Genomic DNA, 54,437 nt, shown 5'->3' on the forward strand with positions numbered 1-54,437 from the left:
CGCCAGCCTGAAGTCCTTCGGCTCGCTCGACGGCGGCGCCCGCGCGGTCGTGGACGCCCTGCAGCAGCGCTCGGCCACCCTGGTCGCGCCGGCCTTCACCTACAGCACCCTGCTCTCGCGGCCGACCACGACCTCGTCGGTACGCTTTCACCGCGACATGCGGGTCAGCCGCGATATCGGCCGGGTGCCCCAGGAGATGGTGGAACGGGCCGACGCCCTGCGCTCCTTCCACCCCACGCTGAGTTTCATCGCGCTGGGCGAGCAGGCCGCCGCGATCACCGCCGCACAGACGCTCGACAATCCGTACCGGCCGGTCGGGGCGCTCTACGACCTGGGCGGCTTCGCCCTGATGATCGGGGTCGATTTCGGCAGCAATACCAGCCTGCATTACGGCGAGTACCTGGCCGGGATGCCGCTGCTGACCCGCTACGTGATGACCCCTCAGGGCGTCCTGCCCACCGCTTTCCCGAACTGCTCGGCCGACTTCGAGAACCTGAGCCCGGAACTGGGGGGCCGCTTCCGTTCGGCGCAGGTCGGTTCCTCGGAGCTGCGGCTGTACCGCGTGCGCGATCTGGTGGACACCACGGTGCAGTTCCTGAACGCCCACCCCGAGGGTCTGCTCTGCACCTACCGGGGCTGCCGCTGTCAGGAAGTGCGCGGGCTGGTGCGGCAGGGTGGCCTCCACCCCCGGCCGCACGTCGGCCTCTAGAGCATTTGTCCGAATTACAGCATCAGACAAAGGGCGTCTGATGCTTCCATTCCCCCAAATACTCCGTCAAATTCACTCACTCCGTTCGGTCAAAAGTGAACAGCTCTTTTGACAAATGCTGTAGCCCTGTATCGGATCAGCCTGAACCGGCGGAGTCCAGCCGGCGTTCCGTGCTGTGACCGGGCCGCACCTTCAGCTCGGGCCGGACGTGGTGGACGGCGTGGTTCGCGGCCACCGCCGCCTGGGCCAGCGCCACGGAGATCAGCTTCAGGTCGGCGCCCGAGCGGGCCAGATCACCCGCCACGAACACGCCGCTGAGCGCCGTCCGGCCCCCGGTGCGGTCGGGCACGTACTCGCCGTCCCAGGCCAGCGGCCAGGACTGCAGGGGGGAGAGGTCGGGAAGAAAGCCGTTCAGGACGATCACGGTGTCGGCGGGCACGTCCACGGTCTGCTCCTGCACCTGCAGACTGGCCGTGGACGTGCCCAGGGCACTGAGCTGGGCCGGGGCGTAGACCCTGAGCTGGCCCTCGGCCTGGGCCTGAGCCAGAGCGGCCAGCTCGGCCGGTGATCCGCGCAGTCCGGCGCGGCGGTGAGTGAGGGTCACGCTCACGCCGGCAGCGGCCAGTTCCAGGGCGGCCCGCGTGGCCTGCGGGACTCCGCCGACCAGAAGCACGTGGCGCCCGGCCAGCGTGGCGGGGTCGGGCAGCCCGGTGCGGACATCCGGGTGGGCGTGGGCCGGGAGCTGGGGCCGGCGGGGCAGCAGAGCCCCCAGGCCCGCCGCGAGGATCACCGCGCCCGCCCGGTACCGCCCCTCTGAGGTCTGGCCCCCTGACGTCTCGACCACCCATGTCGAGCCCTCAGCCTGCAGTCCGCTTGCCACCTCGCCCAGCCTCAGCGTGACCGGCAGGCCGCCGAGCGGCCGCAGCAGGCCCGCCACGATTTCCGCTCCCCGCGCACCCGCGAGCCCGGGCACGTCGTACACGCGCTTGTCGGGGTAGAGGGTGGCGAGCTGGCCGCCGGGCTCGGCCCCGGCCTCCAGCACGGTCACGTTCAGGCCCCGGAAGGCGGCGTAGAAGGCGGCGTGCAGCCCCGCCGGCCCCGCGCCGACCACCAGAATGTCGGTGTCCTCAGGAGTCATGCGCTGGAGTATCCCAAAGCCGGGTCGGCGCGGCGAGGTCGGATGGCCTCGGGCGCAAGACTGCCGGGCTCAGCGGCCCCGGTGCGCCAGCATCTCGCGCAGATGCACGACCTTGTGACGGGGGCGCCCCTGAGCCTGCCCCTGCGCGAGTTCGTGGGCGTCCAGCGCCTGCCAGTCCTGAAAGGAGTAGACCTCGACCCCCCGGCTCGCCAGCAGGGCGTCCACCTCCGCGCGCCCAGGCTGCGGAGCGGGGCTGAGCCGCCCCTCGCGGGCGTCGCTGAGGAGCTGGGCCACGGTGTCGGTCGCGTCCTTGCGGTTGGTGCCGATCACGCCGCTGGGGCCGCGTTTGATCCAGCCGGCGGTGTATTCGCCGGGGCGGCCCTCCACCCGGCCCCCCTCGTTGGGAATCACGCCCCGGCGCTCGTCGAAGGGCACGCCGGGCAGGGCCACGCCCTTGTACCCCACCGAGCGCAGCACCATCTGCACGGGCAGCACCTCGAACTCGCCCGTGCCGACGGCGTTGCCGGACTCGTCCAGACTGTTGCGCTCGACCTTCAGGCCGGCCACCCGGCCCTGCCCGTCGTCCAGGATCTCGACCGGGGAGACCAGAAAGCGCAGGTGGATGCGGCGATCCCTGCCCTCCGGAGTCCGCACGGCGAAGTCGCGCAGCACCTCCAGATTCTTCTTCACGGTGTTGTCGGTCACGGCCGCTTCCTCGGTTTCGTGAACCTGCACCTCGGCGGGTTTGACGATGGGGTCGGCGTCGCTCAACTCGCCGAACTCGCGCAGCTCCTTGGTCGTGAACTTGGCCTGCAGCGGCCCCCGGCGTCCCAGCACCCAGACGTCCTTCACGGCGCTGCGCTCCAGCACCGGCAGGGCGTGCGCGGCGATGTCCGACTCACGCAGCTCGGCCACGGTCTTCACGAGAATGCGGCTCACGTCCAGCGCCACGTTCCCCACGCCGATCACGGCCACGCCGGTGGCGTCCAGCACCAGGTCGCGGGTGGCGGCGTCCGGATGCCCGTTGTACCAGGCGACAAATTCGGTGGCGCTCATGGAGCCCTGCAGATCTTCACCTGGAATGCCCAGCCGGCGGTCGCTGCTGGCTCCGACCGTATAGATCAGCGCGTCGTAGTGGGCGCGCGCCTCCTCGTGGGTGAGGTCGCGGCCGAACTCCACGTTGCCCAGGAAGCGCACCCGCCCGTCGCCCAGGGTCTTCTCGAAAGCCTTGGTCACGCTCTTGATGGTGAGGTGATCCGGCGCCACGCCGTAACGCACCAGTCCGTAGGGGGTGGGCAGGCGGTCGTAGACGTCCACCTCCACGCTCAGGTCGGATTTCAGCAGCGCCTCGGTGGCGAAGATGCCGCTCGGGCCGCTGCCGATCACGGCGACCCGCAGAGGGCGGTCGGGGGAAAACGTCATGGTCATGCGGCGAGTCTAGAGGCCAGGGGCTGGGCTGTGAATGCCAACGATCCGGACGTGCTGTCACGGATGGGGAAACAGCCGGTCCCGCCCTCCTGAGCGGCGTCCTGCAAGGGGACGCATGGTGACGACTGCCATCTGAACCTCGGGCGTTTCCCTGTCCAGGCACTCGCTGACCACGACTCCATCACTCTGTCACCCTGAGCGCCGCGAAGGGTCTCCAATAACTGCGCCGTATGCCGATTCGTGCGTCCTGAACATAGGAAACCGCCCCCCAAGCACTGTGGCCTGGGGGGCGGTCTCCTGAAAAGTCTGGATTAGGCGGCGGCGATCTCACCGAGCGCGACTTCGTTCTTCAGGGTGATCTTGCCGTAGCCGGCGCTGATCACGCCCTCGCGCGAGAGTTCGCCTACGACCTTGGTCACGGTCTCGCGCACGCTGCCCACGGCCGCAGCCAGTTCGTCGTGCGTGGCGTAGATCATGGTTTCGCCGGAATCGAGCTGGGTAGCCAGCGCGGTGTCCTTGAGTTCCAGCAGCTCGCCGGCGATGCGGGCGCGCAGGCGCTTGCCCACCAGACGGTAGATGCTCTCGTAGGCCCGCTCCAGGGTGCGGACGAGGTGGGTCGTGACGACCAGATTGTCCTCGGCGCTCATCAGGGCGGGGTTGATCACGTCGACGCTGGAATCGGTGACGGCCTCGGCGAAGTAGGCGCGGTTCACGCCGGCCAGGGCTTCCTCGCCGAAGTACTCACCGGGTTTGACATAGCGCAGGGTCAGGCCGTTGCCGTCGTCGTCCATGGTGTGAACGCGTACCAGGCCGGAGCTGACGCGGTACAACATGTCGCTCTTGCCGGGGTAGAGGATGACGGCGCCGGGGCGGTAGGTGACGGTATCGACGTAGGTGCGCGCGGCGTTACTGGTCTGGGTCATTGAAATCGCCTCCTGAGGCGGGATGGGGCTGAAGGTCAGATCCTGGGCCGGAAACGAGATCTTTCCCGACGTGCTCACAGTGTAACCGAGTATCACTTTTTTGTAAACAAATATGTTTCTTTAATTATCGTTTAGCTCACAGAATTCGGTAAGCTCGGGGTCTGCGAAAGAGCCGTGTGCGTAGGCATAAATTTCGATGCCGCCCGGCCTCCGGGCCTCACTGTGAACTCATGAGGTAAAGACCAATTCGAGATCCTGATCGGCGTCCTTTTCACGGTGCCCGGCCGCGGCTGGGCGGGATCGGTGCCGACGAAAAGGGTTGAGTGGATGGATCTGTGGGTGAGGCGTCCAGCCGCCCTCACGGCCGCAGGAACATAGCCGCAGCAGCCAGGAAACGAGCTGCCAGGCGCGGGGCACTGGCAGCTCGTGAAGGCGGCTCAGATCAACCGACGCTCAGATTCAGACCTCGTCCTCGCGGCGGATCGGGAAGGCGCTGATCACGGAGTCCTTGTCGCCCAGGTTGATGACCTTCACGCCCTGGGCGTTGCGGCCGGTCACGCGCACTTCCTCCACGCGGGTGCGGATCACGGTGCCCTTCTGGGTCAGCACCATCAGTTCCTCGTCGCCGGCCACGCGGGCCAGGGTGACCAGCTTGCCGGTCTTGTCGGTCACGTCCAGCGTGATCACGCCCATGCCGCCGCGCCCCTTGGCGGGGTAATCGCCGACCGGGGTGCGCTTGCCCAGGCCGCACTCGGAGACCGCCAGCAGTTCGCTCTGGTCGTCGCCGCCGGGCACCAGCGCCATGCTGACCACCGCGTCGTCCTCGCCCTCACGCAACCTGATGCCGATCACGCCCTGGGTGGCGCGGCCGGTGTCGCGCACCTCGCCGCTCTGGAAGCGCATGGCCTTGCCGTTGCGGGTCGCCAGCACCACATGATCCTCGTCGCGCACGATCCCCACGCCCACCAGACCGTCGCCCGGCTGCAGGTTGATGGCGATCAGTCCGGCCGAGGTGATGTTGCCGTAGTCGGTGATCAGGGTCTTCTTCACGACGCCCTTGCGGGTGGCGAAGATGAAGCAGCCCTCTTCCTCGAAGGAGTGCACCGACAGCACCGAGGCGATGTTCTCCTCCTCGCGCAGGCTGGGCAGCAGGTTGCGGATGTGGGTGCCCTTGGCGTCGCGGCCCGCTTCCGGCAGGTCGTAGATCTTCTCGTGGAAGACCCGGCCCTGATCCGTGAAGAACAGCAGGTAGTCGTGCGTGGAGCCCACGAACACGCGGGTGTTCACGTCCTCGTCGCGCAGCTTGCCGCCGCTGCTGCCGCGCCCGCCCCGACTCTGGGCGCGGTAGGCGTCCAGGTTGGTGCGCTTGAGGTAGCCGGCCTTGGTCATGGTGATGACCATGTCCTCCACGGCGATCAGGTCTTCCTTGGAGATATCGTCTTCCAGCAGCGAGATGGTGCTGCGCCGCTCGTCGCCGTAGTTGTCGCGCACGGCGCGGATCTCCTTCTTGATCTCCTTCCAGAGCAGCCCCTCGTCGCCCAGGATCGAGCGCAGGTACGCGATGGTGGTCTGCAGTTCGTCGAACTCGCCCTGCAGCTTCTCGCGTTCCAGGCCCACCAGCCGCTGCAGGCGCATGTCCAGAATCGCCTGCGACTGGATCTCGGTCAGGCCGAAGCGGGCCATCAGGGCGTCGCGCGCCTCGGCGCCGGTATTGCTCGCGCGGATCAGGCTGATGACCTCATCGATATGATCCAGCGCCTTGAGCAGCCCCTCCAGCACATGGGCGCGTTCCTCGGCCTTTTTCAGGTCGTAGCGGGTGCGGCGGGTCACCACGTCCCGGCGGTGGGCCAGGAAATAGCGCATGGTGTCCACCAGCGGCAGCACGCGCGGCTCGCCGTTCACGATGCTCAGGTTGATGATCGTGAAGGTGCCCTGGAGCTGGGTGTACTTGTAGAGCTGGTTGAGCACCAGCGTGGGAATCGCGCCGCGCTTGAGCTCCACCACGACGCGTACCGGGTCTTTGCGGTCGGACTCGTCGCGCAGGGCGGAGATGTCGGGGATCTTGCCGGCCTTGTACATCGCGGAGATCGTCTGGATCAGGTTGGTCTTGTTCACCTGATACGGAATCTCACTGATGATGATCTGGTTGCGGCCGTTCTTCTCCTCGATGCGGGCCTTGCCGCGCACCTTCAGGCCGCCGTGGCCGGTGGCGTAGGCCTCGCGGATGCCCATCTGCGAGATGCGCCCGCCAGTCGGGAAGTCCGGGCCGGTGACGTGCTCCATCATCTCGTCCAGCGTGAGCTGCGGCTTGTCGATCAGCGCGAGCAGACCGTTGCAGATCTCGGTGAGGTTGTGCGGCGGGATGTTGGTCGCCATGCCCACCGCGATGCCCGAAGCGCCGTTGATCAGCAGATTCGGCACCGCCGAGGGCAGCACCGAGGGCTCCACCGTCGTCTCGTCGTAGTTCGGCTTGAGGTCGACCGTCTCTTTTTCCAGGTCGGCCAGCACTTCCTCGGCCACCTTGGTCATGCGGGCTTCGGTGTAACGCATGGCGGCGGGCGGGTCGCCGTCGATGGAGCCGAAGTTGCCCTGCGGATGCACCATCGGGTAGCGCATGTTCCACCACTGGCCCAGGCGCACCATCGCGTCGTAGATGGAGGAGTCGCCGTGCGGGTGGTACTTCTTCATGACCTCGCCGACCACCGACGCGCTCTTGGCGTGCTTCTGGTTGGAGTACAGCCCTTCGAGCATCATGGCGTACATGATCCGCCGCTGCACGGGCTTGAGACCGTCGCGCACGTCGGGCAGCGCGCGGTCGACGATGACGTTCATGGCGTAGTTGATGAAGTTGGTCTTGACTTCGCTGGTGATGTCAACGGGGTGAATTCCAGTCATGTGGCTCCAGTCGTGCGGCGTGGCGGGCAGACACACCCGCTCACGGTAGGGAATGACGAGGCCCGGCAACAGCACCGGGAATGGCCTGATTCTACCACACTATTATGTCTCTAGCGTAATAGATGCCCTGCCCTCAATGGCCCTAGTGTACCCCATCCCCGGGCCGGAATCTGCGCGCCAGTTCACCCCGAACCGGTCGGCTGGCACGTCGTTGCGTGGCCGTGACCAGACGCCGGTCGGTGCCCTGCACGGCCACTGCTCCAGACCCGGCCTCTCCCGCTACGGAACCCTCAGCCGGCGGGGTGGGAAGGGGCGGGCCGAGCTGCTGGAACCGGGCCTGAGCCGCATCGTCGTCCTGCGGTTGACGCCAGAGCGGGACGTCGATCCACCGCCGCTCCAGGGCCGCTCCGGGTCTGTGAATCTGCCGATCCTGCCCTCACGCCATCGTGACCTGAACGAAACCTCAGCCAGCGCGACCCCGCGCCACAGTTCATGCAGCCGCGTCGCCGCACGCTGTCAGGCCGCTGAGACACGCCCGCCCCTATGATGGCCGCAGAATGCTTGCTGAACTGACCCAACTGGTAAACGACGTGGATGGCGCCTGGGCGGCGGCCATCGGTGGAATGGACGGCCTGCTGGTCGAGGGCCACAGCGCGGGCAGCAGTGACCTGAGCCTGCTGGTCGCCGAACACGCCGGACTGCTCCGCACGATGTCCACCGCCTACTCACAGTCCCTGGGGGGCGGCCAGACCCGCGAACTTTACCTGCGCGGCGAGCGCCTGAGCGTCTACCTGCACCCGATGGGCACCACCTATTTCCTGCTGCTGGCCCTGGATTCTCGCAGCAACCTGGGTCAGGCCCGCCTGTACGGCCGCGACACCGCCCGCTCGCTGGGAGCCCTGCTGTGATGATCGACGCGCTGCAGGGACTGCCCGGCGTGGTCGCGCTGGCGCTGGTCGGCACCGACGGCCTGCCCGTCGAGTCTCAGGGCGAGGGTGGCGACGCGCTGGCCGCCGAACTCGCCTCGCTGCGGCTGAGCCTTGACCGCATCGGCCGCCGGATGGGCGCGGGCGAAGTGACCCGCCTGACGTTCACCAGCGAGCGGGTGGAGGTGGTCGCGGTCGCCAGCGCGGGCTATCTGCTGGGCGCCGCGCTGAGCCGGGGCCACGACACCCGCGCCGCCCAGCAGGCCCTGGCGAGGCTGGCCCTGGAACTCACGGCCCTGCCCCGCGGAGAGGGCTGATGTTCGACTCCCTGATGGACGTCCGGGGCATGAGGCACATCCTGCTGATCGATGAGGCCGGTTCGGTCGTGACCAGTGCCGGCATCAGTCCGGGGGCGCTGAAGGCCGAGCTGGGGCTGGTCGCCGCCTCCAGGGCCGTGATCGGCTCGCTGCAGGGCAATCTGGAGGCGGCCACCTGGCAGGAACTGCTGCTGGATGTGGACGGCGGCCCGGTGCTGCTCACCCCCTACGGCACCCAGATCCTGCTGACCGCCTTCGACGACGTGTCCAGCCTGGGCCGCGTGCGCTTCGCCATCCGCCGGCTGCTGGGCAGCTCCTGAGGAGGCCCGGAAGGGCTCCGGCCGGTTGCGTGCAATCCCGAACGCGGCGAAGGGGGGGCGGAGGCCGGATGACCTGCCATTCGTCCCGGCCTGCCAGCGCTAGCGTGGGAGCATGATCGACCGCCCCCGCCGCCTGCGCCGCACCCCCGCCCTGCGCGCCCTGACCCGCGAGGTCAGGCTGCACCCCGAGCAGTTCATCCACCCCGTCTTCGTGCACGAGCGGGACGACGTGAGCCCCATCGCCACCATGCCGGGGGTCAGCCGACATTCCATCGCCAGCGCTGTGGAGCAGGCCCGCGAGGCGCTGGCCCTGGGCATTCCCAGCGTCATCCTGTTCGGTATTCCCGACCACAAGGACGACCTGGGCACCCAGGCCTATGCCGAGGACGGCGTGATCCAGCGGGCCACCCGCGCGATCAAGGCGGCCGTGCCGGAGATCAGCGTCATTGCCGACACCTGCCTGTGCGAATACACCTCCCACGGCCACTGCGGCCCGCTGTGCGAGGTGCCCGGCCAGAGCGGCGGCGACGCCTGGACCGTGGACAACGACCCCAGCCTGGAACTGCTGGCGCGCACCGCCGTGTCGCAGGCCCGCGCCGGGGCCGACGTGGTGGCCCCCAGCGCCATGATGGACGGGCAGGTCGGGGCAATCCGCGCCGCCCTGGACGGAGCGGGCTTCGTCCACCTTCCGATCATGAGCTACGCCGTGAAGTACGCCAGCGCCTACTACGGCCCCTTCCGGGACGCGGCCGGCAGTACCCCCGGCGTGGGCAACCGAGCCGGCTACCAGATGGATCCCGCCGGCGGCTACCGCGAGGCGCTGCGCGAGGCCCGCCTGGACGCCGAACAAGGGGCCGACACCCTGATGGTCAAGCCCGCCCTGGCCTACCTGGACGTGCTGAGTCTGCTCAGGCGCGAGTTCGATCTGCCGGTGGTCGCCTATAACGTCAGCGGCGAGTACGCGCTGATCAAGGCCGCCGCGCAGCTGGGCTACATGGACGAGCGCCGCACCGTGCTGGAGACCCTGACGGGCATGGTGCGGGCGGGGGCCGACGCGATCATCACCTACCACGCGTTCGATGCTGCGCGCTGGCTCAAGAGCGAGTAAGCCTATAGATGCGGGGCAAGAGAGGCGAGGGGCCGTCCCCGAGCCGCCGGCCAACAGAGCAAGTAAGCCTCCGTGAACGGGGCAAGAGAGGCGAAGGGCCGCCCCTGAGCCGCCGGCCACCAGAGCGCATTTCCAGTAAGAGGAGAGACCCATGAAGAGTGACCCGATCCGGGTGGACTGGATACCCACCGGCCTGTGGCCCGGCCGCCTGGGGCTGACCTTCGCGCCGGGCAAGAAGGGCGGCAGCGTCTACCAGCCCGGCGTGATCCACGACCGCGACCTGAGGGCCGACATGCAGACCCTGGCCGAGAGCGGCGCGACCGTCATCGCCCCGCTGATCGAGGACTTCGAGTTCGGGCTGCTGGGCATGGAGGGCTACCACGACGCGGCCGCCGCCTATGGCCTGCTGATCGCCCCCTGCCCGATCCCCGACCGGGGCGTGCCGGCCGATCCCCAGGCGTTCGCCGCCTATCTGGACGAACTGATGACCCACCTGCTGGATGGCCGAAGCGTGGTTGTCCACTGCCGGGGCGGGCTGGGCCGCGCGGGGCTGACGGCCGCCTGCCTGCTGGTTCAGGGCGGGATGGACGCTGAAGGCGCCATCCGGCTGGTACGCGAGGCCCGCAGCCCGAACGCGGTCGAGACGGCAGAGCAGGAACGCTTTGTCGCCGAGTTCGCCGCCTTCGTCCCCGTCTGAGCAGGCCCGCGCACTGCATAGCGAATTGGGGAGATGAACCTCTGCTGCGGCTGCGGCCGCCCCGGCTCATGGCGCCGTCAGTTCCACTGCCTACACTGAGCGCATCATGAAACGCGCCGCGCACGGTGGTCTGAACACGGGTCTGAACAGAAGTCTCCTGGGTGTCCTGGTGGCCGCCCTGCTGGCCGGCTGCGCCCCGGCCGTCACGGGCCCGCAACCCGGCCGCATCGTCAACTCGGTGACCGGTGAGGAGGGAAGGCTGACCTTCGCGCCGGGTTCGCTGCGGCCCCGCCTGGGTGAGCCCTTCGCGCCGGACAACGCGACCATCGTCATCGGTGGGCAGACCTACAGCGGGCGAACCGCGATCCTCGACAGCGGCTCGGCCAGTACCCTCCCCGCCGGCTGGGGCCTCAGCCTGTCCTTCGGCGGCAGCGCTATTACGGGCAGCGGCAACCAGCTGGGCCTGGGCGCCCAGGTCGGCACGCCGGATCGCCGCGCGGCCCCCGTGGCCCGCATCGGCAACCTGATCGCCCGCACGGCCGGCGCCTCGCCCCGAACCCTGACCTGCACCCTGACCGTGGACGAGCGCGAGCACGGCATCGGCGAGTGCACTGGCAACGACGGCGTGAAGTACGCCCTGCAGTTCTGAGCGAGCGGCCCTGAGAGTGAAGGAACGTCCCGCCATCGTCTGCCTGTGCGGCAGCGTGCGCTTTCTGGAGGCGTTCGATGCGGCCTCGCTGGCGGAGACGCTGGCGGGCCGCATCGTGCTGAGTGTGGGCAGCCACCGCCAGCGCGACGAGGACGCCCTGGCCCACCTGAGCGCCGAAGCACAGCGGGAGGCGCTGAGCCGCCTGGCCGGCCTGCACCGCGCCAAGATTGACCTGGCCGACGAGGTGCTGGTCATCAATGTCAGCGGGTACGTGGGCGAGAGCACGCGGGCAGAAATCGACTACGCCCGGGCGCAGGGCAAGCGGGTGCGCTGGCTGGAGCAGGGCGAGTCGCAAGGATAGAAGCTGATCGGCAGCAGGGCCAGGGCAGACCGGCTGCAGCCTCCCTGCCCTTCAGCGAGCGGCCCCCGGCGAGCGCTGTCCGATCCGCAGAAGGTTGCCATCGGGGTCGACCACAGCGAACTCCCGCATCCCCCAGGGCTTGTCCTCGAGAGCGTCCATGCGGGGGATGCCCTGCTGGGGAAGGCGGGCCACCGCGAAGTCCTGATACACGCCGTCTACGTCCTCCACACGGAGGTAAAAGCCAGCCGACGATTCGCCGGGTCGCAGTTCCGGGTGGAAGAAGAAGTGGAATTCCACGCCGTCCCGCTGAACCACGGCGTACGTGTCGCCGCCCCGCAGCTCGCCACCGAACCCCAGTCGCTGGTAGAACGCCAGGGTCTGGGGGAGAGACCGGCTGGGCAGGGTGGGTATAGCAGTACCTTGCAGTCGCATAGTTTGTCTCCTGGGCAAATTGTAGTCCACCATTATGTCGTTGGTGGACACCTATACGGGACTAAAGTGATGGCAAGACGTGGCGGAGTCGCCATCAACAGACCCCTCACCCCAACCCTCTCCCCAGGGGAGAGGGAGGGAGCCGCAACGCGGCGGAAGGGTGAGGGGTCTCCGATGTCGCAGGATCACATTCACTTCGTACCACGGGTCAGGCGACTGCCCAGTGCCCGCGCTGAGCGGCGGCGGGGAAGCTGTGATCAGCCTGACGACTGGCCTCCGGTCGGCCCCCTTCGGACAACAGCAACGCCCGGAGCACCATTGGGTGTCCGGGCGTCGCCACTGCTCTGAAGACGGTTCTGTGCCTTAAGCCTGCTGGTACATCACCGCGCGCTTGACTTCCTCGATCAGCTGGGTGATCGGGATGTCGCGCGGGCAGGCCTCGGTGCAGTTGTAGGCGGTGCGGCAGCGCCACACGCCGGTGTTCTGATTCATGATGTTCAGGCGCTGCTGCGTGGCCTCGTCGCGGCTGTCGAAGATGAAGCGGTGCGCCTGCACGATGGCCGCCGGCCCCAGGTACGAGCCGTTCACCCAGAAGATCGGGCAGGAGGTCGTGCAGCACGCACATAGGATGCAGTTGCTGGAGTGCGCCATCAGCTCGGCCTCGGCCTCGGACTGGATGCGCTCGGCGGCGGGGGCCGGCGACTCGTTGATGAAGTACGGCATGATCGCCTTGTACGAGTCGAAGAAGGGCTCCATGTCGACCAGCAGATCCTTCTCCACCTTCAGGCCGCGGATCGGCTCGATGGTGATGGTGCCGCCGTCTTTCGCCACGTCGCGCACCAGGGTCTTGCAGGCCAGGCGGTTGCGGCCGTTGATCAGCATGGCGTCCGAGCCGCAGATGCCGTGCAGGCACGAGCGGCGGTAGGTCAGGCCCGGCTCCTGGTACCACTTGATCTCATTGATCACGTCCACCACGCGGTCAGCGGTCTGGGCCTCCACGTCGTAGGTGACCCAGCGGGCCTTCTTGTCCTGCTCGGGGTCGAAGCGCAGGATCTTGACTTTCAGCTTGATCATGGGCAGTCCGGCGGCCGCCGCTTTCTGGGCGGGCGCGGCGCTGGAACTGGTCGGTGCAGTGAGTGTCATGGGAATCCTTTCTTCAGGGGGTGAACCCGGGCTCAGTCCTCGCGGGACTCAGTACACGCGCGGTTTGGGCTCGAAGGCGCGTGTGAAGCCCTTGAGCGACACCGGCTTGTACCCGAGGATCACCTCGCCGGGCTTGTCGAGATTCTTGTAGGCCATGGTGTGCTTGAGCCACTGGGCGTCGTCGCGTTCGGCGTAGTCCGCCCGGTCGTGGGCGCCGCGCGACTCGGTGCGGTTCAGGGCGCTGGACGCCATCGCCTCGGCGCAGTCGAGCATGAAGCCCAGTTCCATCGCCTCGACGAGTTCGGAGTTGTAGCGCTTCGAGGGATCGCTGACGCCCACGTTGTTGTAGCGCGCGCGCAGCTCCTGGATGATCCCTACCTGCTTTTGCATGTCCGGCCCGTTGCGGAAGATGCCGACGTTGTTCATCATCGTCTCCTGCAGCTCCTTGCGGATGGCGGCGGCGTTGTCCTTGCCGCTACTGTGCCGCAGCCGGTCGAACATGTCCACGCTCTCGCGCTCGGGATTCTCGGGCATGTCCGGATAGCCCACCTGGCGCGAGTAGGCGGCGGCGGCGATCCCGGCCCGGCGGCCGAAGACCACCAGATCGCCCAGCGAGTTGGTGCCCAGGCGGTTGGCGCCGTGCAGCGACACGCACGCCTGCTCACCCGCCGCGTACAGCCCCTCGACCGTGCCGCCCGAGCCGTCCGACAGGCACAGGCCGTTCAGGTCGGTGGGGATGCCGCCCATGGCGTAGTGCGCGGTGGGCTGCACGGCGACCAGATCCTTCACCGGATCCTGCCCCAGGTAGGTGCGCGCGAGATCCGTGATCTCGGCCAGCTTGCCCTCGATGACCTCGCGCGGCAGGTGCGTCAGGTCGATGTGTACGGCGTCGCCGTCGCGGCCCACCCCGCGCCCCTCGCGGATCTCGGTGATGATGGAACGGGACACGATGTCACGCGGCGCCAGATCCTTGATGGTCGGCGCGTAGCGCTCCATGAAGCGCTCGCCCTGGCTGTTGCGCAGGATGCCGCCCTCGCCCCGGATGCCCTCGGTGACCAGAATGCCCAGCTTGGCCAGCCCGGTGGGGTGGAACTGGTAGAACTCCATGTCCTCCAGCGGCAGGCCCTTGCGGTAGTAGATGCTCATCAGGTCGCCGGTCAGGGTCAGGGCGTTGGAGGTGATCTTGAAGACCCGCCCGTAGCCGCCCGCCGCCAGCACCACGGCCTTGGCATGGAAAGTGTGCAGCTCGCCGGTCGCCAGGTCGTAGGCCACGACGCCCCGGCAGCGGCCGTCCTCGATCAGCAGGTCGGTCACGTGGAACTCGTTGAAGAAGGTCGTGCCTTCCTTGACGTTCTGCTGGTAAAGAGTCTGCAGGATCATGTGCCCGGTGCGGTCCTTGGCGTAGCAGCTTCTTTCCACCGCCGCCTTGCCGAAATCGCGGGTGTGGCCCCCGAACTTGCGCTGGGCGATCTTGCCGTCCGGGGTGCGCGAGAAGGGCAGGCCCATGTGCTCCAGCTCGTACACGGCCTCGATGATGTCCTTGGAAAAGACCTCGGCGGCGTCCTGATCGGCCAGATAGTCGCCACCCTTGATGGTGTCGAACATGTGCCATTCCCAGTGATCCTCGGCCACGTTGCCCAGCGCCGCGCCGATGCCGCCCTGCGCCGCGCCCGTATGTGAACGGGTCGGGTAGAGCTTGCTGATACAGGCCACCGACACGTTCCCCTTGGCGGCGTACAGCGCGGCCATCAGGCCCGCTCCACCCGCCCCGACCACCAGCACGTCATAACGATGATGCATATCAGAGTCCCTTAAATCGAGAACAGCCCGATGGTGCCGAAGGCGAACAGCAACGCCACCACGGAGTAGAAGACGCCCTTGACCCAGGCCCGGCCCGGCCGCGACCGCACGTAGTCCTCGATGGAATAGCGTGCGCCGTTCGCGCCGTGCAGCAGCGCCAGCGACAGGATCAGCCAGTCGTAGAACTTCCAGGCCGGGTTGGCGAGCTTGCCCACCACGGCGTCGAAGGTCGCGTCGGCCTCGCTGACCTGAATAAAGGTCATGTAGATGTGGCCCAGCACCAGGAACACCAGGATCAGGCCGCTGATGCGCATGAAGACCCACCAGTTCAGCTCGGCGTTGGAATGGGCCTGCTGGCGGGCGTCGGTGAATGTGCGTGCCCGGATCATCAGTACCCCCCGACCAGACGCGGATAGAGACTCACTGCGGCATAGACGAACGACGCGGCGCTGATGAGCAGCACGCCGTACCACATCTGCCGCTGATAGGCCACGCCCGCGCCGGTGAAGTCCATCACGATAATCCGCAGGCCATTGAAGGCGTGATAGACCACACCCGCCGTCACGAACACCAGTCCAACCCGGAAGGGCCACAGGTCATAGGTGTGGTGGATTGCCATATAAAACCGTTCGCCGAACATGAACGACCCGATGCTGAACACGTGCAGCAGCAGGTAAGCCAGGATCGCCAGTCCGGACAAGCGGTGAAGCAGGAATGCCCACTGCCCCTCTCTCCCTCGGTACATTCGTCAGACCTCCTCAAACTCAGTCCCCCTCGCTCCACGGGTGTGGGCTCAGGGTTCTGCCGTGTGGGTGAACATTCACGCCACGTTCTCAAACGGCCTCAGAATATCACCCGACCACCGGACAACCGTCACTTTGACTCCCACTGCGACTCCGAATGCGCCTGCCACTGGGCGCCCCGTCCAGGCCCTCCGGCCAGGCCCCGGCGCGGCCCGCCGGCTCCCCCTCACCCGGCCGCGCTACCCTGGGGTCATGGCCCGCCAAGACCCACCCAAAAACGCTCAACAGGAAGCTGAATTTCTCCGCAAGATGGTGCTGGGCATTCTCGGCACGCTGGAAACCAAGGGCCTGCTCAGTCAGGCCGAAGTCGATTCGATTATCCGCGCCGCCCGCCAGGGTGCCGTGACGCCGACCCCGCCAAAGCGGCCCGGCCCGGCCCTCCCCGGCACCCACTGGGTCACGGCCGAGGGCCAGCCCCTGGGCATGGACCGCACGACACCCATCGCCATCCCGAACGTCCAGCGCCAGGGTGAGCCGCCCAAGGCAGACCCGGAGACGACTGAAGGCAAGCTGCCGGTCATCGATATGACGATGGAGTGAGTCGGAGCACGGCGCGGTGCCCTTCCGAGCCGATCCTCGACCGTCAGGACGGGCCCCGACGACAGCAGGGGAGAGACAGCCCTCTTCTCCCTCGGGTCTACCTGAGCCACTGGAGCCGGAAATCACTACGAAGGCGACCTGGAATGAGATCCAGGTCGCCTGCCCTCTTCGTAAACCAGGGCTATTTCAACAGGCTGGCGTAAGTGGTGTTCGTCGTCGAGTCCGACCAGGTTCGCCACACTCCCCCCGACCACTGCAGGGCGCTGCGGGGCGACTGGGACTCGGCTTCCAGGGTTCGGGTCACGGCTCCGGCGACCGGATCGAAGGCCACCGCACCCGGCCCGTATCCGCCGGCGGACAGCCAGAGCAGACCGCTCTGATCGAAACCGAAGGTCTCCGGGGCGTCTCCGGCGTCGGCGGTGTAGAGAGCCGTGGTGCCATCGCCCCTCATCTTCAGGGGCGCTCGACCACCAGCATCCCGTCTCCCCGCCCGGCGTCGCCTCCGTAGGGGTCGCTCAGTGAGAGCACGAAGGGGCGGGTGCCGTTCTGCGTGCCGGTGTACCGGAAGGTGAGCTGCCGCCGGAGCGCCTGCGCGCCGATTCCCAGCGACTGCAGCGCCCCGTTCGCCGGCCTGAGCCCCAGTTCGTACACGTCGCTCAAGGTGACCGAAGCGGGCTCGACCGTGAGGCCCTCAATGTCGGTGCTGATCGGGAACTCGCCGTTGTAGCCCCCGTTCTGGTAGAAGGTGGCAGAGACCGTGAAGGTGTCGTTGGTGGTGAACTTCAGGGTCGCCGGCGCCAACTCGACCGTGACGTAGGGAAGGTTGAGATCCGAGCGGAACTCGGTCGTCACGCCGGGGGGCAGGGTCTTCATGGTGGCCGAGTTGGAGGCGACCGCGTATTCGACGGCGTTCCAGCCCGGCCGCAGCGTCACGGCGTACACCACCTTCGCGGCGCTGCCACACTGCAGGGTGCCCTGGGTCGTGGCCGCGCGGTCGCTGTACACGCGCGCCACGACGCTGAACGGCTCAGTGCCGCCCGACGTGATGACCTCGCGGATGTACCCGATGGGATCACCCTGGGGGGTCATGACCTTGAGCTGATCGTAGAAATGGATCTTCGGCTGGTCGGACGCCTGACCGCTGAAGGTGCAGCCGGGCACGGTGAGCATGTCGAACGCCGACTCCAGCCTGGGCGGGGTCGTTGCCGTGAGGCGGAAGGTGTCCGGGGCGCTGAGCGTGCCCACGTTGTCGGTATTGACCCCGTTTCCGCTGGCCAGGTAGACGTTCCCGTTGGGAAAGCTGACGCCGGTCGCCTTCCCCTGCAGGGTCAGGATCGTGGGATCCGGCAGGGAAATGTCGGCGCAGGCCCCGAGCACGAGGCTCAGGCCGACGAGGGCCGCAGATAGGGGAAGACGTCTCATGCGCTGTCCATTGTAGGTGCGCCACTCCACGGAGTCCTGCGTCTGGCTGATGATTTCTTCAGACATGCGGGGATCGGATCGGCGCACCTGGGCCGCCGGCCGGTCTGCGAGCCGCGGCACGCCGGGCTGGCCCGTATAGCAGGGCCCGGATCCGCCCCGGCAGCGCGCGCTACACTCCGGGCATGTTCGATGCTGCGTCGCCAGGAGGTGCCCACACGGCGCTTCTTTGTCGGGGGCGTTGAGCGCGCACCGAGCGTTCAGAGTCCGCCCCCGTCGCCAGCAGTCCCGGCGGGGGCGTTGTTCATCCGGGTCAGGAAGCGTGCCGGAAGCCAGGATGGCTGCGCTGCATAGGAATACCCGCGCAGGGAAGTGGAGGGAAGAACCATGGGAATGACGATCGCCGAGAAGATTCTGGCCGCGCACAGCGGACATGACCAGGTGGTGCCGGGCCAGCTCATCGAGTGCGCCACCGACTGGGTGCTGTGCCACGAGATCACCACGCCCGCCGCCCTGCGGATGCTCGAGGAGCGCGACATGGACCGGGTCTTCAACCCGGATCAGATCGTGGCGATTCCCGATCACTCCGTGCCGGCCATGAACATCAAGGCCGCCAAGATGTACCAGAAGCTCAAGTCCTGGGTGCAGGAGAAGGGCATCCGGCACTTCTACGACGTGGGCCGGGGCGGCATCGCCCACGTGGTACTGGAGAACACGGGCCTGATGAAGCCCGGCCAGACGCTGGTCAGCGGCGACAGCCACACCTGCAACGCGGGCGCGCTGGGCACCTTCGCCACCGGCGTCGGCAGCACCGATCTGGCGGGCGCCATCTACGCCGGCCGGGTCTGGTTCAAGGTACCCGAGACCATGCTGATTCGCGTGACCGGGCGAACCATGCCGGGCGTGACTCCCAAGGACATCGTGCTGGAGGTCATCAAGCGCATCGGGGCCGACGGCGCCAACTATATGGTCATGGAGTGGGTCGGGGACTACATCGACACGCTGGACATGGAGGGCCGCTTCACCCTCACCAACATGGCCATTGAGGCGGGCGGCAAGACCGGCATCGTGGCCGTGGACGACACCACGCGCGCCTACATGCAGGAGCGCGGCGTGACCCCCGATCAGTACACCGAGTACGCCAGCGACCCGGACGCCCGCTACAAGGTCGTGGTCGAGATCGACGCCGCCGCCGTGGAGCCCACCGTGGCCTACCCCAACATCCCCAGCAACGGGCGCGTGGCGGGCAGCGACAGGATCGCCGTCTCACACGCCTACGTGGGCAGCTGCACCAACGGGCGCATCGGCGACCTGCGGGACGTGGCACGCATCCTCAGGGGGCGCAAGGTCGCGGACGGCGTGCAGATGATCGTGGTGCCCGCGACCCAGCTCATCTGGAAGCAGGCGGCGGCCGAGGGCCTGCTGGAGATCTTCGTGGAGGCCGGGGCCAGCGTGTCGTACCCGAGCTGCGGCGCCTGCTTGGGCATGCACTCGGGCGTGCTGGGGCCGGACGACGTGTGTATCTCCAGCTCGAACCGCAATTTCGTGGGCCGCATGGGCGACCCCACCGCACAGATCTATCTGGCGAGTCCGGCCACCGTTGCGGCGAGCGCGGTCGCGGGCTACATCAGCGACCCCCGCGCCTACAACGCCGACGGAACAGAAGCGGCCGACTGAGCCGGGGGGACACGCGTGGGACGCCACAGCCGGCCTCCTGGGGGCCGCGCTGGCCTGGGTAGGCCGTGGCGGGTCTGGGAGTAAGGTGAACCGTTATGGGAGAAGCAAAACGACGTAAAGCGCTGGGCCTGATGCCCACCGTGCATGCCTTCGAGGCGCAGCTGGACGGAGCAGGACAGGTCAGCCTGATCCGTGGCCCGGAGGATGGCCGCCTGCAGGGCCTGATCGTGAAGGCCCTCGCCGACACGCAGCTCTTCGGCGCGGCCTGGGAGAGCGAGTTCCGCTCGGCGCAGGTGCTGGCCGGGCAGGTGGGCCGGGTGCTGAGCACGCCCGAGGACGTGCAGGGCATTCCGGTGGCGCCCCTGCGTCGCATCACCGGCGAGCTGGTGCTCGGCCAGAGCGCTCCCGAGACCGACGACGTGCTCCTGACCGTGGAGGGCGGGAAGGTGCGGCTGCGTGAACAGCGGCACTCTTTCGACGGCCAGCGCTGGGAGTCCATGGGTGGCCCACGCGACCCGCAGCGGCTGATCAGCGCCCTGCAGGAGCATCCGGCGTTCCGGCTGGAGGGCGAGGTGATCGGGCAGGTGCAGGCTGAACACTGGCTGGAGGGCCGCATCGATCTGGAGCCCGAGCCCCCGGAGGAGCTGCTGGACACGACCGAGACCGTGGTGCGCGAGTGGCACGGCGAGACGCCGGACGAGTGGGCCGAGTTGCACCATGAACTGGGCGGCGAGGAGGGCGTTCCGCTGGCCCGCCGCACGGTCTTCGAGCTGCGCCGCCCGGCGCCCCTGCAGTCGCCGCTGAGCCGGGTCTTCGCCATCCGGCAGGACGTGGAGTTCTTCCCGATGCAGGAGGGCTCGGCCTATACCCTGGACGGCGAGACCTGGGTGGCCTACGACCCCGACGCCGAGCTGCCGGGCACCGGCGGCCTGCCCGCCGATTTGGCCCAGTTCTTCGACCTGGAGACCGTGCCCGTGACCGTCTACGCCGACGGCCGGATCGAGTGGGACGAGGGCGCCGTGCCCGAGGAGCAGGCGGGGCGCGTCCGGGCGGATCTTCGGGAGTCCACCGGGGCCGGCGACCCGGCCGCCTGGCAGACCTGGACCCAGACCATGCTGCGCGAGACCTTCGGCGACGAACTGAACGTGCCGGAGGATCGACCCCTGCCGGTGCCGGTGGCCGTGCGGCTCGACATTTCCGCCGACGCCATCGACGACCCCGATCCCCTGGCGCAGACCTTCATGGAGTCCGAGGTGAGCTTCGACGGCGAACAGTGGCGTGACCTGTTCGGCGAGGAGCTGCCCGAGGAACTGCAGGACTTTGCCCGGAACGACCTAAACTGAGCCCAGCGAACTGCCGTGCCCACCTCCATCCCCAACCCCAAAGGAGTCCAGATGCCCACCGTTCACGTCTTTGCCCGGGATCACATCAACACGGACGAGATCATTCCCGCCCGCCACCTGACCAGCGATGTCGAGTCGGAACTCGCCCGCTACGCCATGGAGGACTACGACAAGGACTTCGTGAGGCGCGTCCGGCCTGGCGACATCATCGTGGCGGGGGCGGATTTCGGCTGTGGCTCCAGCCGTGAACACGCCGTCTGGGCGCTGCGCGGCGCGGGGGTCTCGGCCGTCATCGCGCCGAATTTTGCCCGGATCTACTACCGCAACTCCATCAACAACGGCTTCCTGGCGCTGGAGTGCGCCGGCATCGTGGAGGCGTTTGAGGACGGCGACCAGGCCGAGCTGGATCTGAAGGCCGGCACGGTCACCAACACGCGCACCGGAACGAGCCTGACCTTCGTGCCCGTGCCCCAGTTCGCGCTGGACGTGCAGAAAGCGGGCGGCTGGCTGGAATACATGAAGGCCCACGATCAGGCCGCGCTGGAAGCCGAGACCCTGAACGCCCAGTCCACCGAAGCCGGCCACGGTCACCCCGGTCAGGAGGCCCGCCATGCCTAAGGTCGTGGTGCTGCCCGGCGACGGCATCGGCCCCGAGGTCACCGCGGCGGCGGTGGAGGTGCTGCGCGAGGTCGCCCCGGACGTGACCCTGGAGGAACAGGCCATCGGCGGCGGCGCCTACGACGCCCACGGCGACCCCCTGCCCCAGCGCACCCGCGACGCCGTGCAGGACGCCGACGCCGTGCTGCTGGGCACGGTTGGCGGGGCGCAGGGCAGCCCCTGGAACGCCCTGCCCCGGCACCTGCGGCCCGAGTCCGGCCTGCTGGCGCTTCGCAAGGCCCTGGGCTGCTACGCCAACCTGCGCCCGGTGCGCGTGCAGCCGGGGCTGGAACACCTCTCGCCCCTCAAGGCCGAACTGGCGCGCGGCGTGGACATCCTGATCGTGCGTGAGTTGCTGGGCGGCCTCTACTTCGACGGCGACCGCAGGATCGAGGGATCAGTCGCCTACAACACCATGCGCTACACCACCGCCGAGGTCGAGCGCGTGGCCAAGGTGGCCTTCTGGGCCGCCGAGCAGCGCAAGGGCCGCGTGACGAGCGTGGACAAGGCCAACGTGCTGGAGGTCTCCGAGCTGTGGCGCCGCGACGTGCAGGCCCTGCGCGACCGCGAGTACCGCTCCATCCACCTGAACCACGAGTACGTGGACTCGGTCGCCATGCTGATCGTCAGTCAGCCCAGCCGCTACGACGTGATCGTCACCGAAAACCTCTTCGGCGACATCCTGAGCGATCTGGCCGCCGTGATCCCCGGCTCGCTGGGCCTGATGCCGAGCGCCTCGCTCGGAGACGGCCCCGGTCTCTTCGAGCCGATCCACGGCAGCGCCCCGGACATCGCCGGGCAGGGCGTCGCCAACCCGGCCGCCGCCATCATGAGCGCCGCCATGCTGCTGCGGCACGGCCTGAAGCGCAGCGACGCCGCCAATCAGGTCGACCGCGCCGTGGCGCTGGCCCTGCGCGAGCAGCCCACCCGCGACCTGGGCGGCAAGGCCGACACGAAGGCGTTCACCCACGCGGTCCTGAGTGCGATGGGCTCGCCGGCCGTGGGCTGAGGCGCAGGCGGAAGAGGGGAGGGGGGCAGAGCTGACGCGGTCTGCCCCCTTCTCCCTGTCTCCCGCACAGGCGCGTCAGGGCCCGCGCCCCTCCAGCTCCCGCACCCTTGCTTCGAGGTCTTGTATCCGGGTCTGACTGCCCCCCGACAGGCGGCGCACCCGCCAGCCCGCCAGCGCCATCAAGCCGGCGAGGGCCGGCGCCATGGGGGAGAACTCGACCAGCTCCAGCGGCCCGGTGCCTGGCAGGGATCAGGTGGATCACGCAGGGATGGCCCGCGGGGGGCCAGACTGCTGCCGATCTCCTTGTCAGCCTTCCCCCACGCGGCGCATCCTGTCCCCATGACCCAGGCTGCGATCACCTTCCCCGCTCCGCCGCGCATTCCCTACCCCGGCGGCTGCGTGCTGGAGCCCGGCCCCTACGCGCTGGACTACCTGCTCAAGTGGCCCGCCGACATCACCGTGAACGGGCAGCTCCACTCCGGTGAACCGGTCTATCCCTTCCTGCGCTCGCTCCTGGCCGATCCGGCCGCGCACGGCGTGACCCAGGCCGACGCCGAGGCCGCCCGTGACCGCTTCCTGAACCTGGCGGGACAGGCCCTGCAGGCCGAGGGCGGCGATCCGGCGTGGCTCGCCCGGGAGTTCACGCGCTGAGCCGGGCCGCCCACCCGCAGGTTCGCCGATGACCGGCCCGCCCCCCGGCGCGTGGGACGTGCTGAGCCTGCTGCCCGACCTGCCCGGCGAGGCGCTGCACGCCCGCGTGGCCCGCAGCCTGCGCAGCACGGTGCTGCGGGGGGTGCTGGCCGAGGGCAGCCGCCTGCCGGGACACCGCCGCCTGGCCGGTCAACTTGGCGTTTCCCGCAACACCCTGGTGGACGCGCTGGCCCAACTGGAGGCCGAAGGTTACGTGCAGGTGCGCGGGCGCAGCGGCACCGTGGTCAGCGTGCCCGGCGCGCCGGCGCCTGCCGGCACCGCCACGGGCCCCCTGCCCCTCAGCGCCTGGGCAGAGCGGGCGCTGGACGGCCGGGTGGCCGACGCCGCCGGGGAGTTCCGGGTCGATTTCCGGGTGGGGCAGCCGGTGGCCGAGCTGTATCCGGAAGCCGCCTGGACGCAGGCGCTGGCCCGCCGCGCCGGGCAGATCGGGCAGCAGCCCACGGCCCTGCTCGACCCGCTGGGGCCCCTGGAGACCCGCCGGGCGCTAGCCGCCTACCTGAACGCCGAGCGCAGCGCCCGGGTCACGCCGGAGATGGTGATGCTGACCGCCGGCACGCAGTCGGCCCTGGACGCCCTGGCGCGGGTGTTCCTGGAGGCGGGCCGGGTAGCGGCCGTGGAAGACCCGACCTACGCCGGAGCCCGCGCCGCGCTGGCCGCCACCGGCGCGGCACTGAGCCCGGTGCGGGTGGACGACCAGGGACTCCAGCCGGGCGATCTTCCGGACTCCGCGACCCTGGTCTACACCACGCCCGGCTGTCAGTACCCGACCACCGTGGCGCTGCCCGCCGCGAGGCGTCAGGCCCTGGTCGCCTGGGCCCAGCAGGTGAACGCGCTGATCCTGGAAGACGACTACGCCGCCGACCTGCACCACTCGGCCCGTCCGCCCGCCGTGCTGCAGGGGCTGGCCCCCGAGCGGGTGATCCTGCTGGGCACCTTCAGCAAGGTGCTGGCCCCGGTCACGCGCAGCGGCTTCCTGGTTGCCCCCCCCGAGGTGATCCGGGTGCTGGCCGGCACCCGCCCCCTGACCGACCGAGGCCCCGGCACCCTGGACGCCCTGGCGCTGGCCGACGTGCTGTCCTCCGGCGCCTACGCCCGGCACCTGCGGCGGGTTCGGCCACTGATCCGGCACCGGCAGGAGGTGCTGATCGCGGCGCTGGCCGGGCAGTCCCTGGGAGAGCAGTGGCCGTCCTGGCCGGCGCGGGTGGCAGCCTCGGGGCTCCACGTGTATCTGCCCCTCCCCCAGGGTCTCAGCGAGGCGGATCTGGAACACCGCGCCGCGCGCCAGGGGGTGGCCCTCACGCTGCTGGGGCCGTTCACCGGCGGAGACCACCCGCCCGCCGCCCTGCTCGGCTTCGCCCACCTCCCCCCCGAAGACCTGCGCGAAGGCGTGCGCCGCCTGGGCCGGGCCCTGCGGAACTAAAGCATTTGTCAAAACAGCTGTTCATTTTTGACCAAACGGAGTGAGTGAATGTGACGGAGTCATCGGGGCTTGCAGAGTTGCGAAGCAGAGGATGGAAGCATCGGACGCCCTTTGTCTGATGCTGTCATTCGGATAAATGCTCCAGGCGCGCTTCCCGGCGACCGGCACCTTCAGCCCACCCCGCAATGGAGGCCCCCCCACAGTCTTGAGGAGCGCGCCTGGCGTTTCACGCTACACTGCGCCTAATGCGGCTCCTTGTCGTGGCCCTGGCCCTCGTGCTCACGCTGATGTACTTCACCTTCGGTCTGCGCTTCGGGTACGTGACCCTTACTCCCACCTATATGTTGAACGCCTCCGGTACCAACCGGTACACCTTCCAGATCTACGACGAGAAGCAGAAGGTCGGCGTGGAGGGCAGCTGTCAGGTGAGCCGTGGCCAGGCCGTGTTCCGGCTGACCGACTCCAAGGGGGCGCAGGTGGCCGGGCAGGTCTGCCCCAAGGGCGCCTGGGGCCTGAAGATGCTCGCCACCGGGGACGCCGGCCGGTACGTGCTGGAAATCGACCTGAAGAAGTTCACGGGCACCATCGATATCCGGGAGGCGCGGGAGTAGCCAGCTCCCGGCCGCTGGCACGTCCATAGAGAAGAGAGCAGGGGAACCGTGACGATGACGGCTCCCCTGCTCTCGGTTGTTGCTCAGCCCGTGCTGGGCTCGGATGCTTATGCCTGGGTTTCGGCCTGGGCGGCCTTGGCCTTGTTGATGGCCTTGGCGAGCCGGCTCTTCTTGCGGGCGGCCGTGTTCTTGTGCAGGGTGCTGCCCTTGGCGGCCTTGTCGATCAGGCTCTCGGCCTTGCTCTGCGCGGCGGCCACGTCTTCACCGGTGGTGAGCGCGACGAGCGCTTTCTTGGTGTAGGTCTTGATGGTGCTCTTGCGGCTGCGGTTGATCAGGCGGCGCTTGAGGCTCTGGCGGTGGCGTTTCTGGGCGGACTTGTGACGTAAGGCCATGTTCGTTCTCCTTTTCTCCCCGGCCGGTGATGGGCTCGGCGGAGCGGTTCCCGTGGGGGAACGCGAGCGCTTGAGGGCGGTGAACCGCGGATCCTCAACGCACCTGCACCTCGCAGGATCGCCGACCCGCTGGATCGGCAACCTCGTGACTATATCCGCTGTGTGCCCGCTGGGCAAGCGGCATACTCCGGAGCGTGGACGACGCTGCCCCCAAAGCCCCCAGGCGGGCCCGGACGCCCCAGGAGGAGCGCGACGCCCTGCTGGCCTACGCCTTCCGCGCCCTGGGCGGCCGCGCGCTGACCCAGGCCGAACTGCGCGGCAAGCTGGAGAAGCGCTCCCCGGACGAGGCCCTGGTGCATGAGGTTCTGAAGCGGGTGCAGGAGCTGGGCTACCAGGACGACGCCCACGTGGCCCGCGCCGAGGGGGCCCGGCGCTCCGTGGGCGCCTTCCGGGTGCGCCAGACCCTCAAGCGGCGCGGCGTGGACGAGGAGCTGATCCAGGAAACGGTGGCTGCCCGCGACCCGGACGAGGAGCGCCTGGCCGCCCGTGAACTGCTGGAGCGGCGCTGGGCCAGCTTTGCCCGCAAACGGGATCCGAAGGCCAGTGCCTACGCCTTTCTGGCCCGCCGGGGCTTTCCCAGCCCGGTGATCTGGTCGGCCATCCGCGAACTCGACGCCGCGCTGCTGGAGGGCACGGAAGACGGTGCCGACGAACCGGGTGAGCCGGACGACCTGGAGTGAGATCCGGGGGGAGAGTGGCGCGGGGGACTCCAGGGCGCCCGCGATGTCAGCGAAGGGGAGGGTTTGGTCACTCTGCGGATGGTTCCACCGCTTCGCAGCTTTTCGATTGCTCCCCTGCGGGGCACCACTCGCCAGAAGGGAGGCCAGAAAAGACTGGCTCACACGTCCATCCAGGCTGCCTTCGACCCGTCCAGTTCGCATGAGAGGGAGCTGGCACCAAAAGGGACGGACTGGGACAGCGGCGAAGCGCACGGGCTCGCCCACAGGCCAGACATGAAACGCACAGCCCATGACGGTGCGGCAGCCCTGATGGGGTTCCGCGACGCGCTTGACTGGGCCTGGGGCGCCGCGTAGACTACCCCCTGCCCGGCGAAGACGCGGGGTGGTGGTCGGGTTCGGGGCGTAGCGCAGCCTGGTAGCGCACGTCGTTCGGGACGACGGGGTCGGAGGTTCGAATCCTCTCGCCCCGACCACACGGGAACAGTCCTCCCCCTCGCGGGAGGCTTTCTTTTTGCCTCTGACCGCTTCTCGCCCCGGTCAGGGGCCGGAGTCCTCCATGCGCGTGTTCGCCATCGCCGACCTGCACCTCGCCACCGTCACGCCCAAACCCATGACGGTGTTCGGGCCGCAGTGGGCGGGCCACCCGCAGGCGATCTTCGACCGCTGGCGCGAGGTGGTGCGCGAGGGCGACCTGGTGCTGCTGCCCGGAGACCTCTCGTGGGCCATGCGCCTGCCCGACGCCCTGATCGACCTGGCGCCCGTGGCCGCCCTGCCGGGCACCAAGGTGATGCTGCGCGGCAACCACGACTACTGGTGGCCGACCCTGGGCAAGCTGCGCGCCGCCCTGCCGCCCCGGCTGCACGCCATCCAGAACGACGCCCTGCGCTTTGGCAACGTGGTCGTGTGCGGCTCGCGCGGCTGGCTCACTCCGGGCTACGAGGCCCTGAACGCCGAGGACGAGCGCCTGCTGGCCCGCGAGGCGGAGCGCCTGAGCCTGAGCGTGCAGGCGGCCGGGAAGCTGCGCCAGCCCGGCGACCGGCTGATCATGATGCTGCACTACCCGCCCGCGTCCCCGCCCTACCCGACCAATCCGTTCCTGCAGGTCATCGAGGCCGCCCGGCCGGACGTGATCGTCTACGGGCACCTGCACGGTGTCCCCGCCGAGAAGACCATGCGCCACGTGGCCGGTATTCCCGCCTATATGGTCGCCGCCGATGGCCTGAAGTTCACCCCCAGGCTGGTGCTGGAACCCTGAGGGCTCAGGCCCGGAGTCTCGGCGGCAGCAGGGCCCGGCTCCGCCACAGCGGCGGCCAGGGCCACACCGACGCGGCCCACAGGCTGAGGCCGGCGATCAGCACGCTGCCCACCACGTCCAGGCTGTGATGCGCGCCGATGGCCAGGCGCCCCAGCGCCACCGCCAGCACGCCCGCCGCGAACAGGGGCGCCCAGCGCCGGGCCAGCCAGCCCACCCAGCCGGTGATCAGCGCGGCGACCAGGGTGTGGTCGCTGGGAAAGCCGTTGTCCAGCGAGGCGCGCGCCAGGGGGGCGTAGTGCTCGACCAGATACGGGCGCGGGTCGCTGACCACGTGGCCCAGGAGCTGCGTGACGAGCAGCGCCGCGGCGCCAGACGCGGCGATCCGGGCGGCCAGCAGCCAGGTCAGGTGAGAGCGCATCTGGACGAACAGCGCTGCCAGCCCGGCGGCCAGCGCGGCCAGCAGCCCGGTCGCGCCGGCCACCGCCACGGCGCCCAGAACGGGGCTGCGGACAGCGGCCAGATGCAGTGACTGTTGCAGGAGATCGGTCAAGGACACCTCCGGAGGACTCTGGCACGCCTGTCTAACGACCAGATCAAATCCGCCGGGGCTGGAGGCGGGCCTCTCAGGAGCGCCGGCTCAGCCGAGGGTTCATCATGCGGGATGATGACGGCTCCGACCTCCGGCCCGCAGGAGACCAGCGTCCAGCGCGTGCGGCCGCTGGAGCTGTTCTTCGATCTGGTGTTCGTGTACACCATCACGCACCTGACCAACCTGATCGCGCACCCGCACGGCGCGCTCGATTACCTCCAGGCGGCGCTGATCTTCCTGAGCCTGATGTGGATGTACGACGGCTTCGTGTGGCTCAGCAGCAACCTGGAGCTGGACGCCGACGCCGAATACTGGCTGATGTTCGCGGCCATGGTGACCTTCTTCGTGATGGCGCTGGGCATCCCGACCATCCGTGGGGATGGGGGCGTGGTCTTCGGGCTGGGCCTGCTGCTCGTGACCGCCCTCCACACCGGGCTGTTCAGCCGCAGTGCCACCAGTTCCGCCCAGGCCATCTGGGGCATCGCGCCCTACAACTTCGCCTCGGCCCTGCTGGTCTTCTCTGCCGCCTTCGTCGGGGGCGTGTGGCACTGGGCGCTGTGGCTCGCGGCCATCGGCGTGCTGATCCTGGCGACCCTGAAACGCCGGGAGCAGGCCTTCGCCCTGAGCCCCCGCCACTTCGCCGAGCGGCACGGCCTGCTGATCATCATTGCGCTGGGGGAGAGTGTGGTCGCGCTGGGGCTGGGCGCCGCCGGCCTGCCCATCACGCCGGGGCTGCTGGCCTACGCCGCGCTGGGCCTGCTGCTGGCCGCCTTGGTGTGGTGGAGCTACTTCGGCCCCGACCACGAGCGGGCCGAGCGCGCCTTCGAGCGGGCGGGGGCGGCCGACCGCAACCGGATGGCCCTGCGCGGCTACGGCTACAGCCACATGGGCATGATGTCCGGCATCATCATGATCGCCGCCGGGCTGGAGGTCGGGATTCACGGCCCAGGCGAGGAGGACGGCGCGGCCTGGGCCTGGAACCTCGCGGTGGGGCTCGCCCTGTACTTCCTCTCGGATGTCGCGTTCCGCCGCTCCCTGGGCCTGGGGCCGGGCCGCCTGCGCCTGCTGGTGGGCGCGCTGGCCCTGGCAACCGTGCCGGTGGGACTGTCCAGTGGCCCCCTGTGGCAGCTCCTGGCCGCCGTGCTGGTGGTGGCGCTGCTGTCGGTGGTCGAGGACTATGTGCTGCCCGCCAGAGCGGCGCGGCGCGGCCCGCCTTAGGCCGGGTCGTTGCCAGCACCCGGGGAAGGGCGTACGCTCCAGGGTGGACGGCGTCCGCACAGCTCCGGCGCCCGGCAAGGAGACCCAATGACCCAGACCAGCCCGCTCCCCACCCGCCGCCTCCGCAACCTGAGCGTCTCTGCCCTGGGCCTGGGCTGTATGGGCATGAGCGAGTTCTACGGCCCCGGCGACGAGACCCAGAGCCAGCGCACCCTCGACCGCGCGCTGGAACTGGGCGTGACCTTCTACGACACCGCCGACATGTACGGCCCCCATACCAACGAGGAACTGCTGGGCCGCTGGCTGGTGGGCAGACGCGACCGGGTGGTGCTGGCGACCAAATTCGGGATCGTCCGCGAACCGGGCACTCCCCGCGGCCGGAGCATCAACGGCCGCCCCGAGTATGTCCGGCAGGCCATCGAGGGCAGCCTGAAACGGCTGGGCACCGAGTACGTGGATCTCTACTACCTGCACCGCGTCGATCCCGAGACGCCCATCGAGGACACCGTGGGCGCCCTGGCGGAACTCGTCCAGGCCGGACAGATCCGCGCCATCGGCCTGTCAGAGGTGAGCCCCGAGACCCTGCGCCGCGCGAACGCCGTCCACCCCATCAGCGCCGTGCAGAGCGAGTACTCGCTGTGGACGCGCGATCCGGAACAGGGCGTGCTGGCAGCCTGCCGCGAACTGGGCGTGGGCTTCGTGCCCTACAGCCCGCTGGGCCGCGGCTTCCTGACCGGCCAGATCAAGACTCCGGACGACCTCGCCCCCGACGACTTCCGCCGGAGCACCCCGCGCTTCCAGGGCGAGGCTTTCCAGAAGAACCTCGATCTGGTGGCTGAGGTGCAGGCGATGGCGCAGGACAAGGGCTGCACGCCTTCGCAACTGGCCCTGGCGTGGGTGCTGGCGCAGGGCGACGATATCGTGCCCATCCCAGGCACCAAGCGCGTGAGCTACCTGGAGGACAACCTGGGCGCGCTGGACGTGAGCCTGAGTGCAGCCGACCTGAGCCGCATCGACGCCGCCTTCCCGGTGGGCGCCGCGCAGGGCGAGCGTTACCAGGATATGGGGAGCGTCAACCGCTGAGCCGGAAGGAACGGCAAGAACGGGCTGCATAGAAGCACGCCGCCGGGACTCGTGCCTGAGCGGCGCGTGCCCTGCCACACCGTCCCTGGAGCACCGGTCTGAATGACAGCGTCTGATCAGGGAGAGCTGACGCTGCCACTCCCCCTGAAGCCCCTTGCTCTACACGCTCACCAGTCCGAGCTGAATGCCGCGCGCCACGGCGCCTGCCCGGCTCTGCACGCCGAGTTTGGAATACAGCGCGCCCACGTGGAACTTCACGGTGCTCTCGCTGACGCCCAGGTCGCGGGCGACCCGCTTGTTGCTCAGCCCCTCGACCAGCAGGGCCAGGACATCCCGCTCGCGGGGCGTGAGGCTGACCTCGCGGGCGCCCAGGCCCAGTGCCTCGTCGTCCGCCAGTTCGGCGGGGGTCAGGCCGGATGGGGTCAGCTCGGAGGCGGCCAGACCCGGGGAGGAGACCTGGGCAGGGGGCAGCACGGCCAGCCCCGCCGCCGCGCCCAGGACGCCCGCGATCAGTTCGGCGGCGGTGGCGTCGGCCGGCAGGGCGGCCCAGCCTCCGCCCGCGATCTCGGGCAGGACGGTGGCCCAGGCCGCCGCGCCCAGGGCCACCAGCGCCGGCATCCCGGCCAGCGCCTCCAGTTCGGGAAGCCACGAATCGTCGATCACGAGTACGTCGGCGTCGTCGCTCAGGTCGAAGCCGGCCGAGGTCAGCAGGGCTGTGATCCCCGCCGCCAAGAGCGCCGGGCCCACCGCGACGCGCACCGTGGGCCGCGGTGTGGAGGGCAGCCCGGAGGCGGGCAGGGCAACAGTCGGCCGGCTCATGCCCGATCGTACAGGCGCGGCCGGCCGAGCGAGGGCCGACGGTGCTCCCGGCACCAGCGGCCCACCGGACGGGCTCATGGTCTGGATCCGCTCACAGGAGGGTCTGCCTCATCGCCCGGCTCAGCGCTCCCCGACCGTGACCGGCACGTCCAGCTCCTCGCCGCCGCGCAGCACGCGCAGGGTCAGCGCCTCTCCGGCGCGGTCACGAATCCGGTCGAGCAGTTCGCGGGGATGGCGCATGGGGTCACCGTCCAGCGCCAGCAGCACGTCCCCGACCCGTACGCCGGCCTGGGCCGCCGGACTGCCCTCCTCGACCAGCACGACGGTCAGGCCCAGGCGACCACGCCCGCCCCGCCGGCCGCCCCAGCCGCCACCCCAGCCCCGGCCACCCCGGCGGGCCTCGCGGGAGTCTGTGGGCTCCGTCTCGGCTTTCCCGGCCTCGGGGAAGTGGACGGGCTGGGTGGACAGCCCCAGGTAGCCGCGCGGCACCCGGCCCGACTCGGCGAGCAGGCCCGCGACTTTCATGGCGCGCTCGGCCGGTACCGCGACCAGATCGCCGCGCATGACGCCCGCGTTCAGGATGCCCACCAGGCCGCCCCGGGCGTCCAGCAGCGCGCCCCCGCTGACCCCCCGGAAGGGCGCCGCGCCACTGGGCATCCAGCCGCGCCCCGGCCCGCGTTCCGTGGGGCCGCGTTCCATGAAGCCCAGGGTGGCGCGCACCCCGTGTTCGGGGCGGCCCACCGCCAGCAGCAGCTCTCCGATCCGCCCCCCGCTGCCGGCGCTCAGGGCGGGCAGGTTCAGCCCCTCCGCCCGGAGCAGCGCGAGATCGCTGGAGGGATCGTGGCCGGCGACGGTGGCCTTCAGCTCGCGGCCGTCCGGGGTCGTCACGCCCACCTCGTCGGCGTGCAGGACGTGGGCGACGGTCAGGATCAGGCCGTCGCCGATGACGGTGCCGCTGATGGGCCGGGCCGAGCGGACGCTGACGATGCTGGTCGAGGCGGCCTGGACGGCGTCGGCCAGCGCGGTGGAGAGATCGGACAAGGTGGTCATGCCCCCATGGTGCGTCTCTGGGCCGGAAAACACGCCGGGCAGATGGAGGGGGCCGCCCCCTGGCCGGATGGTGGGGGCCGGGGTCAGTCCGTGTCCCGCCGGCTCGCGAAGTCCTCCCGCTGGAGGGCGTAGCGCACGAGCGGCACGACGGCGCCCCGGTATTCCTCGGACTGGCCCTGGCCCACGGCCACGAAGCCCAGCCGCCGCATCAGCGCGTGGGAGCGGGCGTTGGTGAGGTGAACCTCGGCGCGCACCTGTCGCAGGCCCAGCTCAGCGAACGCGAGGCCTAGCAGCAGCCGACCCGCCGCCCGGCCCACCCCCTGCCCCCACAGCGCGCGTTCCCCGATGGCGATGCCGAACTCCGCCGACTGCCCATCCAGCCCGGCCAGATCGACGAAGCCCACCAGCGCCCCATCCCGCTCGATGCCCAGGCGCAGGAAGCCAGGGTCGTGGGTCGCCAGGATGCCCTGCCAGTGCTCGCGCAGGTGCCCAGGGGGCAGGCGCGGCGTCCAGCCGGTGGCGAGGCAGAACTCGTCGTCCGCTCCCCAGCGCACGGCCACCTCCTCGTCGCCCCAGCGCAGGGGGCGCAGGCTCAGGGCCACAGCTCCTCCAGAATGCCGGCGGCCGGGCCATCCCTGCTCTGGCGGAAGCCCTCGCCTGCCCAGAGGCTCAGGCAGTCGGCGCGGCCAGTGGTCGCCGCCGCCGCCCGCAGGGGCCGGGTCAGCGCGTTCTGGTACGGGTAGGGGAGGGGCGCGTGAAGCCCGGCGGTGATGGCGTTGGGCAGGCCTCTGGCGAGCCGGCCGCTGAAGTTGCGCGTCAGCGTCGTGCCGGTCGCTCCGGCCAGTGCCTCCCGGTAGGCGCCCGGGGTGCCCGCCTCCGTGGCCCGCAGGAACGCGGTGCCGCACTGCGCCAGTTCGGCGCCGGCGTCCAGCACGTCCTGCACGTCGCCGCGGGTCATCAGCCCACCGGCCGCGATGAGGGGGAGGCGCACCACCTGTGCCGCCCGCCGCACCAGCTCCAGGGTCGGGGCCAGCTCGTCCTGCAGCCAGCCGCCCCGGTGCCCGCCCGCCGCGCCCCCCTGCACGACCACGGCGTCCACGCCGTCTTCCTCCAGCAACCGCGCCTCAGGCACGCTGGTCGCCGTGCCGATGCACAGAATGTTCCGCTCCCGCAGGGCCTCCAGGTACCCCCGCTCCAGCCGCCCGAAGGCGAAGCTGAACACGGAGGGGCGGGCCTCCAGCACCGCCCCAAACTGCGCGCCGAAGTCCTGCTGGACGGCGTCTGGCAGGGAAGGTGGGGGCAGCTTCAGGTGGACGTGGAACGGCGCCAGTTCGGCCGCGGCCCGCCCGATCTGGTGAGGGGTCACCTCCGGAAGTGGCTGGGGAGCGAACAGGTTCACGGCGAAGGGCCGGTGGGTCAGGCGCCGGACTTCCGCCACGTCTTTCGCAATCTGCGCCGGGCTCAGGTACGCCGCCCCCAGGCTGCCCAGAGCGCCCGCCCGCGAGACGGCCGCGACCAGCGCCGGGGTGCCCACTCCCCCCGCCATCGGCGCCAGGATCAGCGGGCGCGTGAGGCTGAGGCGTTCCATCAGAACCGGCACGCCCCATGATGCCCCGGCGCTATCGTCGGTACCAGTCCAGATCCCAACAGAGCCAGAAGGAGTTCATATGCCACTCGATCCGAAAGTTGCGGCGGCCCTGGCCCAGAGCGCGGCGCTGCCGCCCATCTCCACCCTGCCCGTCGAGGCTGTCCGGCGGGGCATCGCCGCGCAGCTTCACCTGATGCCCAGGTCGGTCGCGCCGGTCGCGTCGGTCACCGAGCGCTCCATCCCCGGCCCGGCCGGCGACCTGACTATCCGCGTCTATACCCCCCAGGGCGAGGGGCCGTTTCCGGTCGTGGTGTTCTTCCACGGGGGCGGCTGGACGATCTGCACGCTGGACACCCACGATCCGCAGTGCCGCGAGCTGTGCGCCGGGGCGGGTGCGGTGGTGGTCTCCGTGGACTACCGGCTGGCGCCCGAATTCCCCTTCCCGGCCGCGCCCGAGGACTGTCTGGCGGCGACCCGCTGGGTGGCGTCGCACGCGGCCGAGCTGGGCGGCGATCCGCAGCGCATGGCCGTGGCCGGCGACAGCGCGGGCGGCAACCTCGCGGCGGTGGTGGCCCTGCGCTCGCGCGACGAGGGTGGCCCGGCCCTGCGCGGCCAGCTGCTGATCTACCCCTCGACCGATCTGCTGGGCTCGGCCGAGACCGAGTCGTACCGCGAGAACGGCCAGGGCTATGGCCTGTCGCGCGAGGACATGGCGTGGTTCCGGGGCCACTACCTGCCCACGCCCGAACACGCCGGGCACCCCGACGCCTCGCCGGCCAGGGCGAAAAGCCACGCCGGCCTGCCGCCCGCGCTGGTGGTCACCGCCGAGTACGACCCGCTGCGCGACGACGGCGAGGCCTACGCCCGAACCCTGGAGCGTGCGGGCGTGCCGGTGCAGCTGACCCGCTACGACGGCATGAACCACGGCTTCCTGGGCGGCATCGGCGTGTACGAGCAGACCGGCGCGGCGCTGGACGAGATGAGTGCCTGGCTGCGGCGGGTGCTGGCCTGAGCGGTTAGATTCGGCCTGAGGTCTAGATTCAGGGGGTGCCCGCCTTCCCGCACCCCTTCCGGGCCTACACGGCGTTCCGGCGCGCGGCCTACAGCGCCGGCCCGGCGCCCCGCCGCCAGTTCCTGCCGCGTGAGTTCATCGGCGCCCTGCTGGACGGGGCCGCCGAGCGCCTGCCGCTGCTGGACGCCCCCGATCTGCCCTGGGAGCTGGCCGAACGCGTCCACGACCCCGCCTACCTGGCCCGCTGGCGACAGGGCGAGGTCACCCGCGCCGAGGAACGCGCCCTGGGCTTCGCCTGGACGCCGGCCGTGGTGGAGCGTGGCCTGAGCAGTGCCGGAGCGACCCTGGCCGCCACCCGCGACGCCCTGGAGGTGGGCCTGGGCCTCAACCTCGGCGGCGGCACCCACCACGCCTACGCCGACCACGCCGAGGGCTTTTCCTTCCTGAACGACGTGGTCATCAGCGCCCGCTGGCTGCTGGACAGCGGGCAGGCGCGGCGGGTGCTGATCCTCGATCTGGACGTGCATCAGGGCAACGGCACGGCGTCCATGCTGGCGGATGAGGCCCGCAGCCTGACGGTCAGCGTCCATGCCGAGGGCAACTATCCGTTCAGCAAGGAACGGAGCGATCTGGATGTCGCCCTGCCCGACGGCACGGGGGACGCGGCGTACCTGGAGGGACTGAACTCCCGGGTGGCGCCCGTGGTGGCCGACTTCCGCCCGGACTTCGCCTTCTACCTCGCGGGGGCCGATGTGCTGGCCGGCGACCAGCTCGGGCGGCTGGCCCTGAGCCCGGCGGGCGTCCGGGCGCGCGACGACCGCGTGTTCGGCTGGGCGGCCCGCTCGGGCGTGCCCCTGGTGGCCGTGATGGCCGGCGGCTACAACCGCGACCCGCAGACCCTGATCAGCGCCCGGCTGGGCACGCTGGACTCGGCCCTCAGTGCGTTCATCCAGCGCGCGGGGGTCATTTGAACCAGGGCCAGTCCTGCTCCTTGAAACTCACCTCCGTCCACTTGGGGTGGAAGCCCTGGGTCTCCTGCAACTGGGTCAACTTCGACAGGGCGCACTTCTGGTAGTTCAGCAGGGCGGCGCGGCGCTCGGGGGTCTTGAAGTCCCGCGTGACCAGGATGCGCTGCACCGCGTAGGTGCCCACACCCGAGCCCAGCTGTGCGTAGCGCAGGGTCGCCGGCCGGTAGAAGCCGTTGAGCCTCGCCGGGTCGATATCCACGGGCCGGAGGGCGAATCTGGCCGGATCGAGGGCCTTCACCCAGTCGGCGGGCTGGCCGACCACCGACAGCACCGCGTCCACCTGCCCGGCCCCCAGCGCCGCCAGGGCCTCCTCGCGCCCCTTGTATTCCAGTACCGTCACCCCGACGGCCGATTTGGCCTTGAGGACGTTGGCCGAGATCACGCTGCCGCCCCAGGCACCCAGCTTTTTGCCCTTCAGGTCGCTGAACTTCAGAACGCCGCTGACGGTGGTCCGGCTGAAGATGTTCTTCTTGATGGTGGGCTGCCGGGCGATCAGGTGGATCTCGTCGAAGTTCAGCGGCAGCAGGGTCTTGAGTTCACGAGCCCGCGGATCCTTGTCGATCTGGTCACGGGCCTTGAGGACGTCCAGTTGCACGAAGGCCAGCGACACCTGATTGCCCAGCAGCAGGTCGAGGCTCTCGACGCTGCCCGAGGTCTGCCGCTGACGCAGGAACGAGGCGCCCGTGCAGACCTGCCCGATGTCCCGGAACATATCCGAGGCGGTGGAGCCCTTGGGGCTGGTCGCCACGTCGAGGAAAAAAGGGGTGGCGGCTTGGGCCGGGCCGCCCAGGCACAGGCCCAGCAGGCCCAGATTTCTCAGGGCTCGCCTTGTCGCAGAGGTGGAGCTTCGGATCGTCATAGGCCGCACTCCTCGTGGGTCGCCCGTCGCGCCGCCCGGTGCTCCGCTGCGGTCGCCTGGCGCCACCAGACCGGACACGTGTCGGCGCCCTGGTGAGGACGATTCTAGAGGCCGGACACGCCGGCTTTGTCAGGCCCACCCAGCGTCTGCATCGGGTATGGGAGTGACAGACATGCGGACGCTCACTTCACGACAAAATCGATCTCCACGACCGCCGTGACGTCCTTTTCCAGGCTGGTGGTGTCGTAGCTGCCCGAATCCTCCACCGAGGTCTCGAAGCGCGGCGTGATCTGGAAGACCCCCATGCGCGCCGTCTTGACCGCGCCCACCGAGTTTCCGGCGCTCTGGGCGATGGCCTGGGCGCGGCGCTGGGCATCCTGGCTGGCCTCCTTGAGCAGTTCCAGACGCACGTCGGCCAGCTTCGTGTACAGGTATTCGATGTCGCTGCTCTCGATGCTCACGCCGCCCGTGCTGGCGTCCACGAAGGCGGCGGTCGCCGCGCCCACCGCGCCCTGCACCTTAGCGATGTCGTTCGACTGCAGGCGGTAGGTCTCGCTGACCACGTAGCGTGTGCGCTCGACCTCCCTGTTCTGGCCGTTGAGCGTCTCGATGACCGTGTACTTCTGCGGCCCGGCGTTCACGGGTTCGCGGCGCAGCTCGGCCGGGCTCAGGGCGCGCGACTTCAGGAAGGTCTCGATTGCCGGCTGGGTGGCCCGGAACGCCCGGTAGGCGCCCTGCAGGCTCTCGTCGTCCGAGGAGCGCACCGTGAAGCGCCACACCGCCTGATCCGAGGTGATGCTGCGCCGGGCGCTGCCCGTCACGTTGATCACGTCGCTGGCGTTGCGGATGTCCGAGAGCCCGCGCACCACGACGAAGCCGGTGGCGAGGAAGGCGAGCGAGGCGATGGCGGTGGCGACGATCACGGAAGCCGAGCGCGCAGGGGCGGACATGCCTGATGGTAAACCCGGTCACGGTGCGCGCCGTCCTCCGAAAGACGTGGGCGCGGTATCATGCGGCCATGACCGTTCTCCTCACGCCCCCCTAGCGAGAGTCGAGACTGCATCTGTTTGCACTGCCGCATCAGTTCCACCACGTCCGGGCCGACGAATACGCCGCCCGCGCAGGAGTCCGCATGACCGCACCCGAATCCAGCCCCGCCTCGAACGCTGCCGCGCTCGCCCGCGAGATCGAGCGCCGCCGCACCTTCGCCATCATCTCCCACCCCGACGCGGGGAAGACCACCATCACCGAGAAGCTGCTGCTGTACGGAGGCGCCATTCAGGAGGCAGGCTCGGTCACCGCCAAGGAGGGCCGCAGCCACACCAAGTCCGACTGGATGACCATTGAGCAGCAGCGCGGCATCTCCATCAGTTCCTCGGCGCTGACCTTCGAATACCAGGGGCGGCACATCAACCTGCTCGACACCCCCGGCCACCAGGACTTCAGCGAGGACACCTACCGCACCCTGACCGCCGCCGACTCCGCCCTGATGGTGCTGGACGGCGCGCGGGGCGTGCAGACCCAGACCGAGAAGCTGTTCGCGGTGTGCCGCAACCGGGAAATCCCCATCCTGACCTTCGTGAACAAGATGGATCGCCCGTCGCTCGACCCCTTCGACCTGCTCGCGCAGGTGGAGAACGTCCTGAAGATCGTCTGCGTGCCGCTGACCTGGCCCATCGGGGACGGCCCGGACTTCAAGGGCGTGTACGACCTGCAAACGTCGCAGGTGCTGGCCTTCGAGCGCACCTCGGGCGGCAAACACCGCGCGCCCATGCAGACCTCGGGCCTGGACGACCCTCGCCTGGACGCGCTGGTGGGCGCCGACCTGGCCGCCAAGCTGCGCGAGGACATCGAGCTGATCCGGGGCGCCATGCCCGAGTTCGACCCCGCCGCGTTCCTGAGCGGTGAGCTGACCCCGGTCTTCTTCGGCTCGGCGATGAACAACTTCGGCGTGGAGCACTTCCTGGCGAATTTCGTCGAGCTGGCGCCGCCCCCCGGCCCGGCCGAGACTACCCTGGGCGAGCGCGCCCCGGAGGCGGCTTTTGCGGGCTTCATCTTCAAGCTGCAGGCCAACATGAGCCGCGCCCACCGCGACCGCACCGCCTTCATGCGCGTCATGAGCGGGCACTTCGAGCGTGGCATGGACGTGACCCACACCCGCACCGGGCGCAAGCTGCGGCTCTCGCAGGCCCACACGCTGTTCGCCCAGGATCGGGAGAAGGTCGAGGACGCCTACCCCGGCGACATCGTGGGGCTGGTCAACCCCGGCGTCTTCCAGATCGGGGACGTGATCTCGGTGGATGCCAAGGTGCAGCTCCCCAGCTTCCCGCGCTTCACGCCCGAGACCTTCGCCACCCTGGCCCTGAAGGACGTGGGCAAGCGCAAGGCCTTCATGAAGGGCATCACTCAGCTCGCCGAGGAAGGCGTGGTGCAGGTCTTCTTTCCCACGGACGGCGCCCGCGATCCCTACCTGGGCGCGGTTGGCCCCCTGCAGTTCGAGGTCTTCCAGGCCCGGCTGCAGGAGGAGTACGGCGTAGATGTCGAACTGAACATCACCTCGTACGGCCTGGTGCGCTGGCTGGCCGGCGACCCCTCCTCGGTGGCACGCTTCGCCCGCCACGTCGAGGACGACCAGGGCCGCCCGGTGATGCTGTTCCGCTCCAAGTACGACCTGGAATACACCGCCGAGCAGCACCCCGAGATCGAATTCCTGCCGCTGCCGAAGGATCTGACGCGGGTCTGAGGCGTTGGACTCGGAAGAGGGGAGTGGACGGCGGTTCCGCTCCCCTTCGATTTGCATGTGCGATTTGACAGGTGGATGTGATGCCCCGTCTGCCATGCTGACCCGGTGCGCGCCATCCGATTCCTTCCCATCCTGTTTCTCGGCGCGGCCAGTTTCGGCTCGGCGGCCTCGGCGCCGCCCGGGTATCTGCTCCAGGGAATGCCCCTGGTGCGGCAGAGCTACAACGCCTGCGGGCCGGCCTCCATTTCGCAGGTGCTCGCCTACTTCGGCCTGAAGGTGAGCATGGCCGAGGTCAGCCGCTTCACCCGCGCCAGCGACCGCTCGTACATGACCGCCCAGGCCATCGTGACCTTCGCGCCCAGGGTGGGCATGGAGGCACGCCTGTATACGAACGGCTCTCTGAACACGGTGCGGGCCGCGATCAGGAAGGGTCTGCCCATCATCGCCCTGCAGTCGCACATCACCGCTCAGGGCCGGGTGATTCCCCACTGGCGCGTGGTCGTGGGCTACGACGACGTCCGGCAGGAGACGTACCTGATGGATCCGCTGCTGGGTTACGTGAAGATGGGCTACATCGACTTCAACCGCGTGTGGGCCGACCACCACGGCCAGTTCGCAGTGCTGTACCCGCCCAAGCTGAGCGCGACCGTGAAGAAGGTCATCGGCTAGGGCTGAGCCAGAGCAAGGACTGGGGCAGACCACAGGTCGGGCTGGCTGGCCCCGGACACGCCGAGAACTGAAGAATTCAGGGAGCGCCGCCCCGAACGCTGCTGGGCCCCTGAACCCCGCGCACTTGAACGGGGCCGTCTGAACCCCGGCCAGTAAGCCCGGCGACGCTCCCTGCCAGATGGGCCGCGTGGGTGAAGATTCCGCCATGCGCGGAAGGGGGGGTCGCCCTCTGCTCTGTGGAATGAGCGCGCCACGGATGACCCCTCGACTGACGCGTCAGGCACCCCATCTGCAGTCCTGTGGCCCCTGGTAGCCGATGCCACGACCCGAGGGCATCTGGAGGATTTCGGACGAGACGACACACCGCGTCCTCAGAGACACTGACTAGACTTTCAACAGTCGGTATTTAAAAGTGCTTGATATTGCAGTGCATCTGCGGGCGCGACATGGGCCGACTGGGAGGATCACCATGATGAAATCCCCTTTGAAAACGCTGCCCCTGCTCGCGCTGCTGGGCGGCCTGGTCAGTGCCGCGCCCGTCACCTACACGGTCGTCGCCGCTCCCACCCTGAACCTGATGACCGCCGAGAGCGCCACCGTGGCCGAGACGTTCGTCGCGCGTACCGCAGAGGTCAGTGGAACGCTGAGCTTTGACGCGACGACCAGAACCGGCAGCGGCAAGGTCACGGTGGATGGAACCACCATCAAGACCGGCAACACTTCGCGTGACGGTCACATGCGCTCGGCGGCGTGGCTGAACTTCGACAAGACCCCGGCCATCGTGTTCGAGACGACCGGCGTGAAGTACGTGTCGGGCGACCAGTACGACGTGACTGGCAAACTGACCCTGAACGGCGTGACGCGGCCGGTCACCAGCCGGGCGACCGTCAAGCTCACCCCTGCCAGTGAAGCCACCCGTGCGGCGGGGGCCAGGGGCGATGTGCTGGCGGTGTCCACCGCCTTCAAGGTCAAGCTCAGCGACCATGAGGTTCGCAACGCCCGCATCCCCAATCAGGTCAGCGACACCCTGGCCATCTCCCTGAAGTTCATCGCCAGCGACAAGTAGGCCCGACGGGACGTGTGACCGTGCATCGACTCCGCTCGTGGTTCGCTGGTCTGGCCCTGCTGGCGCTGGCGCTGCTGGGGGTGACGCTGGTCGTCGCGGCCAGCTACGCCCGTGACGCCACCCTGGTGCAACTCGTTCAGCCGGCCGAGGCCGGTATTGCTGACCTGTTCGGCAACGTCGCCGGCCCCGGCACGCTCATCGGCTCGCCCCAGGTCATGATCATCCGTGACCCGGCGGCCTTTCTGGAGGGGCAGACAGACAGCGGGGCGCGGTATGTCAGCGACACCTACCTGAGAGACCAGGGGATCTATCCACTGCAGCTCAAGAGTGTGGCGTTGATCCGCAACATCGTGGCGCTGTCCTGCGCTGCCGCCGCCCTGCTGTTCGGGTCGCTGTGGTGGCTGGCCCGGCGGGGGGGCGCCGGCCCCCGCAGATGAAGATTCCACGCAGAGGTGTCGCCCATCCAATCCACCCTGGATCAGCAACAGAACGGAGCCCCCGCCAGTGTGCGGGGGCTCTCTGTGCGGGCGACCAACGTCCGGGTCTGGATACCGTCCTGGCCGGCATCACATCCGCCTCTACACGGCGGGTCAGCGCAGCTTCGCCTGAATCCAGCTGCTCAACTCGCTGATCCTCACCCGCTCCTGGGCCAGCGTATCGCGGTCGCGCACGGTCACGGTGTCCTTCAGGTTCGCGTCGGACGCGTTGTCGCCGGAACCGATGCCCACGGTGTCGAAGTCCACGGTCACGCAGAACGGCGTGCCCACCTCGTCGTGGCGGCGGTAGGCCTTACCGATGTTGCCCGAATCCTCGTACAGCACGCGGCCCAGGCCCAGGCCCTGCAGCTCGGCCTTGATCGCCTTGGCCACCGTCGTGATCTCCTCGCGGTTGCGGGCCAGCGGGATCACGGCCACCTTGATGGGCGCCAGGTGCGGCCGGAGCTTCAGCACGATGCGCTCGTTGCCGTTCTCCAGCGTTTCCTTGGTGAAGGCCTCGGCCATCACGGCCAGAAACGCGCGGTCGACCCCGGCGGACGGCTCGATGACGAAGGGCACGACCGGCTTGTTCGTCTCCGGGTGCGGGATGGTCAGCTTGGCGATGGAGTCGTGGTTCTCCTCGACCCGCGCGACCAGCCCGAGTTCGTCCTGGTTCTTGGTGTGGCTCCCCAGGTCGTAGTCGGAACGGTTGGCGATGCCCTCGATCTCCTCATGGCCCAGGGTGGGGTAGTCGTACATCAGGTCGTAGGTGCGCTTGGAATAGTGCGCGAGGTCTTCTTTCGGCACGTCCAGGATCTCGATCTTGCCGCGCGGCACGCCCTGGTCTTCCCACCACTTCAGGCGCTTTTCCAGCCAGTGCGCGTGCCAGTCCTCGTCGGTGCCGGGCACGCAGAAGAACTCGATCTCCATCTGCTCCAGCTCGCGCACCCGGAAGATGAAATTGCGCGGCGTGATCTCGTTGCGGAAGGCCTTGCCGATCTGCGCGATGCCGAAGGGCAGGCGCCGGGAGGTGGAGTCCACGACGTTCTTAAAGTTGGTGAAGATGCCCTGGGCGGTCTCCGGGCGCAGGTAGCCGTACGAGTCGTCGTCGGCGACCGGCCCGATGGTCGTCTTGAACATCATGTTGAAGGGCTTGGGCTCCGTCCACTCGCCGACCTCGCCGGAAAAGGCGTCGCGCACCCCTGCCGCACGGAGAGCTTCGGAAGCCTTCGCCGGGTTCGCGTTCAGCGCCGCCACCAGCGCCGGGAAGTTCTCGGCCTCCACGCCCATCGCCTCGGCCACCTTGCCGATCACGTCGGCCTTCTGGTCTTTCACCAGATGATCCAGGCGGTAGCGCTTGTTGTTCTTCTTGTTGTCGACCATCGGGTCGGAGAAGGTCGCCTCGTGGCCCGAGTGGCGCAGCACCATGCGGTGCATGATGATCGAGGCGTCCAGGCCCTCCATGTCGTCGCGCTCGTAGACGTTGGCGCGCCACCAAGAGGCCTTGAGGTTGTTCTTCAGCTCCACGCCCAGCGGGCCGTAGTCGTAGAAGCCCTGCAGGCCGCCGTAGATCTCACTGCCCTGGAAAATGAAGCCCCGGCGTTTGCACAGGCTGACGAGTTCTTCCATCGATTGTGCCGGCATACGGTCTCCTTTCTGAGCGATGACAGTGCGCCCCAGACGGCGCATCGCTGCTCGCTCGTCTGGGGACGCAGATCGCTTCGAGAGCACCACCACGCGGTTCCACCCCAGTTCCGGTCACCGCTCTCTGCGGCCTGGCCGGCACTTGTGTGCTTTCAGCTCCCCGCTGCCCTTCGGGCGCCGCTGTCCGCCCGACTCTCACCGTCTCGGGCTCGCTCATGGACGCTCCTGCGCCGTACTCCTGCGGATCAATGCCTGCGCGTAGTCTGCCCCGCAGCGGGGGAGGGGGTCAAGCGCCCGGCCCCGCAGCCGCCGCCAGCGCCGCCTCCACTGCCTCGTCGCTGGTCTGGCTGAAGTCGCGGTAATACAGGCCCACGGCCGTGAGGTGCTCGGGGGTCAGGACGCAGATCACGTCGTCGGCCAGTTGCTGCAGTTCCTCCACGGTGTCGGGAGCGCCCACGGGGACGGCCACCACCACGCCCGCCGCCCCCAGGTGCCGGGCGGCCAGGATCGCGGCGCGCATCGTCGCCCCGGTCGCCAGCCCGTCGTCGACCAGCAGGGCGGTGCGGCCGCTCAGGTTCAGCGGCGACCGTCCGGCGCGGTAGCGGGCCTCGCGCCGCTGCAGCTCGGCTTCCTCGCGCGTTTCCACGGCCCTCAGAACCTCGGGAGAGATGCCCAGGCGCCGGATCAGGTCGTCGTTCAGGGCCCGCGCGCCGCCGGGGCCGATGGCGCCCAGGGCCAGTTCCTCGTGGCCGGGCAGGCCCAGCTTGCGGACGACCAGCACGTCCAGCGGGGCCTGGAGGGCGCGGGCCACGGGCGCGGCCACCGGGACTCCACCGCGCGGCAGGGCCAGGACTGTCGTGCCCTCCCAGGCCCCCCGGCCCAGCACCACCTCGGCGAGGCGTTCCCCCGCCTGCGCCCGGTCGGCGAAGCGCCCGGACATCTCACACCTCCTCGCGCAGGCCGAACTCGTCCTTCAGGGCGGCGTACGCGGCGTGGTATCCCGCCATCCCGTGAATGCCGCCCCCCGGCGGCGTGGAGGAGGAACACAGGTACACACCGCGCACGGGCGTCCGGTAAGGCGTGGCACTCAGTACCGGCCGCGCCAGCAGGCCCCACAGCGTGCCGCTCCCTCCGTTCACGTCGCCCCCGTGAAACACCGGGCTGAACGCCTCCAGCATGGGCGCATCGGTCACGCGCGAGGCGAGCACGCGCCCCTGGAAACCGGGGGCGAAGCGCTCGATCTGGGCCTCCACCTGGGGTCGGATGTCGGCGGTACTGCCGCTGGGCACGTGGGCGTAGGCCCAGAAAGTGTGCGCCCCGGCCGGCGCGCGGCTGGGGTCGAACAGCGTGTGCTGGGCGCACAGCACGTAGGGCCGCGCCGAGACCCGCCGCGCCGCCTGCGCCTCGGAAGCCGCGATCTCGTCCGCCCCGCCCCCGAGATGCACCGTCGCCGCCCGCGCCACCCGCCCGTCCGCCCAGGGCACCGGGCCGCTCAGGGCGTAGTCGAACTTCTGGATGCCGGGGCCGTAGCGGAAGCCCTCCAGCGCGCGGCGGTAGGCGGCCGGTGCCCGCTCTCCCAGGATGTCCAGCAGCACGCGGGGGCTGGAATCGACCAGCGTGGCCCGTGCCTCGGGGAGGTCGCCGGGGCCGCGCACGCGCACGCCCGTGACCACCTCGCCGCCCAGGTGCTCCAGATAGCCGCGCAGGGCGTCCGCGATGGCCTGCGCCCCGCCGCGTGGGAAGGGCCAGCCGACCGCGTGCCCCAGCAGCGCCAGCACCAGCGTGGCCGCAGACGTTCCCGGCGTGCTCAGCGGCAGGATCGAATGCGCCGCCAGCCCGGCCCACAGCGCGCGGGCCTCGGGGGTGCGGAACAGCGCCCGGCCCAGCCCCTCCGCTGGCGGCAGCCCACGCACGCCGAAGCGCGCCAGCGTGAGGGGGTGGCCCGGCACGCGCGGCAGCGGGCGCAGGATGTCGCCCAGCAGCCCCTCCCAGTCGTCCAGCAGCGGCCTCATCAGGCGGCGGTAGGCGGGGCCGTCGCGCCCCAGGCCGTCCGCAGTGGCATCCAGGCTGCGTTCCAGGGTCACGCTGCGGCCGCCGTCCAGCGGGTGCGCGACCGGGGCGGGCGGCTGCACCCAGCTCAGGCCGAAGGCGTGCAGCGGCCACTGCCGGAAGGCCGGACTGGCCACGCTCAGCGGGTGGATGGCCGAGCCGTAGTCGTGGATGAAGCCGGGCCGGGTCAGTTCCAGCGAGCGCAGGCCGCCGCCCACCCGATCCTGGGCCTCGATGACCTGCACCCGCAGGCCCGCCCGCGCCAGCGTGATCGCGGCTGAGAGCCCGTTGTGGCCCGCGCCCACCACCACTGCGTCGAGGGGTGCCATGAGCGCACTCTAGGCCCGCTGCGGGGTGGCCGCCAGTCGCCCGGCGTTCACGTTCGTCCGTGGCGTGGCCCAGAGGACGTCGGGGGGTCAGGGGCCACCGTCGCCCTGCCACCCCCAGGAGCGAGGGCCCAATCCCCCCAATCGGGGGAGACAAGATTGCGCTTTCATGAGTGTCACCTGAGTGTTACCTTCGAAGTATGAAAAATCAGACGCTGGCTCTGCCCATCGGCCTCGTTCTCGCGGCGCTGACGGCCTGCATGGCGGTCGAGCGGGGCCAGCAGTCCGACTTTCCGGTGGAGCAGCCCTCGATGCTCAGCGAGACCACGGTGCTGCCCGGCCAGACGGTCTATGTCAGCTACTCCTACCCCCGTGCCATGTTCGAGGCCGACAACGAGTTCGAGGCCCGCTTCGATGCCCTGGCCTTCGACTACAGCGGCGTCCGCACCAGCGACGACAGGGTGCCCAACGTCTACGCGGCCGCGCCGTGGTTCATGCTGAGGGCGGTGGAGGCCCCCACGGGGGTGAGTGTGGCGCTGGTGAAGGCGAATCTGGCCCGCGTGGTGACCCAGACCCGGGTCGTGGGCGACTCCGTGAACGTCAAGTACCGCGATGAATTCAAGCTGCTCTACCGGGTGAGCGTGTCTCCGGACTTCGACCCCCCGGCCCTCACGGCCGCGCAGGAGGGGGTCAACGCGGCCACGGAGCCCGCCACGAAGGCGTCCCCCTCGCCCACCACCAGCGTCATCAAGACCCTGCTGGAGAAATACGCCGGCGACCTGGGCGGACTGAGCGCCAACCGCGCCCGGCTGACCTTCTCGGACGGCAGCCGCACGAGCACTGCCAGCCTCTTCCTGAAGTACCGCAAGTAGCGCCCCCAGGGCCGCCACGCTGGACGGCGGGGGCAGACCGGGGAATGCCGGGGCTGCCCCCTGTGCGGTTCGGCAACTCCTCTCTCCGCCGTCAGCCCTGCGGCGGTGAGCACACCGGGCGCGGAAAAACCCTGCTCCACTGAACGAACGGCGCTCCGCCATCCGTCTATCCTGAAACGGATGTCTTCGCGCGCTCCCGTCCGTCTCCCCGCCTACGCCCCACATCCTGATTTCGACCACGAGAGCGACCACCTGGAAGGCACGGTGGCCGCCATGCTGCGCCAGATTGAATTCTGGGAGGACCGCGACCGCCAGATGGGCGCCGATCTGGAAACCTCGATCATCCTGGGCGACGAGGCGGAGGAACACGCCGCCATGCTCTCGCCGCACGTCCACCAGCCGTATTTCGGCTCGCTCAAGGTGCGCGTGGCGGGGCGCGAGCAGGTGCTCTACGTGGGCAAGCACGCCTTCCGCGACGTGAAGGGGCCGCACAGCGTGGTCTCGTGGGATTCGGAGGTCGGCAGCCTGTTCTACCAGGAGGCGCTGACCTGGACACCCCGGCGCGGCAGCGCGGGCACCATCCGCCGGCGCCGGCAGCTGGACGTGGCCCACAAGCAGCTCCTGCGCGTGACCGACCTGTACGACGACGAGCATGGCGGCGACACCGGCGGCCGCGAGGAGGTGCTGCTCAGGCGGCTGGAGGAAGGCAGCACCGCCGGCATGCGCGACGTGGTGGAGACGCTGCAGCCCGAGCAGAACGAGGCCATGCGCTTTCCGGCCGGCACGCCCGTGATCATCCAGGGCGCGGCGGGCAGCGGCAAGACCACCATCGGCTTTCACCGCCTGTCGTGGATGACCAACGCCGAGCGCGGCCGCCACCAGGCCCGTCCCGAGGCCTGCATGGTGCTGATGCCTAACCGCGTGCTGGCCTCCTACGCCGCGCGCATCCTGCCGGAACTCGACCTGCACAGCGTCAACGTGACCACCCCCGAGCACTGGGCGGTGGGCCTGCTGGGGCTGGAGAAGCTGGAGGTCACGGACCGCACGCTGACCCTGCTCCTCACGGACCGCGACAACACCCGCCGCGCCCTGGCCTGGCGGCGCGCCAAGCTGCTGGGCGACGCCCGCATGCTGGACGTGGTGCGCACCCACCTCTGGACGCGCTTCACGGCGGCCCTGCGCGGCCAGGGCCTCAAGGAATCCGTGGAGCTGCGCGGCCGCGAAGGGCTGACCCTGACCCTGACCGACGCCGACCTGTACACCATTCTCAGCGACACCTTCGCCCGCGATCCCCTGGAGGGCTACCGCGCGGGCTTCCGCGCCCTGCTGGAGGCCGAGGCCCTGAGCCGCCTGCACGTGCCCGACGACGAGGAAGCCGGCGTCCTGAAGCAGCTCTCCGCCCCCGTGACCACCCTGCTGGGCCGGATTTTCGCCAGCACCACGCCGGTCACCGAGACCCGCCGCCTGCTCGCCAGCCCCGAGGCCCTGGCCGTGAGTGGCCTGCTGCAGGAGCGCGAGATCCAGCTCCTGCAGGCCGACCCCCTGGGCGGCATCCCCACCCCGCGCCGCGCCCACGCCGACGTGACCGAGCTGCCCCTGATGCTCGCCATGCAAGCCTTCATGGGCGGCATCGGCCGCGCGGTGGGCCGCGAACTGGAGGTGTTCGACCATGTGGTGCTGGACGAGGCGCAGGATTACTCCCCACTGCTGTACGCGCTGCTGGCCCGCGCCACCCGCCCCGGCCACATCACGGCGCTGGGCGACCTGAACCAGGGGATGCACGGCTACAAGGGGCCGTCGTCCTGGGAGGCGGTGCAGGCGCAGCTGCCCGGCGCGCAGGTGCTCACCCTGAGCCGCACCTACCGCTCGACCCGACAGATCACCGAACTGGGCGCCCGCATCGCCGCCACCTACAACCGCGCCGCCCACGTCCAGGGCGTCGACCGCGACGGCGACCCCATCCAGCGCTACGTGGCCCCGGCCGGCCCAGACGGCGAACTGCCACTGCTGGCCCGCGCCGTGAAGGATGCCCAGAAAGCCGGACACAGCAACATCGCCATCGTCACGCGCCGCGCCATCGACGCCGACCGTCTGGCCGAGGCGCTACGCGAGCACGACACCGATGCCCAGCCCATCACCACGCAGGAGCACCGCTATACCGGCGGGCTAGTGATCCTGCCGGTCAGTCTCGCCAAGGGCCTGGAGTTCAGCGCGGCCATTGTCGCCAGCGCCAACGCCGAGACCTACGACGACAGCACCGAATACGAGCGCCGCCTGCTGTACGTGTCGGCCAGCCGCGCCCTGCACTGGCTGGGGCTGGTCAGCGTGGACGAGCTGCACCCGCTCATTCAGTAGACAGAAATCAAAGACCGCCCCTATTGGTGGGGGCGGTCTACAAGCAGCGCGGCTCTTACAAAGTGCAGTTTGCGACCGGAATACCCTGGACGCTCTTGACAACGTTGCTGGTTGTCACACCATCCCGGCTGACGCCCTGAACGTTCAGGAAGGTTACTCCCTTGACCGTAAAGGTTTTGACGGGACTGACGACGATGGCCTGAGCGCTCAGCCCCAGCGACTTGGCGCTCAGCGGGGCCACTCCTGCACCAACCGTGATTTCGAACTGGGAGGGATTGCCAGAGTAGCCGGTGGTCAGGAAGGGAGTGTAGACCGTCTGCTTCCCACCTTTGCTCCCTTCAAGCTGGAAGCCAAAACGTGCCGCTTCGCCGTCCCAGTCGAGCGTGGAGTAAAGACGAGTACTGAAGTTGTCGCAGATGATCGAAGAACCGGCCGCATAGGTCGTTCCCGTGCTGGTGTCCGTATAGGCCGTTGGCAACGTGTATTCGCTCTTGTATTCAAGGAGTTGAAGGTTTCGGACAGGATCGCTGCTTGGCGTCACCACGACATCGACACCACAACTCGCCAGAAGACCCGTCAGACCGACTGCTGCCAGAAGCACTTTTTTCATGTCTTTCACTCTGCTGCCCAAAGCTGATGCCCGTGTGATGCGCCCTTGAGAGATTCTGAGGCGAGGGCAAATGAAAGCGGCCAGAGCGCGAAGCCCTGGCCCATAGTGAGGTGTGAGGTCAGTTGGAGAGGGGCTGGGCGGTGTTCTGCACGGTGCAGTTGCTGTAGACGGGAATGACCCGGAGGTAACGGCTATCAATGTCAAAGCTAGATGTAGAGGTGTTGATCTTCAGGTTCGTGTAGAACCCGTTGCCCACCTTATTGGCTACCGTCACGGTTTTGACCTTCTGCACGGCAGGGGAAACCACGATGCTGGTGGGCAGCAGCTTGCCGGTTGAGGAGTTGGCGTCGAAGTAGAAGACGTAGTTGCCGTTCTCCAGCTTCTGGAGCTTGGACGCCGGCACATTCTCCTTGAAGTTGGGATCTTCCTGGGCACTGGTGTTGCTGTACAGGCTGAGATCCACCGACTGGATAGTGCCGGCTGCGGCGAACTCGATCTTCACCTGGGTCGAGGCCGAGCGGCCCGCGCTGGCGTTCGACACATTGTCACAGCCCACGTATTGACCCGCGCCCGTCGTGTACTCGGTGGTCAGATCCACGATCCGCGCCGATGCGCTGCCATCCGGCGCCACACCGCTCGATCCGCACGCTGCCAGAATGCCACTCAACCCGATCATGCCGATCATCAAGTTCTTCATGCTGTCCACTGTCACCTGTCCACCTGATGCCAGTGTGATTGTTTCTTGAGCAAGTCTGAGGATACCCGTCTGCTGTTCGGCTGGGCCGCCGCTGAGGCTTTTCATGATCGCTGTGGGTAAGCTCCGGATATGCGTTTGCTGAGTGCCCTCTGCCTGCTGGGAATCCTGAGCGCCTGTGCGCCCACCCTGACCACCCCGGAGTCCCGCCTGACCGGTCAGACCACGTTCACGGGCGCGCTCCTGTCGGTGACGGTGGTCAACGAGGGGCCCTACGACCTGATGCTGGACAACTCCTGCCCGCGCCCCTTCGAACTGCAGGTGTCGCAACCCCAGGGGAGTGTGGCGGTGGCGGCCCTGGCGCAGCAGCTCGCCACCTGTTCGGACGTAAAACTGCCGCCCCAGCGCTGGCCGGTGCGCGGCACCTTCACGGCGGCGGTGGTGCTCAACCTGCCGTCCGGGAAGCATGAGCTGACGCCCACGGCGGTCGTGCGGGTACAGGTGGCGCCGGGCGGCAAACCCCAGGGCGCCTACCGGACGGTGCGGGTCAGTGCCCCGGCCGTGACCCTCGTCGTGCCGTAGGCGGGCTCAGGCCATCTGCAACGGGGCGCTCATGGCCGCCGCCTCGGGGTTCAGGCGGGGCAGCTCGGGAAGCTCCTGACCGCCCTCGCCCAGCACGCGGCCGTACATCATGTGGGGCGTGGCGTGCCCGATCCGTACCCGGTAGACGCCGGGGCCGTCGGCGCCGATCGCGCGGGACACCACGGTCGGGTGGTTGCCGCGCGTGTGGCCCTCCAGGAAGCCCTCGCTGTGGGCGTCGCCCCGGATCAGCACCTCCTGAATCGAGCCGACGTGGGCGGCGTTGCGGCGCGCACTCCATTCCTTCTGCTTCACGATCAGTCGTTGCAGGCGCTCAGTCTTGACCTCGCGCGGCAGGTCGGCAAAGTGCTTGTAGCTGGGCGTGCCGGGGCGCGGCGAGTAGATGAACATGTACGCGGAGTCGTAGCCCACCTCGTCGTACAGGCTCAGGGTGTCCTGAAAATCCTCCTCGGTCTCGCCGGGAAAGCCCACGATGATGTCGGTGGCCAGCACGGCGTGCGGCAGGTGCCTGCGGATATCGGCGATGTGCGACAGGTACTGCTCACGGGTGTACTCGCGGGCCATACGCCGCAGCACGCGGTCGGAACCGCTCTGCACGGGCAGATGCACGAACTCGCAGACCGCCGGGGTCTCGGCCATCGCGGCGGCCACGTCCTCGGTGAAGTTCATGGGGTGGCTGGTCGTGAACTTCACGCGGCTCACGCCACTGCGCCCGACCAGCCGCAGCAGGTCGGCGAAACTGGGGTAGCCCGCCAGCTTTGCGCCCCCATCCACGCCGTAGGCGTTCACGTTCTGGCCCAGCAGCGTCACCTCCTGCACGCCGGCCGCGAGCTGCATGTCCAGCTCGCGCAGGATGTCGTCCGGCGAGCGGCTGACCTGCGGGCCGCGCGTGGTCGGCACGATGCAGTAGGTGCAGTGGTGATCGCAGCCGCGCATGATCGTCAGGTGCGCCTGCAGTTTTCCGGCCGGCGGCGGCGGGATGTGGCCGTGCAGCTCGTCCTTGAACTGCAGCCCCCAGAAGCGCTCGTTGCTCTCCAGCGCCTTCCCGATATCCAGCAGGCTGCCCGGCCCGAGCAGCACGTCGACCTCGAACTTGCGGGCCATCTGCTGGCCTTCCTCGAGCTGCGCGAGGCAGCCCATCATACCGACCACCAGGGGGCGCTGGGTCTTGAGCTTGCGGAGTTCGCCCAGCACCGAGCGCACCTTGTCGACCGGCTTGCCGCGCACCGCGCAGGTGTTGATCAGGACGAAATCCGCCTCGTCCACGCCGTCCACGATGTCGGCGCCCAGCGAGACCAGCTGGGACTGCACGAGGTGCGTGTCGTATTCGTTCATCTGGCACCCGTAGGTGATCAGGTGGGCTTTCATGGGCTCTCCTCTCGGCTGGCCGGATGGAGTCCGGGGCCTTATGCACCGGCCCAGGCGTTGGGCACGGCGACCACGGGAGAGTCTAGCGCAGCGTGGTCTGGCGCGGCTCTCAGGGGTTGGCGGGGGGTGGCGGGGTGGGCGTGGTCGGACTGGCGGGCACGGCGGCCGGCGCCGCTCCCACCTTGTTCAGCTCCACCACGTAGCCCAGCAGCTCCTTGCCCAGCAGCACGGTTCGCAGCGTGCCGTTGATCTTCTCGCCGGCCACCACGGCGTGCAGGTTGGCGCGGTGCTGGTCGCCGTTCTCGTACATCTGCAGCTCCAGCGCGCCGCCCTGGGCCGCCTTCCTGAAGGTGCCGCTGGCGGCGTAGGACTTGCGGCTTTCCAGGTTGGTCAGCACGCCCGCCGCGCGGCCCTCGCGCTCCTGGATGGTCAGGGTCAGGCGGTAGGGGACCCGGCCGGTGCCGCCCACGCCGATGCCCTCGTACAGGCCGTTCACGCTACGTTCCAGGGCGGTCAGGGGACTCAGGAAGGCGCCCCAGGCGCAGCCGCTGAGGCTGACGGCCAGCACGGACAGCGCGGCAGGCCGCAGGGCGCGGCGAATGGTGCTTGAGAGCATGGGCCGAGCGTACCCGCCGATCATGAAGGGTGCCTGACGCGGCGTCTGGCCCTGTGGGCGCCCATTCACCGGCGCACCCGCTTCATGCTCAGGCCGTGGCGCAGGCCGTTGATGGTGAGATTGCCGGTCAGGGTCTCGCCCCGGATGGTGCCCGACAGCAGGGCGCCCGCCTTGAGGGGCACGTCCTGCACCCCGAAGCCCAGCAGGCTGGCCCGCAGCCTGGGCGACTCGCCCGCCGAGATCTGCGCGCTGAGGGTGTCGCCCTCCGGGGTGGGGAGCAGGGTGCCGGCGGCCAGGAAGCTGTCGCCGCTGGTGCGGTTGTCCAGCGTGCCGCGAATCTCGTGGGTCTGCACGTTCTCGGTGAAGGTCAGCCGGTAACGCTGCACGGAGATCACCACGCGGGCCGAGCCCTCCCAGACCTGCACCGGCTGGGCGGTGGTCACCGGCGCGCATGCGCCCAGCGGCAGCGCGAGGGGCAGAAGACGCTTCAACGCCCCTCCTCCAGCGCCAGGCCCAGGCCCAGCAGGCGGTCGTCCTCGCCGGGCCGGCCCACGAGTTGCACGCCCACAGAGGGGGTACCGGTGGGCAGCGCCAGCACGGGCACGCCCAGCAGGCTGAAGGGCGCCGTGATCCGCAGCACCGCGCGGCGCAGGGGCGTCCGGCCCTCGCCGATCTCCACCTCGTCCTGCCCGATGAGGGGTGGGGGCGTGGGCACGGTGGGCGCCAGCAGCACATCGAACGAGCGGAAAAGGTCGCCCAGCACGGCGCGGTACTCCTCGCGCCGGGCGAAGGCGGTCTGCAGGTCGGCGTCGCCGAGCGCCTGGCCCTGCCGCAGCGCCGCCAGCGTGAAGGGCAGGAAGCCGGGATCGTTCAGCTCCAGCGCCTGGGCATGAACCCGCGCGGCCTCGCCGAGCACGATGGGCGAATAGGCGTCCAGCACCTCCGGGAAGGCCACGGGGGAGAGGGTGGCGCCTCTGCTGGTGAGCGCCGCCGCGAAGGAGTCCACCGCCTGTTCCACCGTCCCGTCCGTCCAGCCCTCCGGCATCCACACCCCGACCCGCAGACCGTCCCACGGCTGCGCCCCGACCTCCTGCCCGGTCAGGGCGCCGTGCACGCGGGCGATGGTCTTGACGTCCCGCGCCAGGGGGCCGGCGTGGTCGCAGGTGGGCGAGAGGGGCAAGACCCCCTCCAGGCTCCAGGCGGGATGCCCCTTCGTCGGCTTGAAGCCCGCTACCCCGCACCACGCCGCCGGCACGCGGATGCTGCCGCCCGTGTCGGTGCCCAGCGCGAAGTCCACCTGACCCAGCGCCACGCTGACGGCCGCGCCGCTGGAACTGCCGCCCGGCACGCGCCGGGGGTCGGAGGGATGGAGCGTGCCGCCGAAGCCGTTCGCGCCCGTGATCCCCAGCGCGATCTCGTGCAGATGGGTCTTGCCCACGGCATCGGCCCCGAGATCCAGCAGGCGGCGCACCAGTGCGCTGGGGCCGGGTTCGGGCACCGGGGCGCGGGTGCTGGCGTGCAGCGGCCAGCCCGCCACCCCGTACAGATCCTTGACGCTGAAGCTCAGGCCGGACAGCGGGCCGCCGGGGGCGCCGGCCAGCGGCGTGGCAGGCCGGTAGGCCCAGGCGCGGTGCGGGTCAGACGTGGGCGGATCGGACGCAGTCGGGGTCACGCCTCCAG

At 69.4% G+C, this 54,437-nt stretch carries 57 protein-coding genes and 1 tRNA gene (1 of these 58 only partly in view); 30 read left to right on the forward strand and 28 right to left on the reverse strand.

What is annotated here, in order from left to right:
• Positions 1-709, forward strand: partial view of an AAC(3) family N-acetyltransferase gene (locus CVO96_RS16110; RefSeq protein WP_103313104.1) — the 3' portion only. It extends 98 nt beyond the left edge of the window; 709 of the gene's 807 nt are visible here — the last part of the coding sequence; the start codon falls outside the window, past its left edge; its stop codon occupies positions 707-709.
• A 136-nt stretch (positions 710-845) separates the two neighbouring features.
• On the opposite strand, the gene CVO96_RS16115 is transcribed toward CVO96_RS16110, so the two are convergent.
• From CVO96_RS16115 to gyrA, 4 genes are all read right to left on the reverse strand, one after another.
• On the reverse strand, positions 846-1,847 hold the full coding sequence (locus tag CVO96_RS16115) for an NAD(P)/FAD-dependent oxidoreductase (protein WP_103313105.1): 1,002 nt from the start codon (positions 1,845-1,847) through the stop codon (positions 846-848).
• 69 nt (positions 1,848-1,916) lie between these two features.
• Entirely contained in the window at positions 1,917-3,275 is a 1,359-nt protein-coding gene (locus CVO96_RS16120) for an FAD-dependent oxidoreductase (RefSeq protein WP_103313106.1), read from the reverse strand.
• A gap of 311 nt (positions 3,276-3,586) precedes the next feature.
• Complete coding sequence (locus CVO96_RS16125; RefSeq protein WP_165795334.1) at positions 3,587-4,198, reverse strand: helix-turn-helix domain-containing protein; 612 nt, start codon at positions 4,196-4,198, stop codon at positions 3,587-3,589.
• Positions 4,199-4,657: 459 nt separating this feature from the next.
• Entirely contained in the window at positions 4,658-7,093 is a 2,436-nt protein-coding gene (gyrA, locus tag CVO96_RS16130) for a DNA gyrase subunit A (RefSeq protein WP_103313107.1), read from the reverse strand.
• A 557-nt stretch (positions 7,094-7,650) separates the two neighbouring features.
• Here gyrA and CVO96_RS16135 point away from each other — a divergent pair.
• The 7 genes from CVO96_RS16135 to CVO96_RS16165 all read left to right on the forward strand — a co-directional run bounded on the left by CVO96_RS16135 (position 7,651) and on the right by CVO96_RS16165 (position 11,471).
• Positions 7,651-8,001, forward strand: a complete 351-nt coding sequence (locus CVO96_RS16135) for a roadblock/LC7 domain-containing protein (RefSeq protein ID WP_103313108.1) — start codon at positions 7,651-7,653, stop codon at positions 7,999-8,001.
• Positions 8,001-8,336, forward strand: a complete 336-nt coding sequence (locus CVO96_RS16140; protein ID WP_423739382.1) for a roadblock/LC7 domain-containing protein — start codon at positions 8,001-8,003, stop codon at positions 8,334-8,336. The genes CVO96_RS16135 and CVO96_RS16140 overlap by 1 nt, the downstream gene beginning before the upstream one ends.
• Complete coding sequence (locus tag CVO96_RS16145; protein WP_103313110.1) at positions 8,336-8,656, forward strand: roadblock/LC7 domain-containing protein; 321 nt, start codon at positions 8,336-8,338, stop codon at positions 8,654-8,656. The genes CVO96_RS16140 and CVO96_RS16145 overlap by 1 nt, the downstream gene beginning before the upstream one ends.
• Before the next feature lie 112 nt (positions 8,657-8,768).
• Positions 8,769-9,764 carry a porphobilinogen synthase gene (gene hemB / locus CVO96_RS16150; protein ID WP_103313111.1) on the forward strand — a complete coding sequence of 332 codons (996 nt, stop codon included), beginning with the start codon at positions 8,769-8,771 and terminating at the stop codon, positions 9,762-9,764.
• A 151-nt stretch (positions 9,765-9,915) separates the two neighbouring features.
• Positions 9,916-10,461 carry a cyclin-dependent kinase inhibitor 3 family protein gene (locus CVO96_RS16155; protein ID WP_103313112.1) on the forward strand — a complete coding sequence of 182 codons (546 nt, stop codon included), beginning with the start codon at positions 9,916-9,918 and terminating at the stop codon, positions 10,459-10,461.
• Positions 10,462-10,567: 106 nt separating this feature from the next.
• Positions 10,568-11,110: a hypothetical protein gene (locus CVO96_RS16160; RefSeq protein ID WP_243398409.1), complete on the forward strand. Its 543-nt coding sequence runs from the start codon at positions 10,568-10,570 to the stop codon at positions 11,108-11,110.
• 16 nt (positions 11,111-11,126) lie between these two features.
• A complete protein-coding gene (locus tag CVO96_RS16165) occupies positions 11,127-11,471 on the forward strand; it encodes a hypothetical protein (protein WP_243398410.1) in 345 nt (114 codons plus the stop codon).
• Between the two features lie 51 nt (positions 11,472-11,522).
• On the opposite strand, the gene CVO96_RS16170 is transcribed toward CVO96_RS16165, so the two are convergent.
• From CVO96_RS16170 to sdhC, 5 genes are all read right to left on the reverse strand, one after another.
• On the reverse strand, positions 11,523-11,903 hold the full coding sequence (locus CVO96_RS16170) for a bleomycin resistance protein (protein ID WP_103313114.1): 381 nt from the start codon (positions 11,901-11,903) through the stop codon (positions 11,523-11,525).
• 363 nt (positions 11,904-12,266) lie between these two features.
• Positions 12,267-13,046: a succinate dehydrogenase iron-sulfur subunit gene (locus CVO96_RS16175; protein WP_103313115.1), complete on the reverse strand. Its 780-nt coding sequence runs from the start codon at positions 13,044-13,046 to the stop codon at positions 12,267-12,269.
• 48 nt (positions 13,047-13,094) lie between these two features.
• Positions 13,095-14,846: a succinate dehydrogenase flavoprotein subunit gene (gene sdhA, locus CVO96_RS16180; protein ID WP_103313116.1), complete on the reverse strand. Its 1,752-nt coding sequence runs from the start codon at positions 14,844-14,846 to the stop codon at positions 13,095-13,097.
• 11 nt (positions 14,847-14,857) lie between these two features.
• On the reverse strand, positions 14,858-15,235 hold the full coding sequence (locus CVO96_RS16185) for a succinate dehydrogenase hydrophobic membrane anchor subunit (protein ID WP_103313117.1): 378 nt from the start codon (positions 15,233-15,235) through the stop codon (positions 14,858-14,860).
• On the reverse strand, positions 15,235-15,591 hold the full coding sequence (gene sdhC / locus CVO96_RS16190; protein WP_103313118.1) for a succinate dehydrogenase, cytochrome b556 subunit: 357 nt from the start codon (positions 15,589-15,591) through the stop codon (positions 15,235-15,237). Before sdhC ends, CVO96_RS16185 begins: the two co-directional genes overlap by 1 nt.
• A gap of 250 nt (positions 15,592-15,841) precedes the next feature.
• Here sdhC and CVO96_RS16195 point away from each other — a divergent pair, with 250 nt between their 5' ends.
• Complete coding sequence (locus tag CVO96_RS16195; RefSeq protein WP_133161810.1) at positions 15,842-16,189, forward strand: hypothetical protein; 348 nt, start codon at positions 15,842-15,844, stop codon at positions 16,187-16,189.
• 181 nt (positions 16,190-16,370) lie between these two features.
• Here CVO96_RS16195 and CVO96_RS16200 read toward each other — a convergent pair whose 3' ends face one another.
• A complete protein-coding gene (locus tag CVO96_RS16200; RefSeq protein ID WP_103313120.1) occupies positions 16,371-16,640 on the reverse strand; it encodes a hypothetical protein in 270 nt (89 codons plus the stop codon).
• Between the two features lie 2 nt (positions 16,641-16,642).
• Entirely contained in the window at positions 16,643-17,611 is a 969-nt protein-coding gene (locus CVO96_RS16205; protein ID WP_133161811.1) for a hypothetical protein, read from the reverse strand.
• A gap of 384 nt (positions 17,612-17,995) precedes the next feature.
• Here CVO96_RS16205 and CVO96_RS16210 point away from each other — a divergent pair, with 384 nt between their 5' ends.
• The 7 genes from CVO96_RS16210 (at position 17,996) to CVO96_RS16240 (ending at position 25,036) form a co-directional block, all read left to right on the forward strand.
• On the forward strand, positions 17,996-19,285 hold the full coding sequence (locus tag CVO96_RS16210) for a homoaconitate hydratase family protein (RefSeq protein WP_103313122.1): 1,290 nt from the start codon (positions 17,996-17,998) through the stop codon (positions 19,283-19,285).
• Positions 19,286-19,380: 95 nt separating this feature from the next.
• A complete protein-coding gene (locus tag CVO96_RS16215) occupies positions 19,381-20,628 on the forward strand; it encodes a hypothetical protein (RefSeq protein WP_103313123.1) in 1,248 nt (415 codons plus the stop codon).
• A gap of 51 nt (positions 20,629-20,679) precedes the next feature.
• Positions 20,680-21,246 (forward strand): 3-isopropylmalate dehydratase small subunit, encoded by a 567-nt coding sequence (locus CVO96_RS16220; RefSeq protein WP_103313124.1) that lies wholly within the window; start codon positions 20,680-20,682, stop codon positions 21,244-21,246.
• Entirely contained in the window at positions 21,239-22,294 is a 1,056-nt protein-coding gene (leuB, locus tag CVO96_RS16225; protein ID WP_103313125.1) for a 3-isopropylmalate dehydrogenase, read from the forward strand. The genes CVO96_RS16220 and leuB overlap by 8 nt, the downstream gene beginning before the upstream one ends.
• 339 nt (positions 22,295-22,633) lie before the next feature.
• Positions 22,634-22,945: a hypothetical protein gene (locus CVO96_RS16230; protein WP_103313126.1), complete on the forward strand. Its 312-nt coding sequence runs from the start codon at positions 22,634-22,636 to the stop codon at positions 22,943-22,945.
• 28 nt (positions 22,946-22,973) lie between these two features.
• Positions 22,974-24,425, forward strand: coding sequence for a MocR-like pyridoxine biosynthesis transcription factor PdxR (gene pdxR / locus CVO96_RS16235; RefSeq protein WP_103313127.1), 1,452 nt, complete (start codon positions 22,974-22,976; stop codon positions 24,423-24,425).
• Positions 24,426-24,670: 245 nt separating this feature from the next.
• The gene (locus CVO96_RS16240; RefSeq protein WP_103313128.1) at positions 24,671-25,036 is read left to right on the forward strand and encodes a hypothetical protein; all 366 of its coding nucleotides are present in this window, start codon (positions 24,671-24,673) and stop codon (positions 25,034-25,036) included.
• A 107-nt stretch (positions 25,037-25,143) separates the two neighbouring features.
• On the opposite strand, the gene rpsT is transcribed toward CVO96_RS16240, so the two are convergent.
• Positions 25,144-25,428 (reverse strand): 30S ribosomal protein S20, encoded by a 285-nt coding sequence (gene rpsT, locus CVO96_RS16245; protein ID WP_103313129.1) that lies wholly within the window; start codon positions 25,426-25,428, stop codon positions 25,144-25,146.
• Positions 25,429-25,622: 194 nt separating this feature from the next.
• Between rpsT and CVO96_RS16250 the strand changes: the two genes are divergently transcribed.
• From CVO96_RS16250 to CVO96_RS16260, 3 genes are all read left to right on the forward strand, one after another.
• Entirely contained in the window at positions 25,623-26,168 is a 546-nt protein-coding gene (locus tag CVO96_RS16250) for a regulatory protein RecX (protein WP_243398411.1), read from the forward strand.
• A gap of 396 nt (positions 26,169-26,564) precedes the next feature.
• Positions 26,565-26,641: transfer RNA gene (locus CVO96_RS16255), tRNA-Pro, on the forward strand.
• A gap of 83 nt (positions 26,642-26,724) precedes the next feature.
• Positions 26,725-27,423: a metallophosphoesterase gene (locus CVO96_RS16260; RefSeq protein WP_103313131.1), complete on the forward strand. Its 699-nt coding sequence runs from the start codon at positions 26,725-26,727 to the stop codon at positions 27,421-27,423.
• 4 nt (positions 27,424-27,427) lie between these two features.
• On the opposite strand, the gene CVO96_RS16265 is transcribed toward CVO96_RS16260, so the two are convergent.
• Complete coding sequence (locus tag CVO96_RS16265) at positions 27,428-27,973, reverse strand: phosphatase PAP2 family protein (RefSeq protein ID WP_103313133.1); 546 nt, start codon at positions 27,971-27,973, stop codon at positions 27,428-27,430.
• A 114-nt stretch (positions 27,974-28,087) separates the two neighbouring features.
• Between CVO96_RS16265 and CVO96_RS16270 the strand changes: the two genes are divergently transcribed.
• Both CVO96_RS16270 and CVO96_RS16275 read left to right on the forward strand, forming a co-directional pair.
• Positions 28,088-29,230 carry a low temperature requirement protein A gene (locus CVO96_RS16270; protein ID WP_243398412.1) on the forward strand — a complete coding sequence of 381 codons (1,143 nt, stop codon included), beginning with the start codon at positions 28,088-28,090 and terminating at the stop codon, positions 29,228-29,230.
• Positions 29,231-29,317: 87 nt separating this feature from the next.
• The gene (locus CVO96_RS16275) at positions 29,318-30,313 is read left to right on the forward strand and encodes an aldo/keto reductase (protein WP_103313135.1); all 996 of its coding nucleotides are present in this window, start codon (positions 29,318-29,320) and stop codon (positions 30,311-30,313) included.
• A gap of 159 nt (positions 30,314-30,472) precedes the next feature.
• Here the strand turns inward: CVO96_RS16275 and CVO96_RS16280 are convergent, their stop codons facing one another.
• From CVO96_RS16280 to CVO96_RS16295, 4 genes are all read right to left on the reverse strand, one after another.
• Positions 30,473-31,132: a helix-turn-helix transcriptional regulator gene (locus CVO96_RS16280; RefSeq protein WP_103313136.1), complete on the reverse strand. Its 660-nt coding sequence runs from the start codon at positions 31,130-31,132 to the stop codon at positions 30,473-30,475.
• A gap of 120 nt (positions 31,133-31,252) precedes the next feature.
• The gene (locus CVO96_RS16285) at positions 31,253-32,182 is read right to left on the reverse strand and encodes a S1C family serine protease (RefSeq protein ID WP_103313137.1); all 930 of its coding nucleotides are present in this window, start codon (positions 32,180-32,182) and stop codon (positions 31,253-31,255) included.
• A gap of 83 nt (positions 32,183-32,265) precedes the next feature.
• The gene (locus tag CVO96_RS16290; RefSeq protein WP_103313138.1) at positions 32,266-32,784 is read right to left on the reverse strand and encodes a GNAT family N-acetyltransferase; all 519 of its coding nucleotides are present in this window, start codon (positions 32,782-32,784) and stop codon (positions 32,266-32,268) included.
• Positions 32,775-33,782, reverse strand: a complete 1,008-nt coding sequence (locus CVO96_RS16295) for an NAD(P)H-dependent flavin oxidoreductase (protein ID WP_243398413.1) — start codon at positions 33,780-33,782, stop codon at positions 32,775-32,777. Before CVO96_RS16295 ends, CVO96_RS16290 begins: the two co-directional genes overlap by 10 nt.
• Positions 33,783-33,849: 67 nt before the next feature.
• Between CVO96_RS16295 and CVO96_RS16300 the strand changes: the two genes are divergently transcribed.
• Both CVO96_RS16300 and CVO96_RS16305 read left to right on the forward strand, forming a co-directional pair.
• Positions 33,850-34,782, forward strand: coding sequence for an alpha/beta hydrolase (locus CVO96_RS16300; protein WP_103313140.1), 933 nt, complete (start codon positions 33,850-33,852; stop codon positions 34,780-34,782).
• A 35-nt stretch (positions 34,783-34,817) separates the two neighbouring features.
• Positions 34,818-35,753 carry a histone deacetylase family protein gene (locus tag CVO96_RS16305; RefSeq protein WP_103313141.1) on the forward strand — a complete coding sequence of 312 codons (936 nt, stop codon included), beginning with the start codon at positions 34,818-34,820 and terminating at the stop codon, positions 35,751-35,753.
• Here CVO96_RS16305 and CVO96_RS16310 read toward each other — a convergent pair.
• Together CVO96_RS16310 and CVO96_RS16315 are read right to left on the reverse strand one after the other, a co-directional pair.
• On the reverse strand, positions 35,746-36,669 hold the full coding sequence (locus CVO96_RS16310; protein WP_103313142.1) for a TAXI family TRAP transporter solute-binding subunit: 924 nt from the start codon (positions 36,667-36,669) through the stop codon (positions 35,746-35,748). The genes CVO96_RS16305 and CVO96_RS16310 overlap by 8 nt on opposite strands.
• A gap of 182 nt (positions 36,670-36,851) precedes the next feature.
• On the reverse strand, positions 36,852-37,619 hold the full coding sequence (locus CVO96_RS16315) for an SIMPL domain-containing protein (protein WP_103313143.1): 768 nt from the start codon (positions 37,617-37,619) through the stop codon (positions 36,852-36,854).
• A 182-nt stretch (positions 37,620-37,801) separates the two neighbouring features.
• Between CVO96_RS16315 and CVO96_RS16320 the strand changes: the two genes are divergently transcribed.
• The 4 genes from CVO96_RS16320 to CVO96_RS16335 all read left to right on the forward strand — a co-directional run bounded on the left by CVO96_RS16320 (position 37,802) and on the right by CVO96_RS16335 (position 41,584).
• On the forward strand, positions 37,802-39,412 hold the full coding sequence (locus CVO96_RS16320; RefSeq protein ID WP_103313144.1) for a peptide chain release factor 3: 1,611 nt from the start codon (positions 37,802-37,804) through the stop codon (positions 39,410-39,412).
• Between the two features lie 105 nt (positions 39,413-39,517).
• The gene (locus CVO96_RS16325; protein WP_243398415.1) at positions 39,518-40,081 is read left to right on the forward strand and encodes a C39 family peptidase; all 564 of its coding nucleotides are present in this window, start codon (positions 39,518-39,520) and stop codon (positions 40,079-40,081) included.
• A gap of 469 nt (positions 40,082-40,550) precedes the next feature.
• Entirely contained in the window at positions 40,551-41,147 is a 597-nt protein-coding gene (locus CVO96_RS16330; RefSeq protein ID WP_243398417.1) for a YceI family protein, read from the forward strand.
• Between the two features lie 14 nt (positions 41,148-41,161).
• Positions 41,162-41,584, forward strand: coding sequence for a hypothetical protein (locus tag CVO96_RS16335; protein WP_103313145.1), 423 nt, complete (start codon positions 41,162-41,164; stop codon positions 41,582-41,584).
• Between the two features lie 153 nt (positions 41,585-41,737).
• Here CVO96_RS16335 and CVO96_RS16340 read toward each other — a convergent pair whose 3' ends face one another.
• From CVO96_RS16340 to CVO96_RS16350, 3 genes are all read right to left on the reverse strand, one after another.
• Positions 41,738-43,267, reverse strand: coding sequence for a glycine--tRNA ligase (locus tag CVO96_RS16340; protein ID WP_103313146.1), 1,530 nt, complete (start codon positions 43,265-43,267; stop codon positions 41,738-41,740).
• A gap of 286 nt (positions 43,268-43,553) precedes the next feature.
• Positions 43,554-44,207, reverse strand: a complete 654-nt coding sequence (locus CVO96_RS16345) for a phosphoribosyltransferase (protein ID WP_103313147.1) — start codon at positions 44,205-44,207, stop codon at positions 43,554-43,556.
• A gap of 1 nt (position 44,208) precedes the next feature.
• Complete coding sequence (locus CVO96_RS16350; RefSeq protein WP_103313148.1) at positions 44,209-45,645, reverse strand: phytoene desaturase family protein; 1,437 nt, start codon at positions 45,643-45,645, stop codon at positions 44,209-44,211.
• Between the two features lie 197 nt (positions 45,646-45,842).
• Between CVO96_RS16350 and CVO96_RS16355 the strand changes: the two genes are divergently transcribed.
• Together CVO96_RS16355 and CVO96_RS16360 are read left to right on the forward strand one after the other, a co-directional pair.
• Positions 45,843-46,514, forward strand: coding sequence for a hypothetical protein (locus tag CVO96_RS16355; protein ID WP_103313149.1), 672 nt, complete (start codon positions 45,843-45,845; stop codon positions 46,512-46,514).
• Positions 46,515-46,694: 180 nt separating this feature from the next.
• Positions 46,695-48,869, forward strand: a complete 2,175-nt coding sequence (locus CVO96_RS16360; RefSeq protein WP_341476181.1) for a HelD family protein — start codon at positions 46,695-46,697, stop codon at positions 48,867-48,869.
• A gap of 55 nt (positions 48,870-48,924) precedes the next feature.
• Here CVO96_RS16360 and CVO96_RS16365 read toward each other — a convergent pair whose 3' ends face one another.
• Positions 48,925-49,479 (reverse strand): hypothetical protein, encoded by a 555-nt coding sequence (locus CVO96_RS16365; protein ID WP_133161812.1) that lies wholly within the window; start codon positions 49,477-49,479, stop codon positions 48,925-48,927.
• 118 nt (positions 49,480-49,597) lie between these two features.
• Positions 49,598-50,281 carry a hypothetical protein gene (locus tag CVO96_RS16370; protein WP_133161813.1) on the reverse strand — a complete coding sequence of 228 codons (684 nt, stop codon included), beginning with the start codon at positions 50,279-50,281 and terminating at the stop codon, positions 49,598-49,600.
• 24 nt (positions 50,282-50,305) lie between these two features.
• Here CVO96_RS16370 and CVO96_RS16375 point away from each other — a divergent pair, with 24 nt between their 5' ends.
• On the forward strand, positions 50,306-50,755 hold the full coding sequence (locus CVO96_RS16375) for a hypothetical protein (RefSeq protein ID WP_103313152.1): 450 nt from the start codon (positions 50,306-50,308) through the stop codon (positions 50,753-50,755).
• 6 nt (positions 50,756-50,761) lie between these two features.
• Here the strand turns inward: CVO96_RS16375 and miaB are convergent, their stop codons facing one another.
• The 4 genes from miaB to CVO96_RS16395 all read right to left on the reverse strand — a co-directional run bounded on the left by miaB (position 50,762) and on the right by CVO96_RS16395 (position 54,429).
• Positions 50,762-52,141, reverse strand: coding sequence for a tRNA (N6-isopentenyl adenosine(37)-C2)-methylthiotransferase MiaB (gene miaB / locus CVO96_RS16380; RefSeq protein WP_103313153.1), 1,380 nt, complete (start codon positions 52,139-52,141; stop codon positions 50,762-50,764).
• 109 nt (positions 52,142-52,250) lie between these two features.
• Entirely contained in the window at positions 52,251-52,757 is a 507-nt protein-coding gene (locus CVO96_RS16385) for a hypothetical protein (RefSeq protein ID WP_103313154.1), read from the reverse strand.
• A gap of 65 nt (positions 52,758-52,822) precedes the next feature.
• Positions 52,823-53,248 (reverse strand): hypothetical protein, encoded by a 426-nt coding sequence (locus CVO96_RS16390; protein WP_243398418.1) that lies wholly within the window; start codon positions 53,246-53,248, stop codon positions 52,823-52,825.
• Complete coding sequence (locus tag CVO96_RS16395) at positions 53,245-54,429, reverse strand: amidase (RefSeq protein ID WP_103313155.1); 1,185 nt, start codon at positions 54,427-54,429, stop codon at positions 53,245-53,247. Before CVO96_RS16395 ends, CVO96_RS16390 begins: the two co-directional genes overlap by 4 nt.
• Between the last annotated feature and the right edge of the window lie 8 nt (positions 54,430-54,437).

Origin of the sequence: Deinococcus koreensis (genome assembly GCF_002901445.1) — a bacterium.
Taxonomy (GTDB): Bacteria; Deinococcota; Deinococci; order Deinococcales; family Deinococcaceae; genus Deinococcus; species Deinococcus koreensis.

Bases quoted from the DNA above. Each gene is read 5' to 3' on its own strand.
- CVO96_RS16115 (WP_103313105.1), bottom strand. From the start codon at position 1,847: ATGACTCCTGAGGACACCGACATTCTGGTGGTCGGCGCGGGGCCGGCG.
- CVO96_RS16120 (WP_103313106.1), bottom strand. From the start codon at position 3,275: ATGACCATGACGTTTTCCCCCGACCGCCCTCTGCGGGTCGCCGTGATC.
- CVO96_RS16125 (WP_165795334.1), bottom strand. From the start codon at position 4,198: ATGACCCAGACCAGTAACGCCGCGCGCACCTACGTCGATACCGTCACC.
- gyrA (WP_103313107.1), bottom strand. From the start codon at position 7,093: ATGACTGGAATTCACCCCGTTGACATCACCAGCGAAGTCAAGACCAAC.
- CVO96_RS16135 (WP_103313108.1), top strand. From the start codon at position 7,651: ATGCTTGCTGAACTGACCCAACTGGTAAACGACGTGGATGGCGCCTGG.
- CVO96_RS16140 (WP_423739382.1), top strand. From the start codon at position 8,001: ATGATCGACGCGCTGCAGGGACTGCCCGGCGTGGTCGCGCTGGCGCTG.
- CVO96_RS16145 (WP_103313110.1), top strand. From the start codon at position 8,336: ATGTTCGACTCCCTGATGGACGTCCGGGGCATGAGGCACATCCTGCTG.
- hemB (WP_103313111.1), top strand. From the start codon at position 8,769: ATGATCGACCGCCCCCGCCGCCTGCGCCGCACCCCCGCCCTGCGCGCC.
- CVO96_RS16155 (WP_103313112.1), top strand. From the start codon at position 9,916: ATGAAGAGTGACCCGATCCGGGTGGACTGGATACCCACCGGCCTGTGG.
- CVO96_RS16160 (WP_243398409.1), top strand. From the start codon at position 10,568: ATGAAACGCGCCGCGCACGGTGGTCTGAACACGGGTCTGAACAGAAGT.
- CVO96_RS16170 (WP_103313114.1), bottom strand. From the start codon at position 11,903: ATGCGACTGCAAGGTACTGCTATACCCACCCTGCCCAGCCGGTCTCTC.
- CVO96_RS16175 (WP_103313115.1), bottom strand. From the start codon at position 13,046: ATGACACTCACTGCACCGACCAGTTCCAGCGCCGCGCCCGCCCAGAAA.
- sdhA (WP_103313116.1), bottom strand. From the start codon at position 14,846: ATGCATCATCGTTATGACGTGCTGGTGGTCGGGGCGGGTGGAGCGGGC.
- CVO96_RS16185 (WP_103313117.1), bottom strand. From the start codon at position 15,235: ATGATCCGGGCACGCACATTCACCGACGCCCGCCAGCAGGCCCATTCC.
- sdhC (WP_103313118.1), bottom strand. From the start codon at position 15,591: ATGTACCGAGGGAGAGAGGGGCAGTGGGCATTCCTGCTTCACCGCTTG.
- CVO96_RS16195 (WP_133161810.1), top strand. From the start codon at position 15,842: ATGGCCCGCCAAGACCCACCCAAAAACGCTCAACAGGAAGCTGAATTT.
- CVO96_RS16200 (WP_103313120.1), bottom strand. From the start codon at position 16,640: ATGAGGGGCGATGGCACCACGGCTCTCTACACCGCCGACGCCGGAGAC.
- CVO96_RS16205 (WP_133161811.1), bottom strand. From the start codon at position 17,611: ATGAGACGTCTTCCCCTATCTGCGGCCCTCGTCGGCCTGAGCCTCGTG.
- CVO96_RS16210 (WP_103313122.1), top strand. From the start codon at position 17,996: ATGGGAATGACGATCGCCGAGAAGATTCTGGCCGCGCACAGCGGACAT.
- CVO96_RS16215 (WP_103313123.1), top strand. From the start codon at position 19,381: ATGGGAGAAGCAAAACGACGTAAAGCGCTGGGCCTGATGCCCACCGTG.
- CVO96_RS16220 (WP_103313124.1), top strand. From the start codon at position 20,680: ATGCCCACCGTTCACGTCTTTGCCCGGGATCACATCAACACGGACGAG.
- leuB (WP_103313125.1), top strand. From the start codon at position 21,239: ATGCCTAAGGTCGTGGTGCTGCCCGGCGACGGCATCGGCCCCGAGGTC.
- CVO96_RS16230 (WP_103313126.1), top strand. From the start codon at position 22,634: ATGACCCAGGCTGCGATCACCTTCCCCGCTCCGCCGCGCATTCCCTAC.
- pdxR (WP_103313127.1), top strand. From the start codon at position 22,974: ATGACCGGCCCGCCCCCCGGCGCGTGGGACGTGCTGAGCCTGCTGCCC.
- CVO96_RS16240 (WP_103313128.1), top strand. From the start codon at position 24,671: ATGCGGCTCCTTGTCGTGGCCCTGGCCCTCGTGCTCACGCTGATGTAC.
- rpsT (WP_103313129.1), bottom strand. From the start codon at position 25,428: ATGGCCTTACGTCACAAGTCCGCCCAGAAACGCCACCGCCAGAGCCTC.
- CVO96_RS16260 (WP_103313131.1), top strand. From the start codon at position 26,725: ATGCGCGTGTTCGCCATCGCCGACCTGCACCTCGCCACCGTCACGCCC.
- CVO96_RS16270 (WP_243398412.1), top strand. From the start codon at position 28,088: ATGACGGCTCCGACCTCCGGCCCGCAGGAGACCAGCGTCCAGCGCGTG.
- CVO96_RS16275 (WP_103313135.1), top strand. From the start codon at position 29,318: ATGACCCAGACCAGCCCGCTCCCCACCCGCCGCCTCCGCAACCTGAGC.
- CVO96_RS16280 (WP_103313136.1), bottom strand. From the start codon at position 31,132: ATGAGCCGGCCGACTGTTGCCCTGCCCGCCTCCGGGCTGCCCTCCACA.
- CVO96_RS16285 (WP_103313137.1), bottom strand. From the start codon at position 32,182: ATGACCACCTTGTCCGATCTCTCCACCGCGCTGGCCGACGCCGTCCAG.
- CVO96_RS16300 (WP_103313140.1), top strand. From the start codon at position 33,850: ATGCCACTCGATCCGAAAGTTGCGGCGGCCCTGGCCCAGAGCGCGGCG.
- CVO96_RS16310 (WP_103313142.1), bottom strand. From the start codon at position 36,669: ATGACGATCCGAAGCTCCACCTCTGCGACAAGGCGAGCCCTGAGAAAT.
- CVO96_RS16315 (WP_103313143.1), bottom strand. From the start codon at position 37,619: ATGTCCGCCCCTGCGCGCTCGGCTTCCGTGATCGTCGCCACCGCCATC.
- CVO96_RS16320 (WP_103313144.1), top strand. From the start codon at position 37,802: ATGACCGCACCCGAATCCAGCCCCGCCTCGAACGCTGCCGCGCTCGCC.
- CVO96_RS16330 (WP_243398417.1), top strand. From the start codon at position 40,551: ATGATGAAATCCCCTTTGAAAACGCTGCCCCTGCTCGCGCTGCTGGGC.
- CVO96_RS16340 (WP_103313146.1), bottom strand. From the start codon at position 43,267: ATGCCGGCACAATCGATGGAAGAACTCGTCAGCCTGTGCAAACGCCGG.
- CVO96_RS16345 (WP_103313147.1), bottom strand. From the start codon at position 44,207: ATGTCCGGGCGCTTCGCCGACCGGGCGCAGGCGGGGGAACGCCTCGCC.
- CVO96_RS16350 (WP_103313148.1), bottom strand. From the start codon at position 45,645: ATGGCACCCCTCGACGCAGTGGTGGTGGGCGCGGGCCACAACGGGCTC.
- CVO96_RS16355 (WP_103313149.1), top strand. From the start codon at position 45,843: ATGAAAAATCAGACGCTGGCTCTGCCCATCGGCCTCGTTCTCGCGGCG.
- CVO96_RS16360 (WP_341476181.1), top strand. From the start codon at position 46,695: ATGTCTTCGCGCGCTCCCGTCCGTCTCCCCGCCTACGCCCCACATCCT.
- CVO96_RS16365 (WP_133161812.1), bottom strand. From the start codon at position 49,479: ATGAAAAAAGTGCTTCTGGCAGCAGTCGGTCTGACGGGTCTTCTGGCG.
- CVO96_RS16370 (WP_133161813.1), bottom strand. From the start codon at position 50,281: ATGAAAAGCCTCAGCGGCGGCCCAGCCGAACAGCAGACGGGTATCCTC.
- CVO96_RS16375 (WP_103313152.1), top strand. From the start codon at position 50,306: ATGCGTTTGCTGAGTGCCCTCTGCCTGCTGGGAATCCTGAGCGCCTGT.
- miaB (WP_103313153.1), bottom strand. From the start codon at position 52,141: ATGAAAGCCCACCTGATCACCTACGGGTGCCAGATGAACGAATACGAC.
- CVO96_RS16385 (WP_103313154.1), bottom strand. From the start codon at position 52,757: ATGCTCTCAAGCACCATTCGCCGCGCCCTGCGGCCTGCCGCGCTGTCC.